The organism is Streptomyces sp. NPDC096040 (genome assembly GCF_040303265.1).
In the GTDB taxonomy this organism is placed as follows: domain Bacteria; phylum Actinomycetota; class Actinomycetes; order Streptomycetales; family Streptomycetaceae; genus Streptomyces.
Map to the genome: position 1 here is coordinate 172689 of NZ_JBEOTA010000003.1, position 57671 is coordinate 230359.

The window sequence follows — 57671 nt, forward strand, 5'->3', positions numbered from 1 at the left end:
TCCCTGCTCGCCGCCTCCGCCCTGGACTCGGTCCGCACCCAGCTGCTCCCGCTGGCCACCGTGGCCACGCCCAACCTGGACGAGGTGGCCCAACTCACCGGCCTACACGTCGAGTCGGAGACGGATCTGCGCCGGGCCGCGGCGGCCGTACTGTCGTACGGGCCGAAGTGGGTGCTGGTCAAGGGCGGGCATCTGCCCGGCGAGGCCGTGGACCTGCTCACGGACGGCACGGACGAGTTCCGGCTGCGCGCCCCCCGCCACGACAACCGGCACACGCACGGCACGGGCTGCACCCTCGCGTCCGCGATCGCGTCGCAGCTCGCGAAGGGGCAGTCCGTGCCCGAGGCGGTGGCGGTGGCCAAGGAGTACGTCACCGGGGCGATCGCGGCCGGGTTCGCACTCGGCGCGGGGATCGGGCCGGTGGACCACGGCTGGGCCCTGAGCAGGGGCCCTCAGTAGGGGTATTCCCGCAGCTTGATGTCGGTGGCCGCCTTCTCCGTTATCTTCTTGAAGAAGCGGGCCAGCGGGCGCGAGCTGAGGACCCGGTACATGCGGTCCCGGTTGCGGATGCGCCGCTCGGTGGGCGGGGCGAAGAACGGGCCGGCGTTCCCGGACATCTTCTGGCAGCCCTTGGCGAAGTCCCGGATCCGGGACTCGTACTCGGCGAAGGCGGTACGGAAGTCGCCGCCCGCGAGGGCGAGCTCACCGGCGAGGACATGGGCGCCGACGACCGCCACGCCCGTGCCCATGCCGCCCATGGTCGCCCCGTACCCCGCGTCCCCGAGCAGCGCCACCCGACCCTTGACGAGGCGGTCGACGTGGATCTGGGCGATCGCGTCGAAGTACAGGTCGTCTGCCTCTTCGAGGGCCTTGAGCAGGGTCGGGCCCTCCCAGCCGAAGCCGGCGAACCGTTCCACGAGGATCTGCTTCTGCGCCGTGACGTCCCGGCGGTCGTACGACAGCTCCTCGGACCGGAAGACCAGCAGCGCGCCGGCGCGGTGCGGGTCGCCGTCGTAGTTGCCGATGACGGCTCCGCGGCCGGGCTCGCTGTAGGCGCGGCCGGTGTGGTCCAGGCCCAGGTGGTTGGGGACGTCGAAGCCGGCCACGTAGTGGTCGAAGAAGCGCAGGTAACGGGACTCGTCACCGAAGGCGAGCCGGCGGGTGTTGGAGTGCAGGCCGTCCGCGCCCACGACCAGGTCGAAGCGGCGGGGAGCGCCCTGCTCGAAGGTGACGTCGACACCGTCCGCGTCCTCGGTGAGCGAGGCGATCGAGTCGCCGAAGACGTACTCGACGTCGTCCTCGGTGCGCTCGTACATGATCTGCGCGAGGTCGCCGCGGAAGATCTCCACGTCACCGCTCATCAGCTCGGCGGGCAGGTCCACACGCGGGCTGCCGTCGGCGTCCACCACGCTCTGCCGGCCCATGTGGGTCTGGCGGGCGTGGATCTCGTCCCAGATGCCCATGGAGGTCAGGACGGTGCGGTGGACATGGCGGCGGAAGTCGACCGCGAAGCCGCCGCCGCGCAGCTCCGGGGCCTTCTCGACGACGGTGACCCGGGCGCCGAGCCGGGCGAGGTCGAGGGCGACGGCGGGGCCGGCCACGCTGGCGCCGGAGACCAGGACGTTGAGGTGAGCGAGATGCTTCGTCATGCCGTCAGCTTCGGCGGGGGCGCTGACCGTCCTCCTACCGTTCGCTGACCGCCGCTGACCGTTGCCGTAGGCCCTGGTCGAAGGCCTTGTCGTAGGCCTCGGGCGACAGCTTCGCGCGTACGTTCCGCTCGACGCGTACGACGTCCGGGTCGGCCTGCGCCCGGGCGCCTCGCAGGGCCGTAGCCGCGCCGAGCAGTACGGCGGCTCGCTCGGCCGAGTCGGCGACCGACGCCAACGCCTCCGCCGTGTCGGCGAGTTCGAGGGTGCCCGGCCCCTCGACGGCGAGTTCGGCGGCCTGCCGGAACCAGTCGCGAGCCTCCTCGGTGTGCCCCTCGGCGGCGGACGTCCGGCCGAACCCGATCAGGATGCGGACCGTCTCGCCGACGCTGAACCAGTTGGCTGCGCACTCCCTGAGGGCGTTCTCGTAGTGCACGCGCGCGCGTGCCGTGTCTCCGGAGAGCCGGGCCGCGTCGCCGAGACCGCGCCGGGCACCTGCCACCTTGTCGGGGAGCCCGGCGCCACGGGCGAGCGTCAGCGCCTGCTCGAAGTGGGCCTCGGCGCCCGCGGTGTCCCCCTGGTGCAGCAGCACGGTGCCCCGGGTGCGCAGCAGGTCGGCGGTCTCCTCCGGGGCCGCCAGCTCCCGCATGTACGCCAGCCCCTCGTCCAGCAGCTCCAGGGCGCGGCGTGAGTCCCCGCGCGCGTGGGCGGACATGCCGAGCGGGTCGAGGCAGTTGGCCATCCCCCAGCGGTCACCCGTCGCCCGGAACCCGTCCAGCCCCCGGGCGAAGCACTGCTCGGCCTCCCGTGGCCGGCCCGCGAGCATGTCCCGGAAACCCAGGCCGACATCGAGCAGCGCACGCGCCCAGGGGTCGTCGCCGGCCAGGGCGAGGGCCCGCTCGTCGGTCGCCGGCCGGGGGCCGACCGCGACCGACCACAGCATGAGGATGTACGGCAGCCGCAAGGGGCCTTCGTATGAGGCCATCAGCGCGTCCACGCGCGCGGCGAGCTCTTCGTGGTCGTCCTGGCCGACCGGGTGGTCGCCGTCGCCCAGCAGCACGTTGATGGCGCACAGCACGTACTCCTCCGTCAGCCCCGGCGGCGGCGCGCCCCCCACGGCGGCCAGCAGCTGCCGTGCCGACGTCACCTGTTCGCCGTGCAGCCCGCGCAGCCGCCAGAAACAGGACAGGACGGCCATCAGCCGCAGGGCGTCCTCGGGGCCGTGGCGTACGAGATGGCGGAGGGCCGCGTCCAGGTTGCCGTGCTCGGCGGACAGCCGTCCCAGCCAGGGCAGCTGACCGCCGCCCCGGAGCTTCGGCTCGGCCCGCTCGGCCAGCCGCAGGAAGTACCCGGCGTGCGCGTCCCGCAGGCCGTCCGGGGCGGGCAGCTCCTCGGCGGCGAACGCGCGGATCGTCTCCAGCATCCGGTAGCGGCCCTCGGACACCTCCAGGAACGACTTCTCCACCAGTGAGGCCAGCACGTCCTCCGGGTACGGCAGCCCGCACACCGCCTCGACCGCCGCCAGTGTCGCGCCCCCGGAGAAAACCGTCAGCCGCCGCGCCAGCTTCCGCTCCTCGTCGTCCAGCAGGTCCCAGCTCCACTCGACGACCGCGCGCAGGGTGCGGTGCCGCGGTGCCTTGGAGCGGTCGCCGCGCGAGAGGAGGCGGAACCGGTCGTCCAGGCGGTCGGCGAGTTCGTCGGGGGTGAGCGTGCGCAGCCGGGCCGCCGCCAGTTCGATGGCCAGCGGCAGCCCGTCGAGGGCGGCGCAGATGTGCGGCACGCGCGCGTGGCCGTCGAAACCGGGGCGCACGGCGCGGGCCCGGTCCAGGAAGAGCCGCTCGGCCGGTTCCGGCGGCAGCGGGGGCACCGGGACCAGGACCTCGCCGGTGATGTTCAGGGACTCCCGGCTGGTGGCCAGGATCCGAACGCCCGGGGAGGAGGCGAGGAGCAGGGCGGCGGTTGCGGCGGCCGCCTCGACCAGGTGCTCGCAGTTGTCGAGGACGAGCAGCAGCTCGCGCTCCTCCAGGGCGGCCAGCAGCCGGTCCGTGGTGTCGGCGGCGGGGCTGCGCAGGCCCTCGCGGACGCCGAGGGCGGTGAGGACGGCGTACGGGATCTGGGAGCCGTCGCTCAGCGGCGCCAGCTCGACGAAACAGACGCCGCCGTCCTGGCTTGCCGCCTCGATCTTGCGCGCGGCCTCGCCCGAGCTCGCCGCCTCGATCTTGCGCGCGGCCTCGTCCGAGCTTGCCGCCTCGATCTTGCGCGCGGCCTCGTCCGAGCTTGCCGCCTCGATCTTGCGCGCGGCCTCGTCCGAGCTTGCCGCCTCGATCTTGCGCGCGGCCTCGTCCGAGCTTGCCGCCTCGATCTTGGGCGCGGCCTCGTCCGAGCTTGCCGCCTCGATCTTGGGCGCGGCCTCGTCCGAGCTTGCCGCCTCGATCTTGGGCGCGGCCTCGCCCGAGCTCGCCGCCTCGCCCGAGCTCGCCGCCTCGCCCGAGCTCGCCGCCTCGCCCTTGCTCGCCGCGTCGCCCTTGCTCGCCGCGTCGCCCTTGCGCGCGGCCTCGCCCGAGCTCGCCGCCTCGCCCTTGCTCGCCGCGTCGCCCTTGCGCGCGGCCACGATCCTGTTCGCCGCCTCGACCGCCAGCCGGGTCTTGCCCGCACCGCCCGGGCCGGTGAGCGTGACCAGACGGGAGCCGGCCAGAAGGCCGGCGATCCGGGCGAGTTCGGGCTCGCGCCCGACGAACCGGGTGAGCTGGACCGGGAGCCTGGGCCGCTCGGGCTCCGCGCCCCTGAGCAGCTCCAGGTGCAGCGCGGACAGCTCCGGCGAGGGATCGGCGCCCAGCTGGTCGGCGAGGGCGCGACGGGCCTCCTCGAACACCGTGAGCGCCTCGGCGGGCCGCCCGCTCGCGTGCAGGGCCCGCATCAGCTGCCCGTACAGCCGCTCGCTCAGCGGATGGGCGGCCAGCAGCGCCCGCAGCTCCGATACCAGCCCGGAGCCGCCACCGAGCGCCAGTTCCGCCTCGATCCGGTCCTGTACGGCGGCCAGCCGCAGCTCTTCGAGCCGTGCGGCCTCGGCGTGCGCGTCCGGGAGGTCGGGCAGCGCGGGGCCGCGCCACAGGGCGAGCGCCTCCCGGAGCTGCGCTGCCGCGTTCTGGTGGTCGCCGGCGCCGAGTGCGGCGCGTCCGGCCGCACACCGTGCTTCGAACTGGTGTACGTCCACCGTGTCGGGGGCGACGGCGGCTCGGTAACCGGCGGCAGTGGCCTCGATCTCGGCGTGCGGCGCCAGGCGCCTGCGCAGCCGGGAGATCTGGGACTGGAGGGCGTTGGCCGCCCCGGCGGGCGGCTCGGCGCCGTACAGGCCGTCGGTGAGGCGCTGCGCGGAGACCGCGCAGCCGGCGTCCAGGAGCAGCAGGGTGAGCAGCGCGCGGGGGGCGGGGGCCGCCGGGGTCGACGGGGGTGCCGTCGTCGGTGCGTATGTCCAGGGGGCCCAGAATGCCGAAGCGCATGGTCGGGATTCTGGCAGGTGGGCCAGGAAGCAGGCACGGCAAAAAGCCGGCCCACCCTTCGGTGGACCGGCTCTGTGCAGCGAACCAGCAGTGGCCGCGCGCTCAGCAGCAGTGCGTCAGCGCGAGACCTTGCCGGCCTTGATGCACGAGGTGCAGGCGTTCACGCGCTTCGGCGTCCCGCCGACCACGGTACGCACGCGCTGGATGTTCGGGTTCCAGCGACGGGACGTACGGCGGTGCGAGTGCGAGATGTTGTTGCCGAAGCCCGGCCCCTTGCCGCAGACGTCGCAGTTGGCAGCCACGGGTCACTCCAAAGACTTCAGATGCACTTACGGTTGGATCCCGGCGTGCCGGGATCGAGATCCAGGGGATCCGAGATCTTGAGTGGCGTTGCCAGGGGTAATGGCCCGATGAGATCGGGCAACCGGAGCAGCATACAACGGCTGCGTCGGTTAGACGAAACTAGCATGGCAGCTCAGGGGCCGGCTCCCGGCCTACTTCCGGTGGACACCCTCCCGGGGTCTACGCTGCGACCACGTCGGGCCAGCTCAAGGAGGCGCAGGTGGCGCAGGTGCCGCAGACATTCCTCGATGCTCTCGCGGTGCGCACCTGGTGCGGTCTCGCGCTCGGGGCGATCGGCCGGGCGCGCGAGGAGATCGACGCGATCAATGTCTACCCGGTGGCCGACGGCGACACGGGCACGAACCTCTATCTGACGGTGGAGTCGGCCACGGGGGCCGTGGAGGCCGTCTTCGCAGGTTATGAGCTGGGTGAAGAGGTCCCCACGCTGGCCGACGCCGTGCGCGCGATGGCGCACGGGGCCCTCATAGGCGCGCGCGGCAACTCCGGCACGATCCTGGCGCAGCTGCTGCGCGGCATGGCCCATGTCCTCACCGACGGTGAGGCCACTCACATCGACGGCGAGGGGCTGCGGCTCGCCCTGCGGCACGCCGCCGACGCCGCCCGCCGGGCCGTGGCCCACCCCGTCGAGGGCACGGTGCTGTCGGTCGCGGCGGCAGCGGCCGACGCCGCCGAAGCGGCCGAGGGCGACTGCGGGACGATCGCGCGGGCCGCCTACGAAGGCTCGTGCAAGGCGCTCGCGGAGACCCCGGGACAGCTGGCCGCCCTGGAGCGGGCCGGGGTGGTCGACGCCGGCGGGCGGGGCCTGGTCGCGGTGCTCGGGGCGCTGGTGGAGGCGTTCACCGGGGAGACACCGACGGCTTTCGACATGCACGCCCACGGGGCGGTCCCGATCGTGCACGCGCGCGTGGACGCCGTTTCCGACGCCCGCGCGGAGGCCTGCGCCGAGTCGGCCGGGGGCCCCGCCTTCGAGGTCATCTACCTCCTGGAGGCCGAGGACGCCGCCGTGGACCGGCTGCGGGCCCGGCTCGACGCCCTCGGCGACTCCCTGGTCGTGGTCGGCGGCGACGGCCTGTGGAACGTCCATGTGCACGCCGACGACGCCGGCGCCGCCGTGGAGGCGGGCGTCGAGGCGGGGCGGCCGTACCGGATCCGGATCACGCACTTCGGCGCGGGGGACGTGCACACCGGCGGGGAGCCGCCGCGCGAGCGCGTACAGCGCGCCGTGGTGGCCGTGGTGCCGGGGGAGGGGCTGGTCGGGCTGTACACCGAGTCCGGCGCGACCACCGTGCTCGCGCGCCCCGGGGAGCCGCCCGCCAGCGGGGAGCTGGTGGACGCCGTACGGCGCGCCCACGCGCGCGAGGTGGTGCTGCTGCCCAACGACGCCGACCTGCGGCACACGGCGGCCGCGGCGGCCGAGCAGGTCCGCGCGGAGGGTATCCGGGTGGCCCTCATCCCGACCCGCTCGGCGGTCCAGGGCATCGCCGCGCTCGCGGTGCATCAGCCGGACCGCCGCTTCGACGAGGACGTCGTCCAGATGACCTCGGCTGCGGGCGCCACCCGCTACGCCGAGGTCGTGGTCGCGGAACGGCAGTCCTGGACCATGGCCGGCATCTGCCAGGCCGGGGACGTGCTGGGCCTGATCGACGGTGATGTGGCGGTGATCGGCTCGGACGTGACGGCCACCGCCGAGACAGTCCTCGACCGCATGCTCCAGGCCGGTGGCGAGCTGGTCACTCTCGTCCTCGGCGACGAGGCGCCCGAAGGCGTCGCCGAACGCCTGGAGGCACGGGTGCGCGAGGCGTACCTGGCCGTCGACACGGTCGTCCACGACGGCGGGCGGCAGGGGGCCCCGCTCCTCATCGGCGTCGAGTGAGCCCCCTGCGCACGCCCCTTCACGCCTCCGTGGGCTCCAGCAGCTGACGTGCCTCCGCCCGCCGGGCCCGGACCGTGTCGTCGTCCGGGTCGGCGCCCTCGTAGGCGTCCAGTACGGCACGCCCGCGTGCGGCCGCGTCCGCCGGCCGGCTCAGGTCGGCCTCCAGCCAGCCCGCCGCGAGTTCGGCGCCGGTACGGCTGTGCAGCCCGTCCTCGCCCAGCCCGGCGAAGAGGGCGATCGCCGCCGTCATCTCGGCCAGCGCCGCCTCGAACGCGTCCTGGATCGCCGCGTCCTCCGCGTCCTCGGGCACGGACCGTGCCAGCAGATCACCGAACTGCCGGTGAGTGTGGCCGAGTTCACCGGTGAGCCGCTCCCGGGCCGCCGGATCCGCGAGCGCCGCCAGCGCCGTCTCGCACTCCGCCACCGCGGCCGCCATCAGCCTCCGCGCACCCTCCGTCCCCGCCTCCGTGCGCAGCGCCAGCCACGCGCGGGCCCGCAGCGAGCGGACCAGGAAGTGCACGTTGCCCATCGCCCGCCACAACTCGCCCGCGCGCGTGTACGCCTGGTCCGCCTCGGCGGGCAGCCCCGCGTTGCCCAGCGACTCCGCGGCCAGGTGCGCGAGGGTGGCGTGGTCGTGCTGCTCGGGCCAGTGCCGGGCGATCTCGGCGGCCTTCAGCCGCCGTTCGGCCGCCGCGTGGTGCTCGCCGAGCTCGCTCAGGCAGTCCCCGAGCCACCACTGGGTCTGGACGACCGCGCCGTCGCCGTGCGTCTCGGCGCTCAGGTCGGCCAGCGCCGACTCCAGCACCTCGGCGGCCTCCGCGAACCGCCCCTGCCGCAGCAGGAAGCCGCCCAGCTGGTGCCGCGCCCAGGCGCCCAGGGTGCCGCTCTCCCCGGCCTCGTCGGCCCAGTGGGCGGCCTCCAGGGCGTGCTCGGCGGCCTCCTCGGCCGCGCCCCGGCCGCCGAGGACCTCGGCGAGCTGGAGATGCAGCTGGGCCCGTCCGACCGGCTCCACATACGGGCCGCCGTGCTCCAGGGCCGCGCGCAGCGCCCGCTCCGCCTCGGCCATGTCGCCCTGCTCATGGGCGAGCGCGGCCACCCGCACCTCGTACTCCACCGCGAACCACGGCAGCTCCGCACCGACGAACTGCGCCGACGCCTGCCGGAACAGCTCGCCCGCCCGCTCCCCGTCCCCGGCGTGCTCGGCCAGTTCGGCGAGCATCGCCCGCCCCTCGGCCGCCCGGGACACCAGCCGGACATCGGAGCCACCGCGCCCACCGACGAGCGCCAGCAGCTCCCGTACGGCCTGCTCGGCGTCGGCGGCGCCCTCGGACCGCTCGTGCACCCACCGCATCAGGATCCGCGCCCGGCTCATCAGCACGGACGCCGTCTGCCGCACGCCGGTGGCGTCGTCGGCGTACAGCGCGAGGATCCGGTCGTACGGCTCGACGATCGCGGCCGTCGCCTCGTCGAGCTCCCCGGACAGGGCGCGTACGTAGGCGGCACGGGCGCGTGCCGCGATCGCCTCCCCCTCGTCGCCCGCCTCCGCGTACAGTTCCGCCGCCCGCTCGAACAGCTCGACGCCCTCCGGGCCGCGGCCCATCGCCGTGTGGTCGGCGATCTCCGCGTGGACATAGGTGTCCACCTCGGCGCTCTCGGCGGCCTCCGCGACCGCCGCCCAGGCCTCCAGGGCGTGCGGCTGGAGCGTGTCCGACAGCCGGCGCGCCTCGGCGAGCAGCGCGGGCAGCGAAGGCTGCTCCGGCGCGGGCGCCTGCACGACCGGCGCGACCGGCCCGGCGGGCGCCGTCCGCATCGCCCGCACGCCCAGCGGCAGCCGGTCCACCAGCGGCCGCTGCGCCATGCGCTCGCGCAACTGGTCGCCGACATAGGAGGTGCCGTTGCGGGCGTCGAACCGCGCGGCCAGCTCCAGGGCCTCCGCGCGCGCGTGGCCGGCGAGTTCCACGGCGCTCCACGCCCGCCCGGCCGGCCCCGGTACCCGCTGCTCACCGAGGCCCAGCTCGGTCAGCCGCTCCATCAGCAGCGTCACCACCGCCATGAAGTCCATCCGGCTGCGCGGCTGCCCGGTGTCCGTGAAATAGGCGGGACGTTCCGCCAGCAGCTCAAGACCGCGCGCCTCGTTGCCGGTCAGCGCACAGAACTCCACATGGTCCGCGTAAGCGCCCCGCATGCTCTCCATGGGACGGACCAGCCGGAAGCCGCGCAGATGGTGGGCGCGGGCCTCGTCGGCCCGGCCGAGCCGCAGCAGCGGGGCCAGGGAGGAGGCGAGGACCGTGTGCGGCTCATGGGCGCAGCTGTACTCGCCCTCCAGGACCGGCCCCCACAGCTCCAGCGCCTCGGCGTCCCGGCCGTTCCGCAGCTGCCAGCCGCCCTGCCCGTGCAGCTCGCACGCATGGCAGTCGGCCATCCGGTCCCGGTCCGCCGCCAGCCAGGCCCTGTACGCCCGCTCCGCGCGCGTGAGGTCACCGATGTGTCCGGCGACACTGAACTCGGCGCTGCGCACCGCCCGCTCGGAGTGCCCGGCGAGCCGGTAGCGGTGCTCCATCTCGCCCAGCCACTTCTCGATCGAGGCGAGCGGAATGTGCGGCTGGTCGAGCATGCCGGCCGTCATCCACTTGAAGACCCAGTACAGCGAATGCGTCTCGTACTCGTCGAAGTCCCCGGGCCGCTCGTCCCACAGGCGCAACAGCCTCGCGAACGGGACGAACATCTTGTCCTTCTCGGAGCTGTAGTTGTAGACCTTCAGCTGGTGCCCGAGCGCCTCGATCACGGCGAGCGGGATGTTCAGCTTCTCGGCCTCCACCAGCAGCTGCTCCGCGCGCGCGTTGCGGGCGGGCCCCTCCGGCTCCTCGGAGTTCTCGGCCATCGCGCGGCGCAGCGAGTCGAAGTCCGCGATCCCGCCGGTTTCGCCCATCAGCGGTCACCCTCTCCGTGCTCTCGTCCGTGCTCTCGATAAGTCGCCCATTCCAGGAGACCGATGAACGAGCGGTTGATCAGCGCCGAGTCGGCGGGCCGCAGCGGGCGCTGGGCCATGAGCAGCGCCTGCCCGTAGAGCGATTCGCTCGCGGTGCCGATCAGCTCCGGGTCCTTCAGGGAACTGATCCGCCGGATCAGCGGGTTGAGGTGGTTGAGCACCAGACGCGCCCGGGGTGCGCTGCCGCGCAGCGAGCCCAGGATGCCCGCCCACAGGTCGTCGGCCTGTTCCTCGGCCTTCGCGCGGGCCTGCTCGTGCCGGGCCGCGCGGTCGTCCAGGTGCAGCGCGGGCACCGAGAGGGGGTGGAAGGCGCGCAGGACGACATCACAGCCCAGCGGGTCCAGCTTCGCCCGCGCGGCCGCGAGAAAGCCCGCCAGCGCCAGCTCCTCCGCGGGATCCACCGCGTCCAGATGCGCGGTCACGGTGTCGGCGTCCAGCTCCGCGACCACCGTCCCGGGCCGCACCGACGGCAGCGCCTCGACCAGCTCACTGTCGTACGTGTAACCGCCGTTGATCACCCCGACGCCCTGCGCGGAGGCGATCGGCGCGACCTGCCGGTACTCCTCGACCGTCCGCGTGAAGTGCACCACCGGGTGGCGCTGTGCGAACTCCTCCAAGGACAACTGCCCGTCGGTGGTCTCGAAGGGGAGCCACGGCAGCATCGTGCGCAGCATCTCCTGGTCGTGCCGGGCGAGGGACTTCACACCCAGGTGGTGCACGGACAGGAAGGCGGAGAGCCGTTCCGGATCACCGGCGGCCAGTCCGGTCAGCCAGGACCGGATCCTTTCGCCGAGCGCCTCCCGTACGGCTGCCAGCGTCTCGTCCTCGTACAGCGACTCGCGCGAGGCGGTCGGCCGCAGACTGTCCGTGTCCAGGACACAGCGCACGAAGAACGCCCAGTCGGGCAGCAGCTGTTCGGCCCGCTCGGTCAGCAGCATGCCCTTGAGGTGCACACGATGGGTGGCCCGCTGGGCGGGACTGACCGCCGACGGCAGCACATACGCCACCCCCCGGATCCCGGCCAGCGGCACGTCAAGGGCGATCGAGTCCAACGGCGTGAACCCGAAAAGCTCGTGACAGTGCCTGGCCAGCGCCACCCGGCGGGTACTGGGGGAGGGGTACGGACGGTCCCAGGGCGCGGGCAGATCGGTGACCGCCTCGTCGCCCACCCGGACGTCGTACGGCAGCAGCGAACCGAAGTCCCGCGCCAGCGCGAGCACCCGCCGCTCGTCCAGCCACTCCGCCGCGCCCGCCCGCGCCACCAGATGCACGGTGGTGCCGGGCTCGGGACGGGCCTCGGGCGCCAACGTCCTTACGGTGTACGACCCGTCGTCGCGTGCCGTCCACTCCACGGGCGGCGCGTCCGGGGTGCGGGCACTGCGGCTGACCACCCGGATCCGCTCGGCGACCACGAAACAGGCCAGCAGTCCGATGCCGAACTGGCCCAGGAAGTCGGAGCGGGCCTCCTGCAGCCCCTCCGCCCGCTTGGAGCTGCGCCCGATGGTCGCGAGCAGGCTGTGCACGTCCGACTCGGTGAGCCCGACGCCGCTGTCCTCCACCCGAAGGGCACTGCCGTCGGCGTACAGCCGCACCCGCGCGGGTGCGTCGGGCTGCTCGGCCCGTCTGGCGGTGATGGCGTCCACCGCGTTCTGCAGCAGCTCGCGGAGATAGACCTTGGGGCTGGAGTACAGATGATGGGAGAGCAGGTCCACCAGACCACGCAGGTCGACCTGGAACGTATGAGGTGACTGTGATGCCTGGGATGACTGTGAGGTCTGGGAGTCCATCGTCGCTGCGCCGGAGGGGGGAAGGGTGGTCGGCGCGGGGTCGGGCGGTCCCTGGTGGGGTGGTGACCGCGGAAGGATGGCCGGAGCGCGCCATCCTATGACTCAAAACGGCCGTCTGACCAGGGGTTTCCCGAGACATATACGGCATTGTCAGTGGGGTGGTGTGCAATGGATCTCGTGCCCGCACTGGAAGAACCACTGAAGAAGGTGCTCGGCCCAGCCACCGCGAAGGTGATGGCCGAGCATCTCGGCCTGCACACCGTCGGCGATCTGCTGCACCACTACCCCCGCAGATACGAGGAGCGTGGCCAGCTCACCCACCTCGCCGACCTGCCCATGGACGAACACGTCACGGTGGTCGCCATGGTCGCCGACGCCCGACTGCACACGTTCGCCTCCTCCAAGGCGCCCCGCGGCCAGGGCCAGCGGCTGGAGGTCACGATCACCGACGGCAGCGGCCGGCTCCAACTGGTCTTCTTCGGCAACGGCGTCCACAAGCCCCACAAGGAACTCCTGCCGGGCACCCGCGCGATGTTCGCCGGCAAGGTCTCGGTCTTCAACCGCCGCCTCCAACTGGCCCACCCCGCCTACGAACTGCTCCGCGGCGACGACCCGGCCGAATCGGTGGAGACCTGGGCCGGAGCCCTCATCCCCCTCTACCCGGCCACCGCCAAGCTGGAGTCCTGGAAGATCGGCAAGGCGATCCAGACGGTGCTGCCGAGCGTCCAGGAGGCCCTGGATCCCCTCCCTCCCACCCTCCGTGAGGGCCGCGGACTCGTCCCCCTCGCCGAGGCCCTCCTCAAGATCCACCGCCCGCACACCAAGGCGGACATCGCGCAGGCCCGCGACCGCCTCAAGTGGGACGAGGCCTTCGTCCTCCAGGTCGCCCTGGCCCGCCGCCGCCACACCGACGCCCAACTCCCCGCGGTGGCCCGCAGGCCCAGCCCCGACGGTCTCCTCGCGGCCTTCGACGACCGTCTCCCGTTCACCCTCACGGACGGCCAGCAGAAGGTCTCGAAGGAGATCTTCGACGACCTGGCGACGGAGCATCCGATGCACCGCCTTCTGCAGGGCGAGGTCGGCAGCGGGAAGACGCTCGTCGCCCTGCGCGCCATGCTCGCCGTGGTCGACGCGGGCGGCCAGGCTGCCATGCTCGCGCCCACCGAGGTGCTGGCCCAGCAGCACCACCGCTCGATCACCGAGATGATGGGGGAGCTGGCGGAAGGCGGCATGCTGGGCGGCGCCGAGCACGCCACCAAGGTCGTCCTGCTCACCGGCTCGATGGGCACGGCCGCCCGCCGCCAGGCGATGCTGGACCTCGTCACCGGGGACGCCGGCCTGGTGATCGGCACGCACGCGCTGATCGAGGACAAGGTCCAGTTCCACGACCTGGGCCTGGTGGTGGTGGACGAACAGCACCGCTTCGGAGTCGAACAGCGCGACGCCCTGCGCGGCAAGGGAAAGCAGCCGCCCCACCTCCTCGTCATGACCGCGACCCCCATCCCGCGCACGGTCGCGATGACGGTCTTCGGCGACCTGGAGACCTCGGTCCTGGACCAGCTCCCGGCCGGCCGCTCCCCGATCGCCACCCATGTCGTCCCCGCCGCCGACAAGCCCCACTTCCTGGCCCGCGCCTGGGAACGGGTCCGGGAGGAAGTCGCCGGCGGCCACCAGGCCTACGTGGTCTGCCCCCGCATCGGCGACGAGGAGGAGGACCCGAAGAAGGCGAAGAAGACGGCCGAGGACGAAGCCGAGAAACGCCCCCCGCTGGCCGTCCTGGACGTGGCCGACCACCTCACCAAGGGCCCGCTCAGCGGCCTGCGGGTGGAGGTCCTGCACGGCAGGATGCACCCGGACGACAAGGACGCGGTGATGCGCCGCTTCGCGGCGGGAGACACGGACGTCCTGGTGGCCACGACGGTCATCGAGGTCGGCGTGAACGTCCCGAACGCCACCGCCATGGTGATCATGGATGCCGACCGCTTCGGCGTCTCCCAGCTCCACCAGCTGCGCGGCCGAGTGGGCCGAGGCTCCGCCGCCGGTCTCTGCCTCCTGGTCACCGAGATGCCCGAGGCGAGCGCGGCCCGCCAGCGTCTGACGGCGGTGGCCTCGACCCTGGACGGCTTCGAGCTGTCGAGGATCGACCTGGAGCAGCGGAGAGAGGGCGACGTCCTGGGCCAGGCCCAGTCGGGAGCCCGCTCGAGCCTCCGCGTCCTGGCGGTGATCGAGGACGAGGAGATCATCGCGGAGGCGAGGGAGGAGGCGACGGCACTGGTGGCGAAGGACCCGGAGCTGACCGACCTCCAGGGCCTGCGAACGGCCCTGGACGCCCTTTTGGACGAGGAAAGAGAACAGTTCCTGGAAAAGGGCTGAGGTGCATCGCCCCTGAAGGGGCGCGGGGAACTGCGCGACCAGCCACATCACACCCGCAGCCGCCGGCTTCGGCCAGGCACCCACCCCCGTAGGCCTGCCAGACTGAACGGTAAAGCCGTCCACGACGAAGGACCCTCGAATGACCCGCGTGATCGCCGGCGCAGCCGGTGGACGTCGGCTGACCGTGCCGCCCGGCACGGGAACCCGGCCAACTTCCGACCGCGCACGCGAGGGCCTGTTCTCCACCTGGCAGTCCCTCCTCGGCGGCCCCCTGGACGGCGAACGCGTCCTCGACCTCTACGCCGGTTCCGGCGCTGTGGGCCTGGAGGCCCTCTCCCGGGGCGCCGGCCACACCCTCCTCGTGGAGGCCGACCCCAGAGCCGCCCGTGTCGTACGCGAAAACGTGAAGAACCTGGGCCTGCCCGGCGCCGAAGTGCGGGCGGGCAAAGCCGAACAGATCATCCAGACACCGGCGCCGTCACAGCCGTACGACATCGTCTTCCTGGACCCCCCGTACGCCGTCTCGGACGACGATCTTCGGGAGATTCTCCTCACACTCCACTCGGGGGGCTGGCTAGCACCGGATGCCCTCGTCACCGTGGAGCGCAGCACCAGAGGCGGCGTTTTCCACTGGCCGACCGGCTTCGAGGCCCTCCGGTCCCGTCGCTACGGCGAGGGAACGTTTTGGTACGGTCGCGCCGCCTCTACGTGCGAAGACGCACGATGACCGGACCGGAGAGCGAGGGATCACAAGTGCGCCGCGCCGTCTGTCCCGGGTCGTTCGACCCGATCACCAACGGACATCTCGACATCATTGCCCGGGCGTCCCGTCTCTACGACGAGGTCTACGTCGCGGTGATGATCAACAAGTCCAAGAAGGGCCTGTTCGAGATCGACGAGCGGATCGACCTGATCCGTCAGGTCACCGCCGACTACGGAAACGTCCGCGTCGAGGCGTTCCACGGCCTCCTCGTCGACTTCTGCAAGCAGCGCGACATCCCGGCCATCGTGAAGGGCCTGCGGGCCGTCAGCGACTTCGACTACGAGCTGCAGATGGCCCAGATGAACATCGGCCTGTCGGGCGTGGAGACGCTCTTCGTGCCGACCAACCCCACCTACAGCTTCCTCTCGTCCTCCCTGGTCAAGGAGGTCGCCCAGTGGGGCGGGGACGTCTCCCACCTGGTTCCGGAGGCCGTTTTCGAGGCCCTCAACAAGCGTATTCGCGGGGACTGATGGGGCTACAGTCGTCCCGTCCGTCTCCAACACAGCTGTAGAGAGTGGCGAGCGCAGGGTGGACGTACAGAAGAAGCTCGACGAGATCGTGGCCACGGTCGCCGGTGCCCGGTCCATGCCCATGTCGGCGTCGTGCGTGGTCAACCGTGCCGACCTGCTCGCGATGCTCGAAGACCTGCGCCAGGCGCTGCCCGGCTCCCTCGCCCAGGCCCAGGAGCTGATCGGCGACCGCGAGCAGATGGTCGAGCAGGCCCGCATGGAGGCCGAGCGGATCATCGAGACCGCGCACGCCGAGCGCGGCTCGCTGATCTCCGGCACCGAGGTGGCCCGCCGCTCCCAGGCGGAGGCCGACCGGATCATCGCCGAGGCCCGCAGGGAGGCCGAGGAGGTCCGCGCCGACGCCGACGACTACGTCGACTCCAAGCTCGCCAACTTCGAGGTCGTCCTCACCAAGACCCTCGGCTCGGTCGGCCGTGGCCGCGAGAAGCTCCTGGGCACCGGCCCCGGCCTGGACGAGCAGGGCTACGAGGACGAGGACGCCCCCGAGCGCAGCCACGACCCCGAGACCCTGCGCCGGGACGCCGACGCCTATGTCGACGTCAAGCTCGGCGCCTTCGAGGCGGTCCTCGCCAAGACCCTGGAGGCCGTCGGCAAGGGCCGCGCCAAGCTGCACGGCCGGATCGCCTCCGACGACCTCGGCGCCCTGGCCGACGACACCACGACGTTCCAGCACTCCAGCGACGCCGACTACCTCGCCGACCTCGCGGCCCTCGCCGACCAGGACGCCCAGACGGCCCAGGCGGCGCAGGCCGAGCAGCAGCAGGCCGTCGCCGCCCAGCAGCAGCCGCGGTACGACCAGCAGCCGATGCAGCAGCCCGTCGTACCGCAGCAGGATCCGTACGGCTATCCGCAGCAGCAGCAGCAGCCCGCCTACGCCCAGCAGGACGCGTACGGCTACCAGCAGGACCCCTACGGCTACCAGCAGGCCGACCCCTACGCCTACCAGGGCTACGACACCGGCCAGCAGCCCGTCTACGACTCCCAGCAGCACTCGGCCCAGCACCAGTCGTACGCCCTCGACGAGACCAGCCTCTTCGACACCGGCATGATCACGCCGGAGCAGCTGAGGGCGTACGAGCAGGGCCGGGGCCTCTAGACCGGGCCGCAGGCCTGGGAAACCGGCCGCAGGCCAGCGGATTGGGCCGACAGCGAAAGGTCCAGTATCCTGGCTGTTCGGTCGCGTCTACGTCTGCGATCAACGCTGCCCGGAGGAAACCTCCGGACGGCGGCCCTCTGAACTCGAAGATCGAAAGCAGGAATGGCTCCTCACGCACGCCTCGACCACCGCAACCCGTTCGTGTTCGACACACACGAGCTGGGGCGGCGTCCTGGCGCGCTGCAGCGCCTGCCCCGCACGATCGACGCTCCCAAGGATCTCGGTATCCAGGGGGTCATCGGAGTGCCGGAAGGCGCCCCGGTGGAGCTCGACCTCCGGCTCGAGTCGGTCATGGAAGGGGTGCTCGTCACAGGCACCGCCCGTGCACAGGCCGAGGGGGAGTGCGTAAGGTGTCTGGAGCCGGTCGAGCAGGAGCTCGAAGCGGACTTCCAGGAACTGTTCTCGTACCCTGACGCCGACGACCGGGGCCGCGTGATCGCGGAACCGGGCGACGACGCCGAGGACGACGAGGACAGGTACTTCATCGAGGACGGCTTGTTCGACCTCGAACCCGTGCTGCGTGATGCGGTGGTGCTCGCACTGCCGATGCAGCCGGTGTGCCAGGACGACTGTCCAGGACTGTGCTCCGAGTGCGGAGCCCGCCTTGCGGACGACCCTGGCCACCACCATGACGCCGTCGACATCCGTTGGGCGGCTTTGCAGGGACTCGCCGGATCCACGAAGGACGGCGAGAAGGACGAGATGAGCGGCGCTGACGCGGAAGCGGGCGTCGACGAGAAGCAGGAGAAGTAGCCGTGGCTGTTCCGAAGCGGAAGATGTCGCGCAGCAACACGCGCCACCGCCGGTCGCAGTGGAAGGCTGCGGTCCCCACCCTGGTTGCGTGCGAGCGCTGCCACGAGCCCAAGCAGCAGCACATCGCGTGCCCGTCTTGCGGCACTTACAACAAGCGCCAGGTCCTCGAAGTCTGAGCGGCCAGGTGAGAGGCACTGTGTCCAGTCCCAAGAAGGCGGATGACGCCAAGGCGGACCCATCCGCCAAGAAGAAAACGGACAACACGGCCTCGTCCCACACGCTTCTGGAAGGGCGGCTCGGCTACAAGCTCGAGTCCGCCCTTCTGGTGCGTGCTCTGACCCACCGTTCCTACGCGTACGAGAACGGCGGCCTGCCGACGAACGAGCGGCTGGAGTTCCTCGGTGACTCCGTCCTCGGCCTCGTCGTCACGGACACGCTGTACAAGACCCATCCGGACCTGCCCGAAGGCCAACTGGCCAAGCTCCGGGCAGCGGTGGTCAACTCGCGTGCGCTCGCGGAAGTGGGCCGCGGTCTCGACCTGGGTTCCTTCATCCGGCTCGGCCGCGGTGAAGAGGGCACGGGCGGCCGGGACAAGGCGTCCATCCTCGCCGACACCCTGGAAGCGGTGATCGGCGCGGTCTATCTCGACCAGGGCCTCGACTCGGCGTCCGAGCTGGTGCACCGGCTCTTCGACCCGCTGATCGAGATGTCCTCGAACCTCGGAGCCGGCCTGGACTGGAAGACCAGTCTCCAGGAGCTCACCGCGACGGAGGGGCTCGGCGTGCCCGAGTACCTGGTCACGGAGACCGGCCCCGACCACGAGAAGACCTTCACTGCTGCCGCCCGCGTCGGAGGCGTCTCGTACGGCACCGGCACCGGCCGCAGCAAGAAGGAGGCGGAACAGCAGGCCGCCGAGTCCGCCTGGCGCGCCATCCGCGCCGCGGCGGACGAGCGAGCCAAGGCAGCCAAGGCGGCAGCGGCAGCCGAACAGGCCGCCGCGGCCGAGGAGGACGACGGCTCGTCGTCCGCCGCCTCCGCCTGAAGAACAGCGCGATGATCCGAGCGCCCGGCCCCTTCCCAGGGCCGGGCGCTCGAATCGTCCAGGGTCCTGCACGGGAGACGCGATGCCCGAATTGCCCGAGGTCGAGGTCGTACGGCGTGGCCTGGAGCGATGGGTCGCCCATCGGGTCGTAGCCGAGACCGAGGTGTTGCATCCGCGTGCCGTACGACGGCACCTCGCCGGCGCGGACGACTTCGCGCACCGGCTCAAGGGCCACCGTGTCGGGGTCCCGAGCCGGCGGGGAAAGTACCTGTGGCTGCCGCTGGAGGACACCAACCAGTCGATCCTCGCCCACCTCGGCATGAGCGGTCAGCTGCTGGTGCAACCGCACGAGACACCGGACGAGAAGCACCTCAGAATCCGCGTCAGATTCGCCGACGGCCTGGGTACCGAACTCCGTTTCGTCGACCAACGCACCTTCGGCGGGCTGTCGTTGCACGACAACACCCTTGAGGGACTGCCGGACGTCATCGCGCACATCGCCCGTGACCCCCTTGACCCGCTCTTCGACGACGAGGCCTTCCACCAGGCGCTCCGCCGGAAGCGGACCACCATCAAAAGGGCGCTGCTCGACCAGTCGTTGATCAGCGGAGTCGGCAACATCTACGCGGACGAGGCCCTTTGGCGGGCCCGTGTCCACTACGAACGCCCGACCGCCGGCCTCACCCGACCGCGCACCGCCGAACTCCTCGGCCATGTACGGGACGTGATGAACGCGGCGCTCGCCGTCGGCGGCACCAGCTTCGACAGCCTCTACGTCAACGTCAACGGCGAGTCGGGGTACTTCGACCGCTCACTGGACGCGTACGGCAGGGAGGGGCTGCCCTGCCGGCGGTGCGGTACGCCGATGCGCAGACGGCCCTGGATGAACCGGTCCAGCTACTTCTGCCCGAAGTGTCAGCGGGCGCCGCGGGTCTCGTCGTAACGTTCGCGGGCGGCCAGCACCTCGTCCATCCGGCTCTCCACGAAGTGGACGATGGACAGCAGGCGCTCGGCGACCTCGCGGCCGAGCGGGGTGAGTTCGTAGTCGACGCGCGGCGGGTTGGTCGGCTGGGCCTCGCGGTGCACCAGGCCGTCGCGCTCCAGCGCCTGGAGGGTCTGGGAGAGCATCTTCTCGCTGACGCCGTCCACGCGCCGGCGCAGCTCGTTGAACCGGAACGACCCCTCGTGCAGCGCGCTCAGCGTCAGCCCGCCCCAGCGGCCCATGACATGTTCGAGCGTGGTGCGCGAGGGACAGGCCCGGGCGAAGACGTCGTACGGAGGATGCGTCTCCTCGGGACGGTCCTGGGTGCTGGTGGTCATGCGTCAAGCGTAAGGGAGCACAGCGCTAACCGACAGGGGGCGCTAACTTTCGGTTAGCGCACCTCCGGGGCCGGGACGGCTCAGTACCCGAAGTCCTGCGTCCACCAGGGGCCGCCCGAACCGAAGTGGACCCCGACCCCGAGGGTCTTGAAGTCGCAGTTCAGTATGTTGGCGCGGTGGCCGTCGCTGTTCATCCAGGCGTCCATGACGGCCTGGGCGGTGGCCTGCCCCCGGGCTATGTTCTCGCCCCCCAGATTGGCTATGCCGGCGGCCGCGGCCCGGTCCCACGGCGTCTTGCCGTCCGGGTCGGTGTGGTCGAAGAAGCCCCGTGCGGCCATGTCCTCGCTGAACGACTCGGCCAGCTTGGTCAGCGAGGAGTTCGCGGACAGCGCGCTGCAGCCGACCTTGGCCCGCTCCTCGTTCACCAGCTTGAGCACCTCGGCCTCGGCGGCGGCCGCCTCGGACACGGTGATCGGCGCGGACGCCCTCACCGGCGCCTTGGTGGCCGTCTTGGTCGGCTTGGGTGTCGCCTTCCTGGAGGGCGTGGTCCTGGGCGTCGGCTTCTTGGTCGCCGACTTCGTCGGGGTGGGCGACGCGGAGGCGGAGGTGGAGGCCGAGGCGGACGCGGAAGCGGATGCCGTCGCCGTCGGCGAGGTGGAACGCTGGGTGCCAGGGCCGGCCGAGGAGCCGGTGTCCTGGCTCTCGGCGCTGCCGGAGGTGCCGCCCTGCTCGGCGGCCGTGTTGCTGGGCACCCCGTCGGCCTGTACCTGGTCGCCGCCGGTGGTGCTGGTGCTGCCGCCGAGCTTGTAGTTCTCCAGGCCCGGCACCACACCGGTGGCGACCGCGACGGTGCCGATGGCGACGGCGGCCGAGACCCCGAGCAGGCCCGTGCGCACGGGTCGTCCGGCCTTCTTCCTGCGCCGGTGGCCGCTGCCGCCCGACGGGGAGCCGCCGATGACCGGGGCGAACTCCTCGGTGGAGAAGACGGCCGTGTCGTCGGCCCGGGCGTAAGGACCGTCGGTCGCGTACAGGTAGGCGGAGCTGCGCGCGTTGGCGTCGGCGTACTCCTCCTGGTGCAGGTAGGCCGCGGTGCCCGTACCGAAGCGGAGGCCCGCGTAGGAGTCCTGCGGGTCGTGGCCGCCCGGGTACGGGCCGTCGTTGTCCGTGACCCCCGTGGCGCGGCTCGTGGCGGCGCGGCCGGCGGCGGAGCGTCGGTGGCGTCCCATGTCCTTGCCTTCTTCCCTCGTCCTCGCGGTCGGGGTCGACCAGGGGCCGGTGTGGCCAATGACTCCTTCTGGTCAACCAGACTCACTCGATCGAGTGAGTTTCAGATGAGATTCATTGGGTCGGGACGGTACCGCATGGCGGTGAAGGCGGAAGTGTTCCGAGTGACATTGGCCGGTTAGGTTGCACACATGAGCGAGGATGTACGACTGGTCGCCTGGGTCCGTGGACGTGTGCAGGGCGTGGGATTCCGCTGGTTCACGCGGGCCAAGGCACTGGAGATCGGCGGCCTGAGTGGTTTTGCTCTCAATTTGGGCGACGGCCGTGTGCAGGTGGTCGCGGAGGGCTCCCGGGCGGGCTGCGAAGGGCTGCTCGACTGGCTCCAGGGCGATGACACGCCCGGGCGGGTGGAGGGTGTCACCGAGATCTGGGACACACCCCGCGGCGGTTACGACGGCTTCGCCATCCGCTGACCCCGTCGCGCAAAGCCCCGCAGATGGAAGCGGAGCGAACTGCCACCGGCATGTGCCCGAAGCGGAAATGTCCTGGTGGTTGCCAAGAATCGCTTGTCGTGGCAGGCTCCGCAGACAAAGGTGATCGCCAAGCCCCGAGGGCCCCGCAGGAGTCGCAGCGCCGCCGGTCCTGGGCCGCGCGCGCCCGGGTTCGCCCGCCAATACAGGGCGTGATCGTGTTGACCGTCAAACTTTTTGGTGAGACGCTGAAAGCCCCGCGCACCTTAGCTGTTTGGCATGGAGCAACAGGCGAGTAACACTCGGATGTGTCAAGCACAGCGGGTGCGAATCCCTCACGACCCACACCGCTTCGGTCGGTCACTCAGTGTGGAGGACCATCCATCATGGCAAAGGCGCTTCTCGGTTACGTCGGCGGCTCCGACCCGCGACTCCTCGCCGAGATGCGACGGCTCCAGCAGCGTGTCCAGGATCTCGAATCCGAGCTGGTACGGATTCAGGCAGAGAACGACGCGCTGACGGCTGCCGCTTCTCCCGACAGGATCATGGAGAGCATCGACGCAAACCAGGCGGAGCCTGCGCTCACCTGATCGCTGCATCGCTCCACAACAGCACATGCGGCGGTTGGGCAGCCCTTTCAACCGCTAAGTTCTCAAGATTTGCAAGGGACGCCTCGGCGTCCCTTCTTTCTTGCCTGCCCCCCGCGCGCGGCCCTTTCAGCCCCGCGCATCCTTTCACCTTCTTTAACGTCTGGTGTGCCCTGCATGTTCATGCGCGAAACCGCGAGGTTGCGAGGGTTCGTGGAGTGCGGTAGCGCCGCCGGGTAAAGTCCGACGGCGTGCATCTCAAGGCCCTGACCCTTCGCGGGTTCAAGTCGTTCGCCTCGGCGACCACGCTCCGGTTCGAGCCGGGGATCACGTGTGTCGTCGGTCCGAACGGCTCGGGCAAGTCCAACGTGGTGGACGCGCTCAGCTGGGTCATGGGCGAACAGGGTGCCAAGTCGCTGCGCGGCGGCAAGATGGAGGACGTCATCTTCGCCGGCACCACCGGCCGCCCGCCGCTGGGCCGCGCCGAGGTGTCCCTGACCATCGACAACTCCGACGGCGCGCTGCCCATCGAGTACGCCGAGGTCACCATCACGCGGATCATGTTCCGCAACGGCGGCAGCGAGTACCAGATCAACGGCGACACCTGTCGACTCCTCGACATCCAGGAGCTGCTCTCCGACTCCGGTATCGGCCGTGAGATGCATGTCATCGTCGGCCAGGGCCAGCTCGACTCCGTCCTGCACGCGGACCCGATGGGCCGCAGGGCCTTCATCGAAGAGGCGGCCGGCGTCCTCAAGCACCGCAAGCGCAAGGAGAAGGCGCTCAGGAAACTGGACGCGATGCAGGCCAACCTCGCGCGCGTGCAGGACCTCACGGACGAACTCCGCCGCCAGCTCAAGCCCCTCGGCCGCCAGGCGGCGGTGGCTCGCAGGGCAGCCGTCATCCAGGCCGACCTGCGCGACGCGCGCCTGCGCCTGCTGGCCGACGACCTCGTACGGCTGAGCCAGGCGCTGCAGACCGAGATCGCGGACGAGGCCGCCCTCAAGGAACGCAAGGAAGCCGCCGAGCAGGAGCTGAAAAAGGCACTCCAGCGGGAGGCGCTCCTGGAGGAAGAGGTACGGCAGCTCACCCCTCGCCTCCAGCGCGCACAGCAGACCTGGTACGAGCTGTCCCAGCTGGCCGAGCGGGTGCGCGGCACCATCTCGCTGGCCGACGCCCGGGTGAAGAGCGCCACCTCCACGCCGCCCGAGGAGCGGCCCGGCCGCGACCCCGAGGACATGGAGCGGGAGGCCCACCGCATCCGTGAGCAGGAGGCCGAGCTGGAGGCGGCCCTGGAGGCGGCCCAGCACGCCCTCGACGACACCGTCGCGCACCGCGCCGAACTGGAGCGCGAACTGGCCCAGGAGGAGCGTCGCCTGAAGGACGTGGCCCGCTCCATCGCCGACCGCCGTGAGAGCCTGGCCCGACTGAACGGCCAGGTCAACGCGGCCCGTTCGCGCGCCGGTTCCGCCCAGGCTGAGATCGACCGCCTCGCCGCCGCCCGTGACGAGGCCCAGGAACGGGCGGTCTCGGCGCAGGAGGAGTACGAGGCACTCAAGGCGGAGGTCGACGGCCTCGACGCCGGCGACGAGGAACTGGGCGAACAGCACGAGCAGGCCAAGCTGCGGCTCGCCGAGGCGGAGGCGGCCCTGACCGCGGCCCGTGAGGCGACCACCGCGGCGGAACGCAGCCGCGCCGCGACCCAGGCCCGCCACGAGGCGCTGGCACTGGGCCTGCGCCGCAAGGACGGCACCGGCATACTGCTCGGCGCCCGGGACCGCCTCACCGGGATTCTGGGCCCGGCGGCGGAACTGCTGACGGTGACCCCGGGCCACGAGGTCGCCCTGGCGGCGGCCTTCGGCACGGCAGCGGACGCGATCGCCGTCACCACCCCGTCCGCGGCAACCGACGCGATCCGCCTCCTACGCAAACAGGACGGAGGCCGAGCAGCTCTGCTCCTGTCGGGAGCCCCCGAGGCGCCCCCAAGAGGCGCGGGGAACCAAGCGACCAGCCACGACGGCGCGGCACCTGACCGACGACCCACCACGCCACTCGAAGAAACCGACGTCGAGGCAGCGCCCCGTAGGGGTGCGGGGAACGGCGCGCTCAGCCACCACGAACCCGCACCCGACCGACGACCCACCACGGCACCCCTCTCAGGGGCCTACGCCGCCGACCTCGTCCGCGGCCCCGCCGACCTCATGCCCGCCGTCCGCCGCCTCCTGCACGGCATCGTCGTGGTCGACACCCTCGAAGCCGCCGAGGAACTCGTCCACCGCCACCCCCACCTCACCGCCGTCACCGCCGAAGGCGACCTCCTCGGCGCGCACTTCGCCCACGGCGGCTCCGCCGGCGCCCCCAGCCTCCTCGAAGTACAGGCCTCCGTCGACGAGGCCGCCGCCGAGCTGGAAGAGCTGGCGGTCCGCTGCGAGGCGCTGACCGAGGCCCAGCGGACGGCCCAGGAACACCGCAAGGCGTGCACGGCACACGTCGAGGAGCTGGCGGAACGCCGCCGCGCCGCCGACCGGGAGAAGTCGGCCGTGGCCCAGCAGCTCGGCCGGCTCGCCGGACAGGCACGCGGCGCCGCCGGCGAGGCGGAACGTTCCACGGCGGCCGCCGCCCGCGCCCAGGAGTCCCTCGACAAGGCCCTGGAAGAGGTCGAGGAGCTGGCCGAGCGGCTCGCCGTGGCCGAGGAGATGCCGGTCGAGGAGGAGCCGGACACCTCCGTGCGGGACCGTCTGGCCGCCGACGGCGCCAACGCCCGCCAGACCGAGATGGAGGCCCGCCTCCAGGTCCGTACCCACGAGGAGCGGGTCAAGGGACTCGCCGGCCGCGCCGACTCCCTCGACCGCGCCGCCCGCGCGGAACGCGAGGCACGCGCGCGTGCGGAGCAGCGCCGGGCCCGGCTGCGCCACGAGGCGGCCGTCGCGGAGGCCGTCGCCGCCGGCGCCCGCCAGCTGCTCGCGCACGTCGAGGTCTCGGTCGGCCGGGCCGACCGGGAACGGGCCGCCGCCGAGGCCGCGAAGGCCCGGCGCGAGCAGGAACTGACCGCCGCCCGCAACACCGGCCGCGACCTCAAGGGAGAACTCGACAAACTCACGGATTCAGTTCACCGGGGTGAGGTACTCGGCGCCGAGAAACGGCTGCGGATCGAGCAGCTGGAGACCAAGGCGCTGGAGGAACTCGGTGTGGAACCGGCGGGGCTCTTGGAGGAGTACGGTCCGCACCAGCCGGTGCCGCCCTCGCCCCCCGCCGACGGCGAGGTGCTGCCGGAGGACCCCGAGCACCCGCGCAACCAGCCCAAGTCCTTCCACCGGGCCGAACAGGAACGCCGGCTCAAGGCGGCCGAGCGTGCCTACCAGCAGCTCGGCAAGGTCAACCCGCTTGCCCTGGAGGAGTTCGCGGCCCTCGAGGAACGGCACAAGTTCCTCAGTGAGCAGCTGGAGGACCTGAAGAAGACCCGCGCCGACCTGCTTCAGGTGGTGAAGGAGGTCGACGAACGTGTCGAACAGGTCTTCACGGAGGCGTTCAGGGACACGGCCAGGGAGTTCGAGGGCGTCTTCAGCCGTCTCTTCCCGGGCGGCGACGGGCGGCTGATCCTGACCGACCCCGACAACATGCTCACCACGGGCGTGGACGTCGAGGCCCGTCCGCCGGGCAAGAAGGTCAAGCGGCTCTCCCTGCTGTCGGGTGGCGAACGCTCGCTGACCGCCGTCGCGATGCTGGTGTCGATCTTCAAGGCGCGGCCCAGCCCGTTCTATGTCATGGACGAGGTCGAGGCGGCCCTGGACGACACCAACCTCCAGCGGCTGATCCGCATCATGCAGGAGCTCCAGGAGTCCTCCCAGCTCATCGTGATCACCCATCAGAAGCGCACGATGGAGGTGGCGGACGCGCTGTACGGCGTCTCCATGCAGGGCGACGGTGTGTCGAAGGTCATCAGCCAGCGGCTCCGCTGACCTTGCGTGCGCCGTACATCAGCCAGCCCTGCCTGACCTGCACATCCCCCTCATGACTTCAACTACTGAACACAAAGACCTTCACCGTGCCTTCAAGGTCACAGTGGGATGCCTATTGACTTCGAAACTTGAAGGCATAGTCTCTGCAACGTTGCTTTTACCTTCAGGTGTGAGCGGCGTGAACTTGTGCGCCACTTGACCTGAGAGGGCTCACCCCCACCCCCCGGCAGCGCTGCCGGGTGGCCCGAGGAGTTTCTTGTGACCAGCACTGCGCAGGCACCCAATTCAGGAGCCGGGACGGCTCACCCCGATCATCTCGGGCATGTCATCTTCATCGCGGCGGCCGCCGCGATGGGCGGTTTCCTCTTCGGCTACGACAGCTCCGTCATCAACGGCGCCGTCGAGGCCATCCGAAGCCGCTATGACGTCGGGTCCGCCGCCCTGGCCCAGGTCATCGCCATCGCCCTGATCGGCTGTGCCATCGGCGCCGCGACCGCCGGCCGGATAGCCGACCGGATCGGCCGTATCCGCTGTATGCAGATCGCCGCCGTGCTGTTCACGATCAGCGCCGTCGGTTCGGCGCTGCCCTTCGCCCTGTGGGACCTCGCCTTCTGGCGGATCATCGGTGGCTTCGCCATCGGTATGGCCTCCGTGATCGGCCCCGCCTACATCGCCGAGGTCGCCCCGCCCGCCTACCGCGGCCGCCTCGGCTCCTTCCAGCAGGCCGCGATCGTCGTCGGTATCGCCATCTCGCAGCTGGTCAACTGGGGTCTGCTCAACGCCGCCGGCGGCGACCAGCGCGGCAAGCTGATGGGCCTGGAGGCCTGGCAGGTCATGCTGGGCGTCATGGTGGTCCCGGCCGTCCTCTACGGCCTGCTCTCCTTCGCCATCCCCGAGTCCCCGCGCTTCCTGATCTCCGTGGGCAAGCGCGACCGTGCCCGCGAGATCCTCGAAGAGGTCGAGGGCGACAAGATCGACCTGGACGCCCGCGTCGCCGAGATCGAGCACGCGATGAGGAGCGAGCACAAGTCGACGTTCAAGGACCTGCTCGGCGGTTCCTTCTTCTTCAAGCCGATCGTCTGGATCGGTATCGGCCTCTCGGTCTTCCAGCAGTTCGTCGGCATCAACGTCGCGTTCTACTACTCCTCGACGCTGTGGCAGTCGGTCGGTGTCGACCCGACGGACTCGTTCCTCTACTCCTTCACGACGTCGATCATCAACATCATCGGCACCGTGATCGCCATGATCTTCGTGGACCGCATCGGCCGTAAGCCGCTGGCCCTCATCGGCTCGGTCGGCATGGTCGTCGGCCTCGCCCTGGAGGCATGGGCCTTCTCCTACGACCTGGTCGACGGCAAGCTCCCGGCCGCGCAGGGCTGGACCGCGCTGATCGCCGCCCACGTCTTCGTCCTCTTCTTCGCCCTGTCCTGGGGTGTGGTCGTCTGGGTCTTCCTCGGTGAGATGTTCCCGAACAGGATCCGCGCCGCCGCGCTGGGCGTGGCCGCCTCCGCACAGTGGATCGCCAACTGGGCCATCACCGCGAGCTTCCCGTCGCTGGCCGACTGGAACCTCTCCGCGACCTACGTGATCTACACGATCTTCGCGGCCCTCTCCATCCCGTTCGTCCTCAAGTTCGTCAAGGAGACGAAGGGCAAGTCCCTGGAAGAGATGGGCTGACCCTCGTAACGAGGCCCCCGAACTCGAGGAGAAGGGCCAAGTCCCCGCTGCCCCTCTCCTCGTACCCCCCGCCGCCCCGCCCGGTCACTGCCCGGGCGGGGCGGCGGTTCACACCCACCCGACTTCTCGACCGAGTCGCAGAACAGCCCCACATCTCGACCGCCCGCTGAGTCTCTCTCCCCGCCGCAACGGCGTTTCTGCGCGTCCGCGATCGCGCCTTCCGCTGCCTCATGTGACTTCCGCCGCCCCATGTTCGTCCGCCGCCACGGCGCTCAGTCACGACGGCGGTGGCCGGCGGTGCCAAGCCTTCCACCGCCCTGACTTTGATCGTCGCCGCCCTGATCGCGACTTCCGCTGCCCCGTGTGATTTCCGCCGCCCCATGTTCGTCCGCCGCCACGGCGCTCAGTCACGACGGCGGTGGCCGGCGGTGCCCGCTTCCCGTGCGCCCCCGCGGACAACCCCCCACTACGCCGCCAGCGCCGGAAGCACCGCCTCCGCGAACAGCCGCAGGCTTCGCCAGCCCTCCTCCAGGGGCATGCCGCCCGCCAGGGGGTGCAGGACCAGGTTGTCCAGACCGGCCGCCACGCACTCCTCCGGCGTGAGAATGCGGTAGACGCCCTCCGCGCGAAGTTCCTCCACCGTCGTGGCCGACGAGCGCACCGCCGAGTGGATGTCGCCGGACTGCCAGGACGCGTAGGTCCGGGCCTCGTGCAGGAAATGCCCGCCGCACTGTGCCCACGCCCGGTCCGGGTCCTCGGCGATGTGCAGCAGCGGCGTCTCCGCCGTGGGCATCATCGTCCAGCCCTCGGTGCCGTACTCGGTGAGCTTCTCCTTGTAGTACGCCTCCAGCTCGGGGAGATGCGCGCTGGGGAAGAACGGCAGGCCGAGGCGGGCGGCGCGGCGGGCGGCGGCCTTGGAGGAGCCGCCGACCAGCAGCAGGGGGTGCGGATCGGTGAAGGGGCGCGGTGTGATCCGTACCGTACGGCCCCGGTACTCGAACTCGTCCCCGGTCCACGCCTTGAGTACCGTCTCCAGTACCTCGTCCTGCAGCCGCCCCCGCCGCTTCCACTCCACGTCGAACAGGGCGTACTCCTCCGGCCGGTAGCCGATCCCGGCCACCGTCACCAGCCGCCCTCCGCCGAGCAGGTCGAGCACCGCGATGTCCTCGGCCAGTCGCAGCGGGTCGTGCAGCGGGCCGATCACCGCCGACACGGTCACCGCGATGTTCCGCGTCGCCCCGAACACGGCGCCCGCGAAGGCGAACGGCGACGGCAGCCAGTTGTTGTCGACCCCGTGGTGTTCCTCGGTCTGGACCGTGGTGACCCCGTGCTCGTCGGCGTACGCGGCCATCTCCACGGCGGCCCGGTAACGGGCGCCCAGGGAAGCGGAGTCGGCCCCGGGCTCGACGAGGTTGAAGCGAACGACCGAGACGGGCATGAGAGTCCCCTTCACCTTGGCAGGGCGGCTGCCGGGGACAGTAGCTGACGGTGCGTCAGACAGCCAGGGGTGTGCGCTCCTCGGCCGCCGGCGCCACCGCCGGCTTCGGCAGCACCGCGTACAGCAGACCCGCGACGACGATCGTCGCGATCCACCCCAGCCCGTACCTGCCGACGGGGTTGTTCGCGGCGAGCGGGCCGGTGAACCAGTCGGACGCGGTGAACAGGAGCCCGGCCACCAGTCCGAGCGCCCAGGCCGTCACGGCGGCGGGGGAGAAGCCCGCCCGGTACCAGTAGGCGCTGGTGCGGGTGGTGTCGAGGAGTGCCGTGGCGTCGCACTCCCGACGCCGGAGCATGTCGACGCCGAACACGCCCACCCACGCCGAGAACGCCACCGCCAGCAGGGACAGGAAGGCGATGAAGGAGCCCATGAACGAGGTCGCCGCCAGCATCAGGATCCCGCCGAGGACCAGCGAGATCGCCGCGTTGATGGAGACCGCCCAGTGGCGGGGGAGCCGGAAGCCGAGCGTCTGTGCGGTGAAGCCCGCCGAGTACATCGACATCGCGTTGATCAGGAGCATGCCGACCAGGGCGATGAGCAGATAGGGGACCGCGAGCCACAACGGGAGGATCTCGCCGAGGAAGGAGACCGGGTCGCTCGCCTTGGCGAGGTCAGGTGTCCCGGACGCCATCACCGTGCCCATCAGGACCATGGGGAGTACGACGATCCCGGCACCGCCGACCGTGTTGCGTACGATCGCCGCCGCCGACGCCGTGCTCGGCAGATACCGCGTGAAGTCCGGCGAGGCCGGCGCCCAGCTCATCCCGCCCGCCGCGATCAGCCCGACACCGGTGACCATCGCGGCCGTGGGCCCGGCGTGCCGCCCGAACACCTCGCTCCAGTCCGTCTCCACGATCAGATAGCCGAGGACCAGCAGGGAGAAGGCGCCGAACAGCCAGGTCGCCCACCGGTTGCAGCGCTGCACCGCCTTGATGCCCATGCCCGAGATCGCGAACGTCGTGATCACGAAGAGCAGCAGGGTGACGATGATCAAGGCGGTGTTGCTCCCGATCCCGAAGACGATGTCCAGGACCGTCAGCAGCGCATAGGCGCCGGTCACCGCGTTGATCGTCTCCCAGCCCCAGCGCGCCACCCAGATCAGCGCGCCGGGCAGCAGATTGCCGCGTTGCCCGAAGACCGCGCGGGAGAGGGCCATGCCCGGTGCGCCACCCCGTTTGCCCGCGATGCCGATCAGCCCGACCAGGCCGTACGACACGATCGGCGCGGCGGTGCCGACCACCAGGGCCTGCCAGAAGTTCAGTCCGAACGAGACCGCGAGGCCTGCGCCCATGGTGAGCAGCAGGACACTGATGTTGGCGGCGATCCAGGTGGGCAGCAGTCCCCGGGGTGACGCGGTGCGCTCGGAGTCGGGGACCGGTTCGATGCCCCGGGTTTCGAGGCCGTGGTGCTCCAGCGACTCTTCGAGATGTTCGAGGGCGCCATCGTGGTGGGCGGTGGTGCTCATGGGCAGTCATCGTACTTTAGTCTGATGAATCCCCCTAAAGGGGCCATCCCAATTCGGAGGATCATCCGGAGACTCTCTCGCGAGGGAGCAAAGTCGTGCCCGGGGGAGGGATGGATACTGGACGGGTTATGGAAACCGTCATCCTTGCTGTAGTCATCGCCGTGGTCGTGCTCGGCGCGCTCGGCGGGCTGGTCATCGGCAGCCGGCGCAAGAAGCCGCTGCCCCCGCCGCCCCCCTCCGCGCCCGACATCACCGCGCCCCCGGCCGAGCCGCACGTCGGCGACGAGGCCGAGACGCCACGCGACGAACCGCGCCGGACGATAGAGGAGGTCGACCTTCCCGACGGCTCGGCTCCCGTCGTCGTAGAGGAGCCCCCGGCTCCCGAGATCGAGATCCCCGAGCCCACGGCCGGCCGTCTGGTCCGGCTGCGTGCCCGGCTCTCCCGCTCCCAGAACGCCCTCGGCAAGGGGCTGCTCACGCTGCTCTCGCGCGAGCACCTCGACGACGAGACCTGGGAGGAGATCGAGGACACCCTGCTCACCGCCGACGTCGGTGTGCAGCCCACCACCGAGCTGGTCGACCAGCTGCGCGAGCGCGTCAAGGTGCTCGGCACCCGCACCCCCGTGGAACTGCGCGGGCTGCTGCGCGAGGAGCTGCTCAAGCTGGTCGACACCGACGCCGACCGCGTTGTGAAGACCGAGCCCGCCGACCGCAAGCCGGGCATCGTGATGGTCGTCGGCGTGAACGGCACCGGCAAGACCACCACCACCGGAAAGCTCGCACGCGTGCTCGTCGCCGACGGCCGTACGGTCGTCCTCGGCGCCGCCGACACCTTCCGGGCCGCCGCCGCCGATCAGCTCCAGACCTGGGGTGAGCGCGTGGGCGCCTACACCGTGCGCGGGCCGGAGGGCGGCGACCCCGCCTCCGTCGCCTTCGACGCGGTGAAGGAGGGCAAGGAGATGGGCGTCGACGTGGTGCTCATCGACACCGCCGGGCGGCTGCACACCAAGACCGGCCTCATGGACGAGCTGGGCAAGGTCAAGCGGGTCGTCGAAAAGCACGCCCCGCTGGACGAGGTGCTGCTCGTCCTCGACGCCACCACCGGCCAGAACGGTCTGGTCCAGGCCCGGGTGTTCGCCGAGGTCGTCGACATCACCGGCATCGTGCTCACCAAGCTGGACGGCACCGCCAAGGGAGGCATCGTGATCGCTGTCCAGCGCGAACTGGGTGTCCCCGTCAAGCTCATCGGGCTCGGCGAGGGCGCGGACGACCTGGCACCGTTCGAGCCGGAGGCGTTCGTCGACGCCCTTATCGGTGACTGACCGCCAGGGGGTGGACTTACCACCCTCCGGACCGTGGAGCGGCGCCCGATCCCCGAAGAGCAGCTGGGGACGGGTGCTGCTGTCGTCCTGGGGACCGGCGCCGCTCCCGCGGGCCCGGTTGTTCGCCGCCGTGGTTTCTCGGTGGAAGGGTGCGGTAGCCGGCCGGCATGAAGAAGAGCCCCGCCGCATGGTGCAGATGCGGTGGGGCTCTCCGCTGTCGGCCGCCGTGGCGGCTACGCCCGTGACCGGTGGGCCACGTAGGCCAGCGTCCCCAGCAGCAGCCGGGCGGCCGGCGGCTTCGTCGCCGAGTCCAGGGCCGGTGGCCGCAGCCAGCGCACCGGGCCCAGGCCGCCCCGGTCGGACGGCGGTGCGGTGATGTACGTGCCCGGGCCGAGGCCGCGCAGGTCCAGGGAGGTCGGGTCGTCCCAGCCCATGCGGTAGAGGAGTCCGGGAAGTTCCGCGGCGGCGCCGGGGGCGACGAGGAACTGGGCGCGGCCCTCCGGGGTGGCGGTGACCGGGCCGAGCGGCAGGCCCATACGCTCCAGTCGGACCAGGGCCCGGCGCCCGGCGGGCTCGGCGACCTCGACGACGTCGAACGCGCGGCCGGCCGGCAGCATCACCGCGGCGCCCGGGAACTCCCCCCAGGCCTTGGTGACTTCGTCGAGCGTGGCCCCGGCGGACACCTGGGGCGCGAAGTCCAGCGGATGCGCTCCCGGCGCGGGACAGTCGGTGTGCCCGCACGAACACGCGCCGGCCGCGGCCCGAGCGCCTGGGACCACATCCCAGCCCCACAGACCGGTGAACTCGGCGACGGCAGTGCAATCCGATGAACGACCGCGCCGGCGCGTGCCGGAGCGGATCTCGCGAATGCCGCCGATCGTGAAGCCCATGCCCCCTCCAACGGGTCCGGCGCGCCGGTGGTTACGACACGGAGCGAGACGGAAACGGAACGTGACGCTACGGCTCCGCCTTCCCTCTCGGGCGCAAGGTCAAGGCGGCGCCTGGAAGCGCCTCCGGTGGTGCACCTGGGGCAGTGCGCCCCCGAGTGCATCGCTCTGCCTACTCCCGGCCGTCCTATGTCAAGTGAATCGCGCCAAGGCCATCGTGAGTTCATTCGAAGGGGTGGCGAATGGTGGCGTTTCCGGGATCGCCATGGCTGGAGCAGTGATCGTAGGATTACTTTGAGTGCACGAGGCCTTGGGGCACATGCCCTCGTGGGTATGCCGGAGGCAACTCGGCATCCCGTTCGAAGGGTGAGAACTACCGGACGGGCAGCCGTATTTACTGGCATTCTGATAGGGCTTGGCGCATCCGGCATCAAGTGGTCTCAGGGATGGGGGCGTTCCAGTGGGCGGCAACGACGGAAGCGGGACGACCGCGACCAGTACGGACAAGCGCCCCAATGAGCTGCTCAACTCGTGGTTCGTGCGCAGCGGCTGGTCCAAGGGCGAGCTGGCGCGGCAAGTGAACCGCAGGGCGCGCCAGTTGGGGGCCAACCACATCTCGACGGACACGTCGAGGGTGCGCCGCTGGCTCGACGGGGAGAACCCGCGCGAGCCGATCCCGCGGATCCTCTCCGAGCTCTTCTCCGAGCGCTTCGGCTGTGTCGTCTCGGTCGAGGACCTCGGTCTGCGGGCCGCCCGCCAGTCACCCTCCGCGACCGGCGTCGACCTGCCCTGGACGGGCCCGCAGACGGTGGCCCTGCTCAGCGAGTTCTCGCGCAGCGACCTGATGCTGGCGCGGCGCGGCTTCCTCGGAACCTCGCTGATCCTGTCGGCGGGCCCGTCCCTCATCGAGCCCATGCAGCGCTGGCTCGTCCCCTCGCCCGCCGGCCCGCAGCCGGTCCCCGAGCAGGCGGCCGACTCCCGCCGCCCGGGCCGCCTCTCCAAGCCCGAGCTGGAGCTCCTGGAGTCCACCACGGTGATGTTCCGCCAGTGGGACGCCCAGTGCGGCGGCGGCCTGCGCCGCAAGGCGGTCGTCGGCCAGCTGCACGAGGTCACCGACCTCCTCCAGGAACCCCAGCCCGAGGCGACCACCCGCAAGCTCTTCCAGGTCGCCGCCGAACTGGCCGAGCTGGCCGGCTGGATGTCGTACGACGTCGGGCTCCAGCCCACCGCCCAGAAGTACTTCGTGCTCGCCCTGCACGCGGCCAAGGAGGCCGGTGACAAGCCGCTGGGCTCGTACGTCCTCTCCAGCATGAGCCGCCAGATGATCCACCTCGGCCGCCCCGACGACGCCCTGGAGCTGATCCACCTCGCCCAGTACGGCAGCCGGGACTGCGCGAGCCCGCGCACCCAGTCGATGCTGTATGCGATGGAGGCCCGCGCCTACGCCAACATGGGCCAGCCCGGAAAGTGCAAGCGGGCGGTCCGGATGGCCGAGGACACCTTCGCCGAGGCCGACGAGTGGGACGAGCCGGACCCCGACTGGATCCGCTTCTTCTCCGAGGCCGAGCTCTACGGCGAGAACAGCCACTCCTTCCGCGACCTCGCCTATGTCGCCGGCCGCAGCCCCACCTACGCCTCGCTGGCCGAGCCCCTGATGCAGCGGGCCGTGGAACTGTTCGCCAAGGACTCCGAGCACCAGCGGTCGTACGCACTGAACCTCGTCGGCATGGCCACCGTGCACCTGCTGCGGGGCGAGCCCGAGCAGAGCACGGTTCTCGCCTCCGAGGCCATGGGCGTGGCCAAGAAGGTGCGCTCCGAACGGGTGAACACTCGTATTCGAAAGACGGTGGATTCGGCCGTCCGTGACTTCGGCGATCTCGCAGCGGTCGTCGATCTCACCGAACAGCTCGCCGTCGACCTTCCGGAGACCGCCGAGGCGGTCTGAACCCCGGCACTTCCCAGACCCCGGCCGCGGCCGGCCCTCCCGAACTGCCCGACTCGGCTCCCCCGCGCCAGGTCAGCGGAAGGCCGCCCGGCCGGTTCCATTCCTCCGGGGCCAGGTTGCGCCACGATAACGATCCCGCAGCCGGACATCTCGCAATTCATCTACGCGTAACACGCCAGGCGCCTTCGTCACTCCGGCGAAACAACGAGGGGCACCGACCGAAACCGCGCTGCGCCAATCTCATGGCGCATAACCGGCCCACCCCCCCGCTTGACCGGACCGCTCTCAGGCATCGCCCGCACGCAGGGCCGTACCAATCGACGAGGAGACGCCGATGGCACCAGCCATCATGCTTGCCGCGGAGGCACCCAAGCTGTCTGCCGCGAACACAGGCTTCATGCTCATCTGTTCCGCCCTGGTGCTGCTCATGACGCCGGGACTCGCCTTCTTCTACGGAGGCATGGTCCGCGTCAAGAGCACCCTGAACATGCTGATGATGAGCTTCATCAGCATCGGGATCGTCACCATCCTGTGGGTTCTCTACGGCTTCTCCCTTGCCTTCGGCTCCAGCAACGGCTTCATCGGCTTCAACTCCGACTGGCTGGGTCTCAGCAACATCGGGCTGACGGAACTCTGGGACGGCTACACGATCCCGATCTTCGTCTTCATGGTCTTCCAGATGATGTTCGCGGTCATCACACCGGCCCTGATAAGCGGCGCCCTCGCGGACCGTGTGAAGTTCTCGGCCTGGGCGCTCTTCGTCGCCCTGTGGCTCACGATCGTCTACGTCCCGGTCGCCCACTGGGTGTGGGGCGCCGACGGCTGGGCCTACAAGCTCGGTGTGATCGACTTCGCCGGTGGTACCGCGGTCCACATCAACGCCGGTGCCGGCGCCCTCGGTGTGATCCTGGTCATCGGTAAGCGCGTCGGCTTCAAGAAGGACCCGATGCGCCCGCACAGCCTCCCGCTGGTGATGCTCGGCGCCGGTCTGCTGTGGTTCGGCTGGTTCGGCTTCAACGCCGGCTCCTGGCTCGGCAACGACGACGGCGTCGGCGCGCTGATGTTCGTCAACACGCAGGTCGCCACCGCCGCCGCCATGCTGGCCTGGCTCGCCTACGAGAAGATCCGCCACGGCGCGTTCACCACGTTGGGCGCCGCCTCCGGCGCGGTCGCCGGCCTGGTCGCGATCACCCCGTCCGGCGGCGCGATCAGCCCCATGGGCGCGATCGCCGTCGGCGCGATCGCCGGTGTCGCCTGCGCCGCGGCCGTCGGACTGAAGTTCAGGTTCGGCTACGACGACTCCCTCGACGTCGTCGGCGTCCACATGGTCGGCGGCATCATCGGCTCCCTGCTCATCGGCTTCTTCGCCACCGGCAAGGGCCAGTCCGCCGCGACCGGCGTCTTCTACGGCGACCACTCCTTCACCCAGCTGTGGAAGCAGTTCGCCGGTGTCGGCGCGGTCCTCGCCTACTCCCTGGTCGCCTCCGCGGTCCTCGCCTTCCTCCTCGACAAGACCATCGGTATGCGGGTCTCCGAGGACGAAGAGGTCTCCGGCATCGACCAGGCCGAGCACGCCGAGACTGCATACGACTTCAGCGGGGCGGGCGGCGGTGTCCTCGGCACCGTCTCCGCCGCGGCCCTGGCCGGCACGAGCAAGAAGGTGGACGCATGAAGCTCATCACCGCCGTCGTGAAGCCCCACCGGCTCGACGAGATCAAGGAGGCCCTGCAGGCCTTCGGCGTGCAGGGTCTCACGGTCACCGAGGCCAGCGGCTACGGTCGGCAGCGCGGCCACACCGAGGTCTACCGTGGTGCCGAGTACACGGTCGACCTGGTGCCCAAGATCCGCATCGAGGTACTTGCCGAGGACGAGGACGCCGAGGGTCTGATCGACGTCATCGTCAAGGCCGCCCGCACCGGCAAGATCGGTGACGGCAAGGTCTGGTCGCTCCCGGTCGAGACCGCCGTACGGGTCCGCACGGGTGAGCGCGGACCGGACGCACTGTAGAACAGAACCATCTGAATACAGGCAGGAGTCGCTGGGTGACGGGTACGGATGTTCGGAACGACGCAGAGGACTCGGGACCCAGCGGTTACGCGGCGGCCCGGCTGCGCCTCCTCACCGAGGGGGCGCGGTCCGGGCCGTCGCGCCGTACCGCCCTCTCTGAACTGACGGACGACTGGCTGACCGGCCTGTTCGCCGCGGCCACCGAGGGCATCCCAGGTGGCGTCTGCCTGGTCGCCGTCGGCGGCTACGGCCGCGGCGAGCTCTCCCCGCGCAGCGACCTGGACCTTCTGCTGCTGCACGACGGCGGCGACTCCGGCGCGGTGGCCGCCGTCGCCGACCGGCTCTGGTACCCCGTCTGGGACCTGGGCCTGGCCCTCGACCACTCCGTGCGCACGCCCGCCGAGGCCCGCAAGACCGCCGGCGAGGACCTCAAGGTCCAGCTCGGCCTCCTCGACGCCCGCCATATCGCCGGCGACCTGGGCCTGACCGCCGGACTGCGCACCGCGATCCTCGCCGACTGGCGCAACCAGGCGCCCAAACGCCTCCCCGAACTCCAGGAGCTCTGCGCCGAGCGCGCCGAACGCCAGGGCGAGCTGCAGTACCTCCTGGAGCCGGACCTGAAGGAGGCCCGCGGCGGGCTGCGGGACGCCACCGCGCTGCGTGCCGTCGCCGCCTCCTGGCTGGCCGACGCCCCGCGCGAGGGCCTCGCCGAGGCCCGCCGGCGCCTGCTCGACGTCCGTGACGCCCTGCACCTCACGACAGGGCGCGCGACCGACCGCCTGGCGCTCCAGGAGCAGGACCAGGTGGCGGCCGAACTGGACCTCCTCGACGCCGACACCCTGCTGCGCCAGGTCTACGAGTCCGCGCGCGTCATCTCGTACGCCAGTGATGTCACCTGGCGTGAAGTGGGGCGCGTGCTGCGCTCGCGCGCCGTGCGGCCAAGGCTGCGCGCCATGCTGGGCGGCGGCAAGCCGGTCGCCGAGCGCTCCCCGCTCGCCGAAGGGGTGGTGGAGCAGGACGGCGAGGTGGTGCTCGCCCGCGCCGCGCGCCCCGAACGCGACCCCGTGCTCCCGTTGCGCGCCGCGGCCGCCGCCGCGCAGGCCGGCCTCCCGCTCTCCCTGCACGCTGTACGGCGTATGGCCGCCACCGTGCGCCCCCTGCCCACGCCCTGGCCCGCCGAGGCGCGTGAGCAGCTGGTCACGCTCCTCGGCTCCGGCAGCCCGACCGTCGACGTCTGGGAGGCGCTGGAGGCGGAGGGCCTGATCACCCGGTTGCTTCCCGACTGGGAGCGGGTGCGCTGCCGACCGCAGCGCAACGCCGTGCACATCTGGACCGTCGACCGGCACCTCATCGAGACCGCCGTCCGGGCCTCCGAGTTCACCCGCCGTGTCCACCGCCCCGACCTGCTCCTGGTCGCCGCGCTGCTGCACGACATCGGCAAGGGCTGGCCCGGCGACCACTCGGTGGCCGGCGAGATCATCGCCAAGGACGTGGCGGCCAGGATCGGCTTCGACCGCGCGGACGTGGCGGTCCTGTCGACGCTCGTCCGACACCACCTGCTGCTCATCGAGACCGCCACCCGGCGCGACCTCGACGACCCGGCCACGGTCCGCCTGGTCGCCGACGCGGTCGGCTCCCAGGGCACCCTGGAGCTGCTGCACGCCCTCACCGAGGCCGACGCACTGGCCACCGGCCCGGCCGCCTGGTCGTCCTGGCGCGGCTCGCTCGTCGCCGACCTGGTCAAGCGGGTCTCGGCGGTCCTCGCCGGGGACGCCACCGACGAGCCCGAGCCGGGCGCGCCCACGGCCGAGCAGGAGCGGCTGGCCATCGAGGCCTTCCGTACCGGCAGTCCGGTGCTGGCCCTGCGCGCCCAGACCGAACCGGCGGCCACGGACGAGGAGCCGGCCGGCGACCCCGAGCCGCTCGGCGTGGAGCTGCTCATCGCCGTACCGGACCAGCCGGGCGTCCTCCCGGCCGTCTCCGGCGTCCTCGCCATGCACCGCCTCACCGTCCGTACCGCCGAGCTGCGCTCCCTCCAGCTCCCCGACGACGTCGACGACGGGGCCGTCCTGCTGCTGGACTGGCGGGTCGCGGCCGAGTACGGCTCGCTGCCCCAGGCGGCCCGCCTGCGCGCGGACCTGGTCCGCGCCCTGGACGGCTCCCTGGACATCGCCGGACGCCTCGCCGAACGGGACGCGGCCTACCCGAGGCGCCGGGGCTGGGTGGCCCCGCCACCGCGCGTGACGGTGGCCTCGGCGGCCTCCCGGCACGCCACGGTGATCGAGGTACGGGCCCAGGACGCACCCGGACTGCTGTTCCGGATCGGGCGGGCGCTGGAGGACGCCGAGGTACGGGTTCGCAGCGCACATGTCAGCACCCTGGGGTCGAACGCCGTCGACGCCTTCTATGTGACCGGCACCGACCACTCACCGCTGCCTGCCGAGGAGGCCACCTCCGTGGCGCGCAAACTGGAGGAGACACTGAGGGCCTGACCACAGGGTTGTGCAAGGCGGGGACTACTTCCTTGCGCGGCCGGATACCCTGGAAGACGCTCACCGCCCCCGACTCCGAGGACCGACGCCGCCGTGTTCGACACTCTCTCCGATCGCCTTTCAGCGACCTTCAAGAATCTGCGCGGCAAAGGGCGTCTGAGCGAAGCGGACATCGACGCCACGGCCCGGGACATCCGCATCGCGCTGCTCGAAGCCGACGTGGCCCTCCCGGTCGTCCGCACGTTCATCAAGAACGTCAAGGAGCGGGCGCTCGGGTCCGAGGTCTCCAAGGCCCTGAACCCGGCCCAGCAGGTCCTGAAGATCGTCAACGACGAGCTGGTCACCATCCTCGGCGGCGAGACGCGGCGGCTGCGCTTCGCCAAGCAGCCGCCCACCGTGATCATGCTCGCCGGTCTCCAGGGTGCCGGTAAGACCACCCTCGCGGGCAAGCTCGGCCACTGGCTCAAGGGGCAGGGCCACTCCCCGCTCCTGGTCGCCGCCGACCTCCAGCGTCCCAACGCCGTCAACCAGCTCAGCGTCGTCGCCGAGCGCGCCGGGGTCGCCGTCTACGCGCCCGAGCCGGGCAACGGCGTCGGCGACCCGGTCAAGGTCGCCAAGGACTCCATCGAGTTCGCCAAGCAGAAGGTCCACGACATCGTGATCGTGGACACCGCCGGCCGCCTCGGCATCGACCAGGAACTGATGCAGCAGGCCGCCGACATCCGGGACGCGGTCAGCCCCGACGAGATCCTCTTCGTCGTCGACGCCATGATCGGCCAGGACGCCGTCACCACCGCCGAGGCCTTCCGCGACGGCGTCGGCTTCGACGGTGTCGTCCTCTCCAAGCTCGACGGTGACGCCCGCGGTGGTGCCGCGCTCTCCATCCGCCAGGTCACCGGCAAGCCGGTCATGTTCGCCTCGAACGGCGAGAAGCTCGACGACTTCGACGCCTTCCACCCGGACCGGATGGCCTCCCGCATCCTCGACATGGGTGACCTGCTCACCCTGATCGAGCAGGCGGAGAAGACGTTCAGCCAGGAAGAGGCCGAGAAGATGGCCTCCAAGCTGGCGTCCAAGAAGGGCCAGGACTTCACCCTGGACGACTTCCTGGCCCAGATGGAACAGGTCAGGAAGATGGGCAGCATCAGCAAGCTGCTCGGCATGCTGCCCGGCATGGGGCAGATCAAGGACCAGATCAACAACCTGGACGAGCGGGACGTCGACCGCACCGCCGCGATCATCAAGTCGATGACCCCGGGCGAGCGCCAGGACCCCACGATCATCAACGGCTCCCGCCGCGCCCGAATCGCCAAGGGTTCCGGTGTCGAGGTCAGCGCGGTCAAGGGGCTCGTCGAGCGGTTCTTCGAGGCCCGCAAGATGATGTCCCGCATGGCCCAGGGCGGTATGCCGGGCATGCCGGGGATCCCGGGCATGGGCGGCGGCCCCGGCCGGGCCAAGAAGCAGCAGAAGAAGGCCAAGGGCAAGCAGCGCTCCGGGAACCCGATGAAGCGCAAGCAGCAGGAGCTGGAGGAGGCCCAGCGCCGCGAGGCCGCCGGGCAGGGCGGAGGCGCCTTCGGGCTGCCGCAGCAGGGCGCTCAGGACTTCGAGCTGCCGGACGAGTTCAAGAAGTTCATGGGCTGAGTTCACCTGTGCGCGTGCCAGGGGTTGGTCTGTGTCGTACCGTCCCGCTATGACCAACCCCGCGCCGCCGCGCAAGTCGCCCGACCAGCCCTGGCGTACGGAGGGCGCCCCCGAGGAGCCGCCGAAGCCGCCGCCGGGCGCGCCGAGGATGCGCGGGGGCTGGTGGCGGTTGGTCCTGACCGCTCTGGTGGTGTACCTGCTCGCCAACCTGGTGCTGTCCTACTTCGACCAGGCCAACGAGCCGACGATCTCGTACACCGAGTTCAGTAAACAGGTGAACGACGGCAACGTCGCCAAGATCTACGCCAAGGGCGACTCGATCCAGGGGCAGCTCAAGAAGGAGCAGAAGAACCCCGAGGGCGGCTCGAAGTACACCAAGTTCGACACCGAGCGCCCGTCCTTCGCGCACGACGACCTCTGGGCGAACCTGACCAAGCACAACGTCACGGTGACCGCCGAACCGGTCGTCCAGCACCGCAGCTTTCTCTCCAACCTGCTGATCTCGCTCGCGCCGATGCTGCTGCTGATCGCGGTCTGGGTCTTCATCGCCCGCCGGATGAGCGCGGGGCTCGGCGGCGCGGGCGGCATGCTGGGCCGCAAGGCGCCGCCCAAGCCGGTCGAACTGGAGCCCGGGCAGCAGCGGACCTCCTTCGACGACGTGGCCGGCATCGACGAGGTCGAGGGCGAACTCAACGACGTCGTCGACTTCCTGAAGAACCCCGACGCCTACCGCAGGATGGGCGCCAAGATGCCGCGCGGTGTGCTGCTGGCCGGCCCGCCCGGCACCGGCAAGACCCTGCTCGCCCGGGCCGTCGCCGGTGAGGCGGGGGTGCCGTTCTTCTCGGCCTCCGCCTCCGAGTTCATCGAGATGATCGTCGGTGTCGGTGCCTCACGCGTGCGTGAGCTGTTCGCCGAGGCCCGCAAGGTCGCGCCGTCGATCATCTTCATCGACGAGATCGACACCATCGGCCGGGCCCGCGGCGGCGGTGCCTCGATGGGTGGACACGACGAGCGCGAGCAGACCCTCAACCAGATCCTCACCGAGATGGACGGCTTCTCCGGCTCCGAGGGCGTCATCGTCATCGCGGCCACCAACCGCGCCGACATCCTCGACCCGGCACTCACCCGGCCCGGCCGCTTCGACCGGGTGGTCCAGGTCTCGCCCCCGGACCGCACCGGCCGCGAGGCGATCCTCCGGATCCACACCCGCGAGATCCCGCTCGCCCCGGACGTCGACCTCGCCCAGGTCGCCCGTACGACCCCGGGCATGACCGGTGCGGAACTGGCCAACCTCGCCAACGAGGCCGCCCTGCTCGCCGTCAAGCGCCAGCAGGACAGCGTGACCCAGTCCGACCTCTCGGAGGCCCTGGAGAAGGTCCAGCTCGGTGCCGAACGGCCGCTGGTGATGCCCGAGGAGGAGCGGCGCAGGACCGCCTACCACGAGAGCGGACACGCCCTGCTCAGCATGCTGCAGCCCGGTGCCGACCCGGTCCGCAAGATCACCATCGTGCCGCGCGGTCGCGCCCTCGGCGTCACCCTGTCCACGCCGGACGCGGACAAGTACGCGTACACCGAGGAGTACCTGCGCGGCCGGATCATCGGCGCGCTCGGCGGAATGGCCGCCGAGCACGTCGTCTACGACGTGATCACCACCGGTTCGGAGAGCGACCTGGAACAGGTCACCAACATCGCGCGCGGGATGGTCTCCCGCTGGGGCATGAGCGAGGAGGTCGGCCGGCTCTCCGCGCTCCCGAACGACGTCCAGCAGGCCTACGGACTCGCCGCCGCGCCCCAGACCCTCGACGTGATCGACACCGAGATGCGCCGGATCGTCGACGAGTGCTACGAGGAGGCGTGCCGCAAACTCCGCGACCACCGGGACCAGCTGGACGCGCTGGCCCAGGCTCTGCTGGAGCGCGAGACGCTGGAGGAGGCGGACGCCTACCGGATCGCCGGGATCACACGCCTCGCCAAGGACACCGAGTCCTGAAGCAGCGCCCTTGCGGCGCAACGCTCAGCGCACGCGGGCGATCAGGTAACGGAAGACGTTCGGCATCCACACCGTGCCGTCCGGGCGCTGGTGCGGGTGGAGCGCCTCGGTCAGCTCCTTGCCGACCTGCTCCTGGTCGGTCGCCGCGATCGCCGCGTCGAACAGCCCGGTCGACAACAGCCCGCGTGCGGCGCTGTCCGTGTCGGCGTACCCGAACGGGCAGGAGACCCGCCCGGACCCGTCGATCCGCAGCCCGGCCCGCTGGGCGGTCTCTTCCAGGTCGTCGCGGCAGGCCGGCCGCCAACTTCCCGCGCTGCGCAAAGGATCGGCCAATTTCGCGGCCACCCGCAGGACGGACGAGGTCGCGCAGCGCTCCGGCGGACCCCAGCCGGCCAGCACCACGGCCGCCCCGCGCGCCGCCAAGGGCGTCGCCTCGGCGAGCACTCCACCGAGCCGTTCGGCGTCGCCCGCCAGGCAGCCGATGGGGTCGAAGGCGGTGATCAGGTTGTACGCCGGTGCCTGCGCGTCCGCCGCGTCCGCCGGGCCGCCCTCGACGATCCGGGCGGTACGGCCACGCGCGCGTGCCCCGGGTGCCCGCTCGGGCAGCAGACGCTCACGGGCGAGGGCGAGGCGTTCGGGGGAGGAGTCGACACCGGTCACCGCGGCCCCTCTGGCCGCCGCCATCAGCAGGGCGAGACCGGAACCGCAGCGCGTGCCGAGCAGCCGGGTGGCCGGACCCACTTCGAGTCGCTCGTGGACGGTCTCGTAGAGCGGCACCAGCATCCGCTCCTGGATCTCTGACCAGTCACGCGCGCGTGCGCCCAGGTTCACGCGGGATGCGGAGTCCGCGTGAGACGGGTGATGCCGCACGAGCGTAGGTGTCATAGGTAAGCGCCCCAATCCGCCGAGAGTTACGCACTGACCGATTCCGTGGCCCCCGTGTCGTGCGCTCGCACTTCCCACGTATGCCAGGTAACTCCCGGCTCGCGGTGGCGTCCAGAGGTCGCGGGTCCCGGCTTGTGCGTGCGCTGCGACTGTGGCGAGATTTCACGTCCCCGCAACTTGGGGCTCTACCATCGGTCCCACGACATGGCGGTTCTGGCCATGGTCGGCCGACACGGTGACCGTAGGGTGTCTGGTCGCCGGAGACGGGCCGGTGCCGGATGACGACGGGATCCCAGTAACGTCGGGACCCTCGCGAGCGCTGACCGAGGTGACGTCCTCCGCCGGGAGAGCGACCGAAAGGTCTCTTGCGCATCCGCCGACCACAGCCGTCCCGGTCCCTACGCCCGGGGTACGCGTCGGGTCGTACGTCAGACTACGCACCGGCTTGGTACGAGCTGTGAGGCTTCTCCGCAGATCAGCGCACCCGTACTCGTCTCCACGCATCAGCGGCAACTGACGGGTACGTGCAAATTATTTGGGATGCCCCGGAATAGGAACACAGTGGCCCTCCCGCTCGTTCTCATTACGTGAGCACGACACAGACACCACCTGTTCTCGCCGCAGAGCTGGCAGAGGCGTGGGCCGACATTCAGCGGTACCACCCCGAGCTGCCCGACCTTGCCGCGCCAGAGTCCCTGATCGGAGAGTCGTCGTCCGCGTGCGGACACGAGCTCTCCTTCGAACGACTGCTCCATGAGGCAGTCCACGGCATCGCCGCCTCCCGTGGCGTGCGCGACACCTCCCGGGCCGGCCGATACCACAACCGCAGATTCCTCGCGATCGCCGAGGAGCTGGGCCTGGACCACCCCGACGAGCCGCACCCCAGCAGCGGCTTCTCGCTGGTCACGCTCAACCCCGAGGCCAAGCGCCGCTACCGCCCGACCATCGAGAGACTGCAGCGCGCTCTCAAGGCCCACACGGTGGCGACCTCCGCCGACACGTCCCGCACCTTCCGCGGCCCGGCCGCCCGCCACGGCTCGTCCGGTGGCGGCGTCCGCGTCAAGGCGGTGTGCGACTGCGGCCGCAACGTCCGGGTGGTGCCGTCGGTCCTGGCCCAGGCCCCCATCGTGTGCGGCGGCTGCGGCAAGCCGTTCCGCATCCCGGAGATCGTGGGCGCGGCGGCGAGCTGAGCACACGGCTGCTCGTGGCAGCCGTAGCCATTGACCGTCGCCACACCCCGGTCTCCCCGCGGGCAGCGCACCCGACGTACCTCACCTCCACGCCGGGTGCGCTTTCGGCATGCCCGGGCGCCCCTCACCTCGCCGTCGGCCAAAGCGACCCGCAGGGTGTGGCACAATGGCTAGCTGTACTCGACAGCCGCATAGGACCCCTCTCTCCTCCGGCTGACGCGTCCATCGGGCACTCGGGTACCGCAACCCCACGCGGCCAACTCGCCGTGCCCAAACACGTCAAATCCAGGAGAACCCACTCCCGTGGCAGTCAAGATCAAGCTGAAGCGTCTGGGCAAGATCCGTTCGCCTCACTACCGCATCGTCGTCGCCGACTCCCGCACCCGCCGTGACGGGCGTGCGATCGAGGAGATCGGCAAGTACCACCCGACCTACAACCCGTCGGTCATGGAGGTGGACGCCGAGCGCGTGGCGTACTGGCTCGGCGTCGGTGCCCAGCCGACCGAGCCCGTGCTCGCCATCCTGAAGAAGACCGGCGACTGGCAGAAGTTCAAGGGCGAGCCCGCCCCGGCGCCGCTGCTCGTCGCCGAGCCGAAGGCCGCGCGTCCCTCGTTCGAGGCGCTCGGCGGTGACGACGAGGGCAAGGGTGAGGCGATCACCCAGAAGAAGAAGGCTGAGAAGAAGGACGAGGCCGCGGCTGAGTCCGAGTCGACCGAGGCCTGAGCAGCATGCTCGAAGAGGCGCTTGAGCACCTCGTGAAGGGCATCGTCGACAACCCGGACGATGTGCAGGTCGCCTCGCGCAACCTGCGTCGCGGGCGCGTGCTGGAGGTCCGGGTGCACCCCGACGACCTCGGCAAGGTGATCGGCCGCAACGGCCGTACCGCCCGCGCCCTGCGCACCGTCGTGGGCGCCATCGGCGGTCGAGGAGTCCGCGTCGACCTCGTCGACGTGGACCACGTCCGCTGACGCTTCGTCGCAGCTGGCCCCACGGGCCGGGGAGGGCCCACCGGGCCGTCCCCGGCCCGTAGTCGTATGGCTGGTCGTATGAGTCGCAGGACAGGAGAGCAAGCACAGTGCAGCTGGTAGTCGCACGGATCGGCCGCGCCCACGGCATCAAGGGCGAGGTAACCGTCGAGGTACGTACCGACGAGCCGGAACTCAGGCTCGCACCCGGCGCCGTACTCGCCACCGACCCCGAGGACGTGGGACCGCTCACCATCGAGACCGGCCGCGTGCACAGCGGCCGTCTGCTCCTGCGCTTCGAGGGCGTCAAGGACCGCACCGGCGCCGAGGCCCTGCGCAACACCCTCCTGATCGCCGAGATCGATCCGGAGGAGCTGCCCGAGGACCCGGACGAGTACTACGACCACCAGCTCATGGACCTGGACGTGGTCACCGCGGACGGCACCGAGGTCGGCCGGATCACCGAGATCTCGCACCTGCCCTCCCAGGACCTGTTCATCGTCGAGCGCCCCGACGGCAGCGAGGTGATGATCCCGTTCGTCGAGGAGATCGTCACCGAGATCGACCTGGCCGAGCAGAAGGCGGTCATCACGCCCCCGCCCGGCCTGATCGACGACCGGGCCGAGATCGCGTCCTCGCGGGAAGAGTCGTAAGGGATGCGCCTCGACGTTGTCACGATCTTCCCCGAGTACCTCGAACCGCTGAACGTCTCGCTCGTCGGCAAGGCACGCGCGCGTGGGCAGCTCGATGTGCGGGTGCACGACCTGCGGACCTGGACATACGACCGGCACAACACGGTGGACGACACCCCGTACGGCGGCGGACCCGGCATGGTCATGAAGACCGAGCCCTGGGGCGACGCCCTCGACACGGTCATCGCCGACGGCTACGAGACCGGTTCGCACACGCCCGCGCTCATCGTGCCCACCCCGAGCGGCCGCCCCTTCACCCAGGAACTCGCGGTCGAGCTCTCCGAGCGGCCCTGGCTGATCTTCACACCGGCCCGCTACGAGGGCATCGACCGGCGTGTCATCGACGAGTACGCCACCCGGATGCCGGTCTACGAGGTGTCCATCGGCGACTATGTGCTCGCCGGCGGCGAGGCGGCCGTACTCGTCGTCACGGAGGCCGTGGCCCGGCTGCTGCCCGGCGTCCTCGGCAACGCCGAGTCGCACCGGGACGACTCCTTCGCGCCCGGCGCGATGGCCAACCTCCTGGAAGGCCCCGTCTACACCAAGCCGCCGCAGTGGCGGGGACGCGAGATCCCGGACGTGCTGCTCAGCGGCCACCACGGGAAGATCGCCCGCTGGCGCCGCGACGAGGCCCTGAAACGTACGACCGCGCACCGGCCCGACCTGATCGAGCGCTGCGACCCCAAGGCGTTCGACAAGAAGGACCGCGAGATGCTCTCCATCCTGGGCTGGGAACCGGACCCGGAGGGGGAGCCCCGGGGCCGATTTTGGCGCCGGGCCCACGGCGTGGAAGAATAGGCGGCTGTTGTGCTGTGAACCGTCCGGAGTGCGCCCCTGCCACAGGGGGAGACGACGCCCGCCCCGACGCCACGGCCCACTTCCGAAGAACACCTAGTTCCGTTGATGACCTGTGGCATCAGCGAAGAAAGCAGACGAAAATGTCTCACCTGCTCGACACCGTCGACTCCGCGTCGCTGCGTAGCGACGTCCCGGCCTTCCGCCCGGGTGACACCGTCAACGTCCACGTCCGCGTCATCGAGGGCAACCGCTCCCGTGTGCAGCAGTTCAAGGGCGTTGTGATCCGCCGTCAGGGCAGCGGTGTCCGCGAGACCTTCACGGTCCGCAAGGTCTCCTTCTCCGTCGGCGTCGAGCGTACCTTCCCGGTGCACACCCCGATCGTCGAGAAGATCGAGCTCGTCACCCGCGGTGACGTGCGTCGCGCCAAGCTGTACTACCTGCGCGACCTGCGCGGCAAGGCCGCGAAGATCAAGGAGAAGCGCGAGAAGTGATCTCGCGCGGAGGGGTTCTTACGGGGGCCGGATAACATCTGGCCCCGATGGACACCGAAGCACAGCCGACGGAGCGCGACCGCTCCTCCAGCCCCGAACCAGAGGCCGCGGAGGACCGGTCGCGTTTCGCGTTCCTGTCGCGGGTCACCGACTGGCTGCCGGGCGGCTGGATCACCCTGACCCTCTTCGCCTGCCTGGCGTTTTTGCTCGTCCTCAACGCTTTCGTGGCGCAACCATTCCAGATTCCCAGCGGATCCATGGAACAGGGATTGAGGATCGGGGACCGCGTTCTCGTAAACAAGTTGGCGTACCGTTTCGGAGCCGAGCCGCGCCGGGGCGATGTCGTCGTGTTCGACGGCACCGGGTATTTCGGGGACGCCGACTACATCAAGCGCGTTGTCGGTGTGGGAGGAGACCATGTGGTCTGCTGCGACAAGGAGGGGAGGATCGAGGTGAACGGCCGGTCGGTCGACGAGACCGCGTTCCTCTATCCCGGGGACACCCCGTCCACCGTGCCCTTCTACGTCGAGGTCCCCGAGGGCACGCTCTTCGTCCTCGGTGACCACCGCAGCGTCTCCAGCGACTCCCGCGACCACCTGGGCTCGCCCGGCGGCGGCATGATCCCCGTCAAGGACGTGATCGGCCGGGCCGACTGGATCGTCTGGCCGTACGCCCACTGGACCCACCTCATCCGTCCCGCCGCCTACGCGCGCGTGCCGGCGCCGGGAGGGGCCCATGGGTAACCGCGGCAAACCGCGCGGCGTGCCCACGGACGCCACCGCCGATCTGCTGCCCACCGGGGTCCGGCGCTCCTCCGCCCCGTCCAGCGGCCGGTCCCGTGCCGAGCGGCGCAAGCTGCAGCGCAAGGTCAAGCGCAAGCGCAGGCGCGGCGCGATGCGGGAGATACCGCTGCTGGTCGGTGTGGCCGTCCTGATAGCCCTCGTGCTGAAGACGTTCCTCGTCCAGGCCTTCGTGATCCCCTCGGGTTCGATGGAGCAGACGATCCGGATCGGCGACCGTGTGCTGGTCGACAAGTTCACCCCCTGGTTCGGCTCCAAGCCGCACCGCGGGGACGTCGTCGTCTTCCACGACCCGGGCGGCTGGCTGGCGGACGAGCAGACCACCAAGACGAACGACCCGATCGTGGTCAAGCAGATCAAGGAAGGGCTCACCTTCATCGGTCTGCTGCCCTCCGCCAACGAGAAGGACCTCATCAAGCGGGTCATCGGTGTCGGCGGCGACCACGTCAAGTGCTGCGACGCGCAGGGCCGGGTCACCGTCAACGGCGTACCGCTGACCGAGGGCGACTACCTCTATCCCGGGAACGCCCCGTCCGCCACCGAGTTCGACATCACCGTCCCGCAGGGGCGGCTGTGGGTGATGGGCGACCATCGCGGCAACTCGGCCGACTCCCGGGCGCACCAGGACACCGACTACGGCGGCACCGTCCCGGTGAGCCTGGTGGTGGGCCGGGCCAAGTGGATCGGCTGGCCGTTCGGGCACTGGGCCTCGCTGGACGAACCTAAAACCTTCGCAAGCGTTTCGAACTCCGTGTCGGGGTCGACCGCGGCTCCCCAGGCGTCGCATAGGGTTGCCCCCGACGATCCGAACGGATACGTCCAACTCCCGAGCCCTGCGGAACTCCCGCTCGTTATGGGAGTAGTGGGTCTGCGCCGGGGATGGCGCGGGCGGCGGCACGGAGTAAGGAGTTGGCGTGGGGGATGTGGCGGTTGGCGCACGGTCGGGACACGACGGCGAGGAGCACAGCGGGCGCCCCGTGGAGAATGTCCCCCCCGTCGACGGTGGTTCCACCTCCGGGAATGACGGTGGTGGTCCGGCCGGGGACGGCGGTCCGGCGAACGGTCCCCACCCCGGCGGTGACGGCGGGGGCACGGACGGGGGTGCGGGCGACTCGGCAGCTCCCGCACCGAAGAAGCCTCGCTCCTTCTGGAAGGAGCTGCCGATCCTGATCGGTATCGCGCTGGTACTGGCGCTGCTGATCAAGACGTTTCTGGTGCAGGCGTTCTCGATCCCGTCGGACTCGATGCAGAACACCCTCCAGGTGGGTGACCGCGTCCTGGTCGACAAGCTCACCCCCTGGTTCGGCTCCGAGCCGGACCGCGGCGAGGTCGTCGTCTTCCACGACCCGGACGACTGGCTGGCGGGCGAGCCCACGGCCCAGCCGAACGCGATCCAGACCTTCCTCAGCTGGATCGGCCTGATGCCGTCCGCCGAGGAGAAGGACCTCATCAAGCGGGTCATCGGCGTCGGCGGGGACACCGTCTCCTGCAAGGGCAGCGGCCCGCTCATGGTCAACGGCCATGCGCTGAACGAGCCCTATGTGTACCCGGGCAACACCCCGTGCAGCGTCGACGACCAGGGCGGCCAGTTCACGGTGAAGGTGCCCAAGGGCTACATCTGGGTGATGGGCGACCACCGCCAGAACTCCCGCGACTCGCGCTACAACCAGTCCGACAGGCACCACGGCATGGTCCCCGTCAAGGAGGTCGTCGGTCGCGCCATCGTCAAGGCCTGGCCGATCAACCGCTGGGGCACCCTGCCCGTCCCGGACACCTTCGACCAGAGCGGCATCAACACGCACTCGTCCGCCGCGGCCTCCCTCTCGGTGGCCCCGGAGGGCGTGGCCGTCGCGGCCGTCCTGCCGATCGCGGTGTGGCGCCGCCGGCGGGGCGACCGGATCGAGTCGAAGTTCGAGCAGCGGTCGGCGGCCGCCGGAAAGCGCTGACCGGCCCGGGCCGGGCGGCTGCGGGCCGGTACTGACCGACCCGTGTGAAACCCTTTGTGAAACCCTTGGGGAGCTTGTGACCAGGGGCGGGAAAGAAGGGCTGCCCCTGCCCGGTACCGCCGGGTAGGGTGCGGCCTCATGGGTGGCGAGAGCACGATACGTACGGCCCCGCGCAGCGGAGGCACCAGCACCGGCACGGCGCAGTCCGGCAGCACGCTCGGCAACCGCTTGTCCGGGATCGCCGTCGCGCTGGGCATCGTCCTGTTCCTCGGCGGGTTCGCCTGGGGAGCGGTCGTCTACCGGCCGTACACCGTGCCCACCGGTTCGATGACACCGACCATCGACGCCGGGGACCGGGTCCTCGGCCAGCGCATCGACGGCAGCGAGGTGCGCCGGGGCGACGTCGTGGTCTTCCACGACACGAGCTGGGTCACCAACGCGGACGTCGTCAAGCGCGTGGTCGCGGTCGGCGGGGACACGGTCTCCTGCTGCACGAACGGCAAGCTGACCGTCAACGGCAAGCAGATCGACGAGCCCTATCTGCCCGCGGGCAGCCTGGCCGAGCTCCAGGGCTTCCCGACCGTCACCGTCCCCGAGGGGCGGCTCTTCCTCCTCGGTGACGAACGCCAGGGCTCCCTGGACTCCACCGCCCACCTCACGGACGCGGCGAAGGGCACGGTCGCCCGCAGCGCCGTGAGCGCCCGCGTGGACTCCGTCATCTGGCCCATGAAGGGCCTCCTCAAGCGCCCGACCGGCTTCGAGACGCTCGGCGCCCTCTCCCAGCCGGGCCCGCTGCGCGTCATCGAGTTCATGATCGTGGGCGGTGCCGTGCTGGTCCTCGCAGGCGGCGCCTACAGCCCGATCGCCGGCCTGCTGGGCCGCTCCCGTACCCGCGGGCGTACGGAGCCCGCCGGTGCCCGCTGAGGCGCTGCCGGAGGGCGTCGTCCCGCGCGCGCCGCGCAAGGTGGCCCGCGTGGTCCTCCTGGACCCCGACGACCGCATCCTGCTCCTGCACGGCCATGAACCGGACGACCCGGCCGACGACTGGTGGTTCACACCCGGCGGCGGACTGGAGGGCGAGGAGACCCGTGAGCAGGCCGCCCTGCGGGAACTCGCAGAGGAGACCGGCATCACGGACGTCGAACTCGGCCCGCTGCTGTGGCGCCGGATGTGTTCCTTCCCGTTCGCCGGCCGCCGCTGGGACCAGGACGAGTGGTACTACCTGGCCCGTACGACGCAGACGGCGACCGAGGCCAGAGCCCTGACCGAGCTGGAGCGACGCAGTGTCGCAGGAGCACGTTGGTGGACGTGCCAGGAACTGACCCGGGCACATGAGACGGTGTATCCGACCAGACTCGCCGAGCTGTTCCGTAGGCTGCTCGACGAAGGTCCCCCCGTCAGGCCCGTCACCCTGGACACGGAAATCGTCTAGGGGCGCGCGGGACTGGCGCACAATGGTGGGATCGCACGGCTGAAGGGGAACATGCCATGAGCGCCGAGGACCTCGAAAAGTACGAGACCGAGATGGAGCTGAAGCTCTACCGGGAGTACCGCGATGTCGTCGGTCTGTTCAAATTCGTGATCGAGACCGAGCGGCGCTTCTACCTCACCAACGACTACGAGATGCAGGTGCACTCGGTCCAGGGTGAGGTGTTCTTCGAGGTGTCCATGGCGGACGCCTGGGTCTGGGACATGTACCGGCCGGCCCGCTTCGTGAAACAGGTCCGCGTTCTCACGTTCAAGGACGTGAATATCGAGGAGCTGAACAAGAGCGATCTGGAGCTTCCGGGCGGCTGAGCCTCCTGGGCCGGTCCCTCGTGTGGGTGACGGAGTTGTCCACAACCGCTGAGTAACCCACCAAGATCCACTTCTGGGTGGGGGATGCGTGACGGTTGGCGCCGGAGGTGGTGCCGACATGAACACGAATCGGGCACGCAGTGCACTCGGCAAGTACGGCGAGACGCTGGCCGCGCGGCGGCTGACGGAGACCGGTCTGACGGTCCTGGAGCGCAACTGGCGCTGCGGCAGGTCGGGGGAGATCGACATCGTGGCGCGGGACGGGGACGTCCTGGTCGTCTGCGAGGTCAAGACCCGGCGGGCGGGTCTCTTCGAACACCCCATGGCCGGGGTGACCCCCGAGAAGGCGCAGCGCCTGCGCGGCCTCGCCGAACACTGGATCCACGCACACGGAGGGGCACCGCCGGGCGGCGTCCGCATCGACCTGATCGGCGTGCTCCTGCCGCAGCGCGGGGCGCCCGTGGTCGAGCATGCGCGGGGGGTGGCGTGAGATGGGGTTCGCGCGTACGTGCTCGGTGGCCCTGGTGGGCGTCGAGGGCGTGGTGGTGGAGGTCCAGGCCGACCTGGAACCGGGAGTGGCGGCGTTCACGCTGGTGGGACTGCCGGACAAGAGCCTGACGGAGAGCAAGGACCGGGTACGGGCGGCGGTGGTGAACTCGGGGGCGGCCTGGCCCTCGAAGAAGCTCACGGTCGGGCTGAGCCCCGCGTCGGTGCCGAAGGCGGGTTCGGGGTTCGACCTCGCCGTCGCATGCGCCGTGCTCGGCGCCGCCGAGCGGATCGACCCGAGGGTGCTGTCCGACATCGTGATGATCGGGGAGCTGGGTCTTGACGGGCGGGTGCGTCCGGTACGGGGCATCCTGCCGGCGGTGCTGGCAGCGGCCGACGCCGGCTACGAGCAGGTCGTCGTGCCGGAGTGCGCCGCCGCCGAGGCCGCACTGGTGCCCAGTGTCTCCGTGCTGGGCGTGCGCAGCCTGCGGCAGCTGATCGCGATCCTCGCGGACGAGCCGGTGCCCGACGAGGAGCCGGACGAGCCGGGGCGCCCCGATCCGCTGCTCGCCGGTCTGCGGGTGCCGGGCACGGGCGCGGCCACCGGGATGCACAGCGCGGGAGCCGCACAGCAGGACCACGGACACGACCTGGCCGACGTCGTGGGCCAGCTCTCGGCCCGGACAGCCGTCGAGGTGGCGGCGGCGGGCAGCCACCACCTCTTCCTGGAGGGACCGCCGGGTGCGGGCAAGACCATGCTCGCGGAGCGGCTCCCGGCCGTGCTGCCCCGGCTCACCCGGGAGGAGTCCCTCGAAGTCACGGCGGTGCACTCGGTGGCGGGACTGCTGCCACCGGGCAAACCCCTGGTCGACATCGCCCCCTACTGCGCTCCGCACCACTCGGCCACCATGCAGGCCCTGGTCGGCGGTGGGCAGGGAGTCGCCCGTCCCGGAGCGGTCTCGCTCTCTCATCGAGGCGTCCTCTTCCTCGACGAGACCCCCGAGTTCACCACCCAGGCGCTCGACGCGCTGCGGCAGCCGCTGGAGGCGGGCCACGTCGTGATCGCGCGCAGCGCGGGCGTGGTGCGGTTTCCGGCGAGGTTCCTGATGGTGCTCGCGGCGAACCCGTGCCCCTGCGGGCGCTTCTCCCTCACCGACGACCTCTGCGAATGCCCGCCCTCGGCCGTCCGCCGCTACCAGGCCCGGCTCTCCGGCCCGCTGCTCGACCGGGTCGACCTGCGCGTCCAGGTGGACCGGGTCACCCGTGCCCAGCTCACCGAGCGGGGTGTCCGGGGCGAGTCCACGGCGGTGGTCGCCGGCCGTGTGCGGGCAGCCAGGGAGCGGGCGGCCCTGCGCCTCGCCGGAACACCCTGGCGGACCAACAGCGAGGTGCCCGGCCGTGAGCTGCGCAGCCGCTGGCACGCCGTGCCGGGAGCCATGGACGAGGCCGAGCGCAACCTGGAGCGAGGCGTTCTGACCGCCCGCGGCCTCGACCGCGTCCTGCGCGTCGCCTGGACGGTCGCCGACCTGGTCGGGCACGACCGTCCGGACGCGACGGACGTGGCCCTGGCGCTGCAACTGCGCACCGGGGTCCCGCGGGGCGTGCCGATGGCCATCGGGGCGCTGACATGACCGGCGACCTCACTCTGCTGGCCCGGGTCTTCCTCGCCCGGGTCATCGAGCCCGGTGACGAGGTCGCCGGGCGGTGGATCCGGGAACGGGGCGTGCACGAGGTGGCACACCGGCTGAGAAGGGCAGGCGAGGCCCTGCCGGGCATCAGCGACAAGCGGTGGGCCGGGCTGCTGGCCCGGGCTGAGCGGGCCGATCCTCGCGCGGACCTCACCGTCGCCCAGAGGGCCGGAGCGCGTTTCGTGGCCCCTGGTGATGCCGAGTGGCCCAGTCAGCTGGATGATCTCGGAGACGCCAGGCCCGTCGGGCTGTGGGTACGGGGGCGGCCCAGTCTGCGGATGTGGGCGCTCCGAGCCGTCGCCGTGGTCGGGGCGCGGGCCTGCACCGAGTACGGGGCGCACATGGCGGCCACCCTCGCCGCGGGGCTCGCCGAGCGCGGCTGGGTGGTGGTGTCGGGCGGCGCCTACGGCGTCGACGGTGCCGCCCACCGCGGAGCCCTCGGCGCCGGTGGTGCCACCGTCGCGGTGCTGGCCTGCGGGGTCGACCGGCCCTACCCGCGCGGGAACACCCAGTTGATCGGCAGGATCGCCGAACAGGGCCTCGTGGTGGGGGAGTTGCCGCCCGGTGAGCATCCGACACAGAGCAGATTCGTGCTTCGCAACCGGGTGATCGCGGCCCTGACCAGGGGAACCGTCGTCGTGGAGGCCGCCCACCGCAGCGGCTCGCTGGTCACCGCGCGGGCGGCACAACGGCTCGGCCGGTACACCATGGGCGTGCCCGGCCCCGCCACCAGCGGCCTCTCCGCCGGGGTGCACGAACTGCTGAGAGGGGAGGCCGCCCTCGTCACGGACGCCGCGGAAGTCGTCGAACTCGTGGGCGACATGGGTGAGCTGGCACCGGCCAGAAGCGGCCCCGTCCTCCCGCGTGACCTGCTGGAACCCGCTGCCCGGCAGGTTCTGGCGGCCCTCCCCGGGAACCGGTCGGCGTCACCCGAAGAGGTGGCACGCGGCGCTCAGACGTCCGAGGACGAGGTCGTCGCGAGGCTGTACGAACTCCGAGCACTTGGTTACGTCGAACGACACGGCGACGGCTGGAAGTTGACACGCCAGGCGATGATCTCGGTCCGAGGTGGTCCCAGTCGGCGCTGACCGAGCGTGTTCGGCCGTCCGGGGGAACCCCCGACGCCCTTGGGAATTGCCGGAGTTGACACCTCCGGTCGATCACGCAGAGCGACGCGCCGAGCGCGGCCGGACGCGCCGTCGAGGGGGTTCGCGCAGGGGTGGAGCCTCGCTGTTCGCACACCGCGACTCCTCAGTCACGCTACGCTCACGAAAGCCCGACACGGACCGTGCCAACCGGCACCAGACCGACACCCCGCCCAACCCGCACCCTCACCCCGCTCACCCCACTCCACGGCACATCACAGCACTTCCTGGCACTTCACGGCAGAACGGCACAAGGCGACGAATGCCCCAGCACACCTCCGGGTCCGACCGGGCGGCGATCCCCCCAGCCGCCCGCGACGGTGGCAGCGTGCGGCCGCCCGCTCCCTCGACGCTCGACGAGCTGTGGCGGTCGTACAAGGCGACAGGGGACGAACGGCTGCGGGAACAGCTGATCCTGCACTACTCGCCGCTGGTGAAGTACGTGGCCGGACGGGTGAGCGTCGGTCTGCCGCCCAACGTGGAGCAGGCCGACTTCGTCTCCTCCGGGGTGTTCGGGCTCATCGACGCGATCGAGAAGTTCGACGTCGACCGGGAGATCAAGTTCGAGACGTACGCGATCACCCGGATCCGGGGCGCGATGATCGACGAGCTGCGGGCGCTGGACTGGATCCCCCGGTCCGTACGGCAGAAGGCGCGCAACGTCGAGCGGGCGTACGCCACGCTGGAGGCCCGGCTGCGCAGGACACCCTCGGAGGGCGAGGTGGCCACCGAGCTGGGCATCGAGGTGGACGAACTGCATGCCGTCTTCAGTCAGTTGTCGCTGGCCAACGTGGTGGCGCTGGAGGAGCTGCTGCACGTCGGGGGTGAGGGCGGGGACGGGCTCAGCGTCATGGACACGCTGGAGGACACCGCCGCGGACAACCCCGTGGAGGTGGCCGAGGACCGGGAGCTGCGGCGGTTCCTGGCGCGGGCCATCAACACGCTGCCGGAGCGGGAGAAGACCGTGGTGACCCTCTACTACTACGAGGGGCTCACGCTCGCCGAGATCGGCAACGTGCTCGGGGTCACCGAGAGCCGGGTGAGCCAGATCCACACGAAGTCCGTGCTGCAGCTGCGGGCGAAACTGGCGAGTTTTGGCCGCTGAGCGGCGGCTTTCGGCCGCGGGCCGGGGATTTCGGGGCGTGGCCGCCGGGAGTGACCCGTGTCCCGGTCGTGCTGTCTCCCGTCCGGCGCGGCGCGTCCGTAGAGTGGTTGGCGTGCCAAGGATTCGAGCGGCCTCCGTGGCCGAGCACCGGTCGATGCAGCGAGCCGCCCTGCTGGACGCGGCGCGGTCCCTCCTGTCCGAGGGCGGTACGGATGCCCTGACGTTCCCCGCACTCGCCGAGCGGACGGGACTCGCGCGCTCTTCCGTGTACGAGTACTTCCGTTCCCGGGCCGCCGTGGTCGAGGAGCTGTGCGAGGTCGACTTCCCCGCGTGGGCCGCGGAGGTCGAGGCGGCGATGGAGCGGGCGGCCTCCGCCGAGGGCAAGGTCGAGGCGTACGTGCGGCAGCAGCTGGCGCTGGTCGGC

The 57671-nt window shown here is 71.0% G+C and carries 49 protein-coding genes and 2 pseudogenes (2 of these 51 cut by a window edge); 39 read left to right on the forward strand and 12 right to left on the reverse strand.

From position 1 onward, the window contains the following. On the forward strand, window positions 1-459 hold the 3' portion of the coding sequence (gene thiD / locus ABTY98_RS04460) for a bifunctional hydroxymethylpyrimidine kinase/phosphomethylpyrimidine kinase (RefSeq protein ID WP_352219365.1). 339 nt of this gene lie to the left of the window's left edge; 459 of the gene's 798 nt are visible here — the last part of the coding sequence; the start codon falls outside the window, past its left edge; it ends in the stop codon at window positions 457-459. Here thiD and ABTY98_RS04465 read toward each other — a convergent pair. Continuing rightward, window positions 453-1649: an FAD-dependent monooxygenase gene (locus ABTY98_RS04465; protein ID WP_352219366.1), complete on the reverse strand. Its 1197-nt coding sequence runs from the start codon at window positions 1647-1649 to the stop codon at window positions 453-455. The genes thiD and ABTY98_RS04465 overlap by 7 nt on opposite strands. A gap of 34 nt (window positions 1650-1683) precedes the next feature. Then, window positions 1684-3513, reverse strand: coding sequence for an ATP-binding protein (locus ABTY98_RS04470; protein WP_502994154.1), 1830 nt, complete (start codon window positions 3511-3513; stop codon window positions 1684-1686). Window positions 3514-3535: 22 nt separating this feature from the next. On the opposite strand from ABTY98_RS04470, the pseudogene ABTY98_RS04475 reads away from it, so the two are divergent. Continuing rightward, window positions 3536-4021: pseudogene (locus ABTY98_RS04475) on the forward strand (magnesium transporter MgtE N-terminal domain-containing protein); the annotation flags it as partial. Window positions 4022-4491: 470 nt separating this feature from the next. On the opposite strand, the pseudogene ABTY98_RS42235 reads toward ABTY98_RS04475, so the two are convergent. Further along, window positions 4492-4860, reverse strand: a pseudogene (locus tag ABTY98_RS42235) (AfsR/SARP family transcriptional regulator); the annotation flags it as partial. Between the two features lie 402 nt (window positions 4861-5262). Next, a complete protein-coding gene (gene rpmB, locus ABTY98_RS04485) occupies window positions 5263-5448 on the reverse strand; it encodes a 50S ribosomal protein L28 (protein WP_003993230.1) in 186 nt (61 codons plus the stop codon). A 260-nt stretch (window positions 5449-5708) separates the two neighbouring features. On the opposite strand from rpmB, the gene ABTY98_RS04490 reads away from it, so the two are divergent. Next, window positions 5709-7382, forward strand: a complete 1674-nt coding sequence (locus tag ABTY98_RS04490; protein WP_352219367.1) for a DAK2 domain-containing protein — start codon at window positions 5709-5711, stop codon at window positions 7380-7382. 19 nt (window positions 7383-7401) lie between these two features. On the opposite strand, the gene ABTY98_RS04495 is transcribed toward ABTY98_RS04490, so the two are convergent. Continuing rightward, window positions 7402-10311 carry a tetratricopeptide repeat protein gene (locus ABTY98_RS04495; protein ID WP_352219368.1) on the reverse strand — a complete coding sequence of 970 codons (2910 nt, stop codon included), beginning with the start codon at window positions 10309-10311 and terminating at the stop codon, window positions 7402-7404. Then, window positions 10311-12158 (reverse strand): HSP90 family protein, encoded by a 1848-nt coding sequence (locus ABTY98_RS04500; protein WP_352219369.1) that lies wholly within the window; start codon window positions 12156-12158, stop codon window positions 10311-10313. Before ABTY98_RS04500 ends, ABTY98_RS04495 begins: the two co-directional genes overlap by 1 nt. Before the next feature lie 168 nt (window positions 12159-12326). Here ABTY98_RS04500 and recG point away from each other — a divergent pair, with 168 nt between their 5' ends. The 8 genes from recG to mutM all read left to right on the forward strand — a co-directional run bounded on the left by recG (window position 12327) and on the right by mutM (window position 19718). Further along, window positions 12327-14531, forward strand: a complete 2205-nt coding sequence (gene recG, locus ABTY98_RS04505; protein WP_352219370.1) for an ATP-dependent DNA helicase RecG — start codon at window positions 12327-12329, stop codon at window positions 14529-14531. 139 nt (window positions 14532-14670) lie between these two features. Next, window positions 14671-15258 (forward strand): 16S rRNA (guanine(966)-N(2))-methyltransferase RsmD, encoded by a 588-nt coding sequence (gene rsmD / locus ABTY98_RS04510; RefSeq protein ID WP_352219371.1) that lies wholly within the window; start codon window positions 14671-14673, stop codon window positions 15256-15258. A 26-nt stretch (window positions 15259-15284) separates the two neighbouring features. Continuing rightward, window positions 15285-15764, forward strand: a complete 480-nt coding sequence (gene coaD, locus ABTY98_RS04515) for a pantetheine-phosphate adenylyltransferase (protein ID WP_352219372.1) — start codon at window positions 15285-15287, stop codon at window positions 15762-15764. Window positions 15765-15822: 58 nt separating this feature from the next. Continuing rightward, window positions 15823-16920: a F0F1 ATP synthase subunit B gene (locus ABTY98_RS04520; protein WP_352219373.1), complete on the forward strand. Its 1098-nt coding sequence runs from the start codon at window positions 15823-15825 to the stop codon at window positions 16918-16920. Between the two features lie 162 nt (window positions 16921-17082). Then, window positions 17083-17733, forward strand: a complete 651-nt coding sequence (locus tag ABTY98_RS04525; protein WP_352219374.1) for a YceD family protein — start codon at window positions 17083-17085, stop codon at window positions 17731-17733. Between the two features lie 2 nt (window positions 17734-17735). Then, window positions 17736-17909: a 50S ribosomal protein L32 gene (rpmF, locus tag ABTY98_RS04530; RefSeq protein ID WP_003951102.1), complete on the forward strand. Its 174-nt coding sequence runs from the start codon at window positions 17736-17738 to the stop codon at window positions 17907-17909. Window positions 17910-17917: 8 nt separating this feature from the next. Next, window positions 17918-18775 carry a ribonuclease III gene (rnc, locus tag ABTY98_RS04535; RefSeq protein ID WP_352219375.1) on the forward strand — a complete coding sequence of 286 codons (858 nt, stop codon included), beginning with the start codon at window positions 17918-17920 and terminating at the stop codon, window positions 18773-18775. A gap of 82 nt (window positions 18776-18857) precedes the next feature. Next, a complete protein-coding gene (mutM, locus tag ABTY98_RS04540; RefSeq protein ID WP_352219376.1) occupies window positions 18858-19718 on the forward strand; it encodes a bifunctional DNA-formamidopyrimidine glycosylase/DNA-(apurinic or apyrimidinic site) lyase in 861 nt (286 codons plus the stop codon). On the opposite strand, the gene ABTY98_RS04545 is transcribed toward mutM, so the two are convergent. Beyond that, a complete protein-coding gene (locus ABTY98_RS04545; RefSeq protein WP_352219377.1) occupies window positions 19691-20095 on the reverse strand; it encodes a winged helix-turn-helix transcriptional regulator in 405 nt (134 codons plus the stop codon). The genes mutM and ABTY98_RS04545 overlap by 28 nt on opposite strands. Window positions 20096-20175: 80 nt before the next feature. After that, complete coding sequence (locus ABTY98_RS04550; RefSeq protein WP_352219378.1) at window positions 20176-21321, reverse strand: CAP domain-containing protein; 1146 nt, start codon at window positions 21319-21321, stop codon at window positions 20176-20178. A gap of 189 nt (window positions 21322-21510) precedes the next feature. On the opposite strand from ABTY98_RS04550, the gene ABTY98_RS04555 reads away from it, so the two are divergent. The 4 genes from ABTY98_RS04555 (at window position 21511) to ABTY98_RS04570 (ending at window position 28012) form a co-directional block, all read left to right on the forward strand. Then, window positions 21511-21792 carry an acylphosphatase gene (locus tag ABTY98_RS04555; RefSeq protein WP_352219379.1) on the forward strand — a complete coding sequence of 94 codons (282 nt, stop codon included), beginning with the start codon at window positions 21511-21513 and terminating at the stop codon, window positions 21790-21792. Between the two features lie 383 nt (window positions 21793-22175). Beyond that, a complete protein-coding gene (locus ABTY98_RS04560) occupies window positions 22176-22379 on the forward strand; it encodes a hypothetical protein (protein WP_093498859.1) in 204 nt (67 codons plus the stop codon). Between the two features lie 248 nt (window positions 22380-22627). After that, window positions 22628-26335 (forward strand): SMC hinge domain-related protein, encoded by a 3708-nt coding sequence (locus ABTY98_RS04565; protein ID WP_352219380.1) that lies wholly within the window; start codon window positions 22628-22630, stop codon window positions 26333-26335. Window positions 26336-26593: 258 nt separating this feature from the next. Continuing rightward, window positions 26594-28012, forward strand: a complete 1419-nt coding sequence (locus ABTY98_RS04570; protein WP_352219381.1) for a sugar porter family MFS transporter — start codon at window positions 26594-26596, stop codon at window positions 28010-28012. 466 nt (window positions 28013-28478) lie between these two features. Here ABTY98_RS04570 and ABTY98_RS04575 read toward each other — a convergent pair whose 3' ends face one another. Both ABTY98_RS04575 and ABTY98_RS04580 read right to left on the reverse strand, forming a co-directional pair. Then, the gene (locus ABTY98_RS04575; protein ID WP_352219382.1) at window positions 28479-29450 is read right to left on the reverse strand and encodes an LLM class flavin-dependent oxidoreductase; all 972 of its coding nucleotides are present in this window, start codon (window positions 29448-29450) and stop codon (window positions 28479-28481) included. Between the two features lie 55 nt (window positions 29451-29505). Next, the gene (locus ABTY98_RS04580) at window positions 29506-30975 is read right to left on the reverse strand and encodes a cytosine permease (protein WP_352219383.1); all 1470 of its coding nucleotides are present in this window, start codon (window positions 30973-30975) and stop codon (window positions 29506-29508) included. A gap of 128 nt (window positions 30976-31103) precedes the next feature. Between ABTY98_RS04580 and ftsY the strand changes: the two genes are divergently transcribed. Continuing rightward, window positions 31104-32297, forward strand: coding sequence for a signal recognition particle-docking protein FtsY (gene ftsY, locus ABTY98_RS04585; RefSeq protein WP_352219384.1), 1194 nt, complete (start codon window positions 31104-31106; stop codon window positions 32295-32297). A 233-nt stretch (window positions 32298-32530) separates the two neighbouring features. Here the strand turns inward: ftsY and ABTY98_RS04590 are convergent, their stop codons facing one another. Next, window positions 32531-33187 (reverse strand): bifunctional DNA primase/polymerase, encoded by a 657-nt coding sequence (locus ABTY98_RS04590; RefSeq protein WP_352219385.1) that lies wholly within the window; start codon window positions 33185-33187, stop codon window positions 32531-32533. A 457-nt stretch (window positions 33188-33644) separates the two neighbouring features. Between ABTY98_RS04590 and nsdA the strand changes: the two genes are divergently transcribed. The 6 genes from nsdA to ftsH all read left to right on the forward strand — a co-directional run bounded on the left by nsdA (window position 33645) and on the right by ftsH (window position 43259). Further along, window positions 33645-35129 (forward strand): transcriptional repressor NsdA, encoded by a 1485-nt coding sequence (gene nsdA, locus ABTY98_RS04595; RefSeq protein ID WP_352219386.1) that lies wholly within the window; start codon window positions 33645-33647, stop codon window positions 35127-35129. A 334-nt stretch (window positions 35130-35463) separates the two neighbouring features. After that, a complete protein-coding gene (locus ABTY98_RS04600) occupies window positions 35464-36801 on the forward strand; it encodes an ammonium transporter (RefSeq protein ID WP_352219387.1) in 1338 nt (445 codons plus the stop codon). Further along, a complete protein-coding gene (locus tag ABTY98_RS04605) occupies window positions 36798-37136 on the forward strand; it encodes a P-II family nitrogen regulator (protein ID WP_352219388.1) in 339 nt (112 codons plus the stop codon). Before ABTY98_RS04600 ends, ABTY98_RS04605 begins: the two co-directional genes overlap by 4 nt. A gap of 35 nt (window positions 37137-37171) precedes the next feature. Beyond that, window positions 37172-39628, forward strand: a complete 2457-nt coding sequence (locus ABTY98_RS04610) for a [protein-PII] uridylyltransferase (protein ID WP_352219389.1) — start codon at window positions 37172-37174, stop codon at window positions 39626-39628. A gap of 93 nt (window positions 39629-39721) precedes the next feature. Continuing rightward, window positions 39722-41269, forward strand: coding sequence for a signal recognition particle protein (ffh, locus tag ABTY98_RS04615; protein ID WP_352219390.1), 1548 nt, complete (start codon window positions 39722-39724; stop codon window positions 41267-41269). 49 nt (window positions 41270-41318) lie between these two features. Beyond that, window positions 41319-43259 (forward strand): ATP-dependent zinc metalloprotease FtsH, encoded by a 1941-nt coding sequence (gene ftsH, locus ABTY98_RS04620; protein WP_352219391.1) that lies wholly within the window; start codon window positions 41319-41321, stop codon window positions 43257-43259. A gap of 24 nt (window positions 43260-43283) precedes the next feature. On the opposite strand, the gene ABTY98_RS04625 is transcribed toward ftsH, so the two are convergent. Then, window positions 43284-44144 carry a class I SAM-dependent methyltransferase gene (locus ABTY98_RS04625; protein ID WP_352219392.1) on the reverse strand — a complete coding sequence of 287 codons (861 nt, stop codon included), beginning with the start codon at window positions 44142-44144 and terminating at the stop codon, window positions 43284-43286. A 587-nt stretch (window positions 44145-44731) separates the two neighbouring features. Between ABTY98_RS04625 and ABTY98_RS04630 the strand changes: the two genes are divergently transcribed. The 17 genes from ABTY98_RS04630 to ABTY98_RS04710 form a co-directional block, all read left to right on the forward strand. After that, on the forward strand, window positions 44732-45334 hold the full coding sequence (locus ABTY98_RS04630; RefSeq protein ID WP_352219393.1) for a hypothetical protein: 603 nt from the start codon (window positions 44732-44734) through the stop codon (window positions 45332-45334). A 303-nt stretch (window positions 45335-45637) separates the two neighbouring features. After that, a complete protein-coding gene (rpsP, locus tag ABTY98_RS04635) occupies window positions 45638-46057 on the forward strand; it encodes a 30S ribosomal protein S16 (protein WP_352219394.1) in 420 nt (139 codons plus the stop codon). A 5-nt stretch (window positions 46058-46062) separates the two neighbouring features. Next, window positions 46063-46302: an RNA-binding protein gene (locus tag ABTY98_RS04640; RefSeq protein ID WP_003973401.1), complete on the forward strand. Its 240-nt coding sequence runs from the start codon at window positions 46063-46065 to the stop codon at window positions 46300-46302. Window positions 46303-46409: 107 nt separating this feature from the next. Continuing rightward, window positions 46410-46952, forward strand: a complete 543-nt coding sequence (gene rimM, locus ABTY98_RS04645; RefSeq protein ID WP_352219395.1) for a ribosome maturation factor RimM — start codon at window positions 46410-46412, stop codon at window positions 46950-46952. Window positions 46953-46955: 3 nt separating this feature from the next. Continuing rightward, entirely contained in the window at window positions 46956-47789 is an 834-nt protein-coding gene (gene trmD, locus ABTY98_RS04650) for a tRNA (guanosine(37)-N1)-methyltransferase TrmD (RefSeq protein ID WP_352219396.1), read from the forward strand. Window positions 47790-47929: 140 nt separating this feature from the next. Further along, a complete protein-coding gene (gene rplS, locus ABTY98_RS04655; protein ID WP_352219397.1) occupies window positions 47930-48280 on the forward strand; it encodes a 50S ribosomal protein L19 in 351 nt (116 codons plus the stop codon). Between the two features lie 47 nt (window positions 48281-48327). Further along, window positions 48328-49023: a signal peptidase I gene (lepB, locus tag ABTY98_RS04660; RefSeq protein ID WP_352219398.1), complete on the forward strand. Its 696-nt coding sequence runs from the start codon at window positions 48328-48330 to the stop codon at window positions 49021-49023. Next, window positions 49016-50104 (forward strand): signal peptidase I, encoded by a 1089-nt coding sequence (lepB, locus tag ABTY98_RS04665; protein WP_352219399.1) that lies wholly within the window; start codon window positions 49016-49018, stop codon window positions 50102-50104. Before lepB (ABTY98_RS04660) ends, lepB (ABTY98_RS04665) begins: the two co-directional genes overlap by 8 nt. Further along, window positions 49995-51026: a signal peptidase I gene (gene lepB / locus ABTY98_RS04670; protein ID WP_352219400.1), complete on the forward strand. Its 1032-nt coding sequence runs from the start codon at window positions 49995-49997 to the stop codon at window positions 51024-51026. The genes lepB (ABTY98_RS04665) and lepB (ABTY98_RS04670) overlap by 110 nt, the downstream gene beginning before the upstream one ends. 138 nt (window positions 51027-51164) lie before the next feature. Further along, window positions 51165-51950: a signal peptidase I gene (lepB, locus tag ABTY98_RS04675; protein WP_352219401.1), complete on the forward strand. Its 786-nt coding sequence runs from the start codon at window positions 51165-51167 to the stop codon at window positions 51948-51950. Next, the gene (locus ABTY98_RS04680) at window positions 51940-52458 is read left to right on the forward strand and encodes an NUDIX hydrolase (protein ID WP_352219402.1); all 519 of its coding nucleotides are present in this window, start codon (window positions 51940-51942) and stop codon (window positions 52456-52458) included. Before lepB (ABTY98_RS04675) ends, ABTY98_RS04680 begins: the two co-directional genes overlap by 11 nt. A 56-nt stretch (window positions 52459-52514) precedes the next feature. Next, the gene (locus tag ABTY98_RS04685) at window positions 52515-52823 is read left to right on the forward strand and encodes a DUF2469 domain-containing protein (RefSeq protein WP_043444228.1); all 309 of its coding nucleotides are present in this window, start codon (window positions 52515-52517) and stop codon (window positions 52821-52823) included. A gap of 118 nt (window positions 52824-52941) precedes the next feature. After that, a complete protein-coding gene (locus tag ABTY98_RS04690) occupies window positions 52942-53313 on the forward strand; it encodes a YraN family protein (RefSeq protein WP_352219403.1) in 372 nt (123 codons plus the stop codon). Window position 53314: 1 nt separating this feature from the next. Further along, window positions 53315-54940: a YifB family Mg chelatase-like AAA ATPase gene (locus ABTY98_RS04695; RefSeq protein ID WP_352219404.1), complete on the forward strand. Its 1626-nt coding sequence runs from the start codon at window positions 53315-53317 to the stop codon at window positions 54938-54940. Next, on the forward strand, window positions 54937-56085 hold the full coding sequence (dprA, locus tag ABTY98_RS04700) for a DNA-processing protein DprA (protein WP_352219405.1): 1149 nt from the start codon (window positions 54937-54939) through the stop codon (window positions 56083-56085). The genes ABTY98_RS04695 and dprA overlap by 4 nt, the downstream gene beginning before the upstream one ends. 319 nt (window positions 56086-56404) lie before the next feature. Beyond that, window positions 56405-57247: an RNA polymerase sigma factor WhiG gene (gene whiG / locus ABTY98_RS04705; protein WP_352219406.1), complete on the forward strand. Its 843-nt coding sequence runs from the start codon at window positions 56405-56407 to the stop codon at window positions 57245-57247. A 136-nt stretch (window positions 57248-57383) separates the two neighbouring features. Next, a protein-coding gene (locus tag ABTY98_RS04710) for a TetR/AcrR family transcriptional regulator (RefSeq protein ID WP_352219561.1) crosses the window boundary here: on the forward strand, window positions 57384-57671 show its 5' portion. Its footprint extends 270 nt past the window's final position; 288 of the gene's 558 nt are visible here — the first part of the coding sequence; the start codon lies at window positions 57384-57386; the stop codon falls past the right edge of the window.

Coding starts and splice junctions, on each gene's coding strand:
- whiG (WP_352219406.1), top strand. CDS start 56,405: ATGCCCCAGCACACCTCCGGGTCCGACCGGGCGGCGATCCCCCCAGCC.
- ABTY98_RS04605 (WP_352219388.1), top strand. CDS start 36,798: ATGAAGCTCATCACCGCCGTCGTGAAGCCCCACCGGCTCGACGAGATC.
- ABTY98_RS04600 (WP_352219387.1), top strand. CDS start 35,464: ATGGCACCAGCCATCATGCTTGCCGCGGAGGCACCCAAGCTGTCTGCC.
- ABTY98_RS04575 (WP_352219382.1), bottom strand. CDS start 29,450: ATGCCCGTCTCGGTCGTTCGCTTCAACCTCGTCGAGCCCGGGGCCGAC.
- trmD (WP_352219396.1), top strand. CDS start 46,956: ATGCGCCTCGACGTTGTCACGATCTTCCCCGAGTACCTCGAACCGCTG.
- recG (WP_352219370.1), top strand. CDS start 12,327: ATGGATCTCGTGCCCGCACTGGAAGAACCACTGAAGAAGGTGCTCGGC.
- ftsH (WP_352219391.1), top strand. CDS start 41,319: ATGACCAACCCCGCGCCGCCGCGCAAGTCGCCCGACCAGCCCTGGCGT.
- ABTY98_RS04550 (WP_352219378.1), bottom strand. CDS start 21,321: ATGGGACGCCACCGACGCTCCGCCGCCGGCCGCGCCGCCACGAGCCGC.
- rsmD (WP_352219371.1), top strand. CDS start 14,671: ATGACCCGCGTGATCGCCGGCGCAGCCGGTGGACGTCGGCTGACCGTG.
- ABTY98_RS04625 (WP_352219392.1), bottom strand. CDS start 44,144: ATGACACCTACGCTCGTGCGGCATCACCCGTCTCACGCGGACTCCGCA.
- lepB (WP_352219401.1), top strand. CDS start 51,165: ATGGGTGGCGAGAGCACGATACGTACGGCCCCGCGCAGCGGAGGCACC.
- mutM (WP_352219376.1), top strand. CDS start 18,858: ATGCCCGAATTGCCCGAGGTCGAGGTCGTACGGCGTGGCCTGGAGCGA.
- ABTY98_RS04555 (WP_352219379.1), top strand. CDS start 21,511: ATGAGCGAGGATGTACGACTGGTCGCCTGGGTCCGTGGACGTGTGCAG.
- lepB (WP_352219399.1), top strand. CDS start 49,016: ATGGGTAACCGCGGCAAACCGCGCGGCGTGCCCACGGACGCCACCGCC.
- ABTY98_RS04695 (WP_352219404.1), top strand. CDS start 53,315: ATGGGGTTCGCGCGTACGTGCTCGGTGGCCCTGGTGGGCGTCGAGGGC.
- ftsY (WP_352219384.1), top strand. CDS start 31,104: ATGGAAACCGTCATCCTTGCTGTAGTCATCGCCGTGGTCGTGCTCGGC.
- dprA (WP_352219405.1), top strand. CDS start 54,937: ATGACCGGCGACCTCACTCTGCTGGCCCGGGTCTTCCTCGCCCGGGTC.
- ABTY98_RS04500 (WP_352219369.1), bottom strand. CDS start 12,158: ATGGACTCCCAGACCTCACAGTCATCCCAGGCATCACAGTCACCTCAT.
- ABTY98_RS04495 (WP_352219368.1), bottom strand. CDS start 10,311: ATGGGCGAAACCGGCGGGATCGCGGACTTCGACTCGCTGCGCCGCGCG.
- ABTY98_RS04525 (WP_352219374.1), top strand. CDS start 17,083: ATGGCTCCTCACGCACGCCTCGACCACCGCAACCCGTTCGTGTTCGAC.
- ABTY98_RS04560 (WP_093498859.1), top strand. CDS start 22,176: ATGGCAAAGGCGCTTCTCGGTTACGTCGGCGGCTCCGACCCGCGACTC.
- ABTY98_RS04690 (WP_352219403.1), top strand. CDS start 52,942: ATGAACACGAATCGGGCACGCAGTGCACTCGGCAAGTACGGCGAGACG.
- ABTY98_RS04545 (WP_352219377.1), bottom strand. CDS start 20,095: ATGACCACCAGCACCCAGGACCGTCCCGAGGAGACGCATCCTCCGTAC.
- ABTY98_RS04640 (WP_003973401.1), top strand. CDS start 46,063: ATGCTCGAAGAGGCGCTTGAGCACCTCGTGAAGGGCATCGTCGACAAC.
- rplS (WP_352219397.1), top strand. CDS start 47,930: ATGTCTCACCTGCTCGACACCGTCGACTCCGCGTCGCTGCGTAGCGAC.
- lepB (WP_352219398.1), top strand. CDS start 48,328: ATGGACACCGAAGCACAGCCGACGGAGCGCGACCGCTCCTCCAGCCCC.
- ABTY98_RS04465 (WP_352219366.1), bottom strand. CDS start 1,649: ATGACGAAGCATCTCGCTCACCTCAACGTCCTGGTCTCCGGCGCCAGC.
- ABTY98_RS04580 (WP_352219383.1), bottom strand. CDS start 30,975: ATGAGCACCACCGCCCACCACGATGGCGCCCTCGAACATCTCGAAGAG.
- ABTY98_RS04685 (WP_043444228.1), top strand. CDS start 52,515: ATGAGCGCCGAGGACCTCGAAAAGTACGAGACCGAGATGGAGCTGAAG.
- ABTY98_RS04590 (WP_352219385.1), bottom strand. CDS start 33,187: ATGGGCTTCACGATCGGCGGCATTCGCGAGATCCGCTCCGGCACGCGC.